This window comes from Mycolicibacterium flavescens (genome assembly GCF_001722335.1).
Classification (GTDB): domain Bacteria; phylum Actinomycetota; class Actinomycetes; order Mycobacteriales; family Mycobacteriaceae; genus Mycobacterium; species Mycobacterium flavescens.
Window position 1 is genome coordinate 1 of sequence record NZ_MIHA01000027.1, and the last position, 55,155, is coordinate 55,155.

The following is a 55,155-nucleotide window of genomic DNA, read 5'->3' on the forward strand; positions in this document are numbered from 1 at the left end:
CTGAGCCTGGGCATGCCGGTGGGCGTCGCCTACGGCGTGTGGACGGCGTGCGGGGTGGCGCTGGTCGCGGTGATCGCGCGTTTCCTGTTCGCCGAACCGCTGACGTGGGTGATGGCGCTGGGGATCGCGCTCGTCGTCGGTGGCGTGCTCACGATCGAACTCGGCGGTGTCGCGCACTGAGCGCGCCGGCCAGCAGCATGATCACCAGCCCGGCCGCCGGCACCGCCAGCAACCCCGCCCGCAGACCGGCCGCGTCGGCGACCACCCCGATCAACAGCGGGGCGCCGAAGAAACCGATGCGCATCAACCACGTCAGGATGGTCAGCCCGCTGCCGGGCCGCAGCCCCGGCAACTGATCGGCGGCGTGCATCGCCGACGGGATCGCGGTCGCGACTCCCAGACCGGCCAGACCGAACCCGGCGATCGTGCCGGGAACCGACGGGAAGGCCAGCGCCAGCCCCATCCCCGCGGCGGTCAACGCGCCGCCGGTGCGCACCACCGCCGTTTCGCCGAACCGGTCGACCAACCGGTCGCCGACCAGTCGCCCGACGAAGATGAACCCGACGACCGCGATGTAACCGGACACCGCGAGCGCGCCGGGAGCGCCCAGGTTCTCCCGCAGATACAAGACGGCCCAAGTGTTTCCGGCGTCCTCCACCGTCGCTCCGGCGACCGCCAGCACCACCAGCGCGACGAGCACGGCGTACACCGCCGGGCCGGGGCCGACCCGACCGGAATCGTCGCCCGCCGGATGGTCGTCGTCGGCTCCGGGCAGCAGATGGCGGTAGGCGACCAGCACCACCGTCGTACACAACAGCGCGGACGCGCCGAGGTGCACGGCCCGGGAGATGCCCAGCGCGATCGCCGCGGCCCCCATCAGGCCACCGGCGATCGCACCGGCCGCCCACACCGCGTGCAGCGAGTTGATGATCGAGCGCCCGTAGCTGCGCTGGACCCGCAGACCGTGCGCGTTCTGCGCCACATCGGTGACCGCGTCGCAGGCGCCGGCCAGGAACAGTCCGGCAGCGAACATCGCCGGGGTGGCGGCGACGCCGGCGAGCAGGACGAACACCCCGATGCCGACGGTGCCGACCACGGCCACCCGCGACGAGCGGTAGCGACGGATCAGCGCGGCCGCGGTCAACCCCGCCGCCAGCGCCCCGACGGAGAACGCCGCGACCGCCGCGCCGTACGCCGCGTTCGACAGCGCCAGGTCGGCCTTGATCTCCGGATACCGCGGCAGGATGTTGGCGAACGCCGCGCCGTTGGTCGCGAACAGTGCCGCCACCGCGACCCGCGCCCGCCGGGCCTGCGCCCGGTCGGTGCGGTCGGCGGACATGCGATCCGACCCTACCGACCGGCCCGGGGTTGGGTTTCGGCCCAACGGGTATCTGCCGGTGCGTGACGAGACGCGACAGCGACAACCCGGCAAGATTGGCGCCATGACGGCACCGGCGGCTGCACTGGTCGAGTTGGCGCACCGCTACGGTGTCGCAACCGAATACGACGACTGGACGGGCACGCGGGTGCCGGTCGCCGCGTCGACGCTGATCGCGGTGCTCGAAGCGCTCGGCATCCCCGCGGGCACCGACGAGGAGTGCGTCGCGGCGCTGGCGGCCCACGAACGCGAGTACTGGAGTCGCCCGCTGCCGCCGACGGTGATCGGCCGCGTCGGCGCCACCACCCCGTTCTGGGTGCACGTGCCGCACGGCGCGCCGGCCCACCCGTGGCTGCGGCTCGAGGACGGTTCGGTGCGCACCGACCTAAACCAGCTCGAAAACAACACCGCCCCATACGAATTGGACGGCCAGCTGGTCGGCGAGGCGACGTTCGAACTGCCGGACGATCTGCCGCTCGGCTACCACCGGCTGCACCTGCACGACGACGAGACCGAAGCCGGCGCACCGATCGTCGTCGCCCCCGCGTCGCTGGTGCCGCCGCACGGCAGGCACTGGGGCTTGGCCACCCAGCTCTACAGCGTGCGCTCGCGGGGATCCTGGGGCATCGGCGACCTGACCGACCTGACCGATCTCGCGGTGTGGTCGGCGGCCCGGCACGGTGCGAGCTTCGTGTTGGTCAACCCGCTGCATGCGGCCGCGCCGACCGCCCCGATGGAGCCGTCGCCGTACCTGCCCACGTCGCGTCGGTTCGTCAACCCGATCTACCTGAGGGTCGAGGCCATTCCCGAGTACGCCCGCCTGCGCAGACGCGGCGGCCTGCGCAAGGCCCGCGAAGACGTGCAGGCCCGCGCGGACCGCGCCGACCTGATCGACCGCGACGCGGCGTGGAAGGTCAAACGCGCCGCGCTGAAGAAGGTGCACGAGGTGCCGCGCTCGGCCGGACGGGAACTGGCCTACGGCGCGTACCGGGACCGCGAGGGCGTCAGCCTCGACGACTTCGCCACCTGGTGCGCGATCGCCGAACGCCACGGCGGCGACCGGCGGAGCTGGCCCGAGGAGCTGCAGCACCCCGCGAACCGGGCGGTCGGCGCGTTCGCCGCCGAGCACGCCGACACCGTCGACTTCCACCGCTGGCTGCAGTGGCAACTCGACGACCAGCTGACCGCCGCGCAGGCCACCGCGGTGCAGACCGGGATGGCGCTGGGCGTGATGCACGACCTCGCGGTCGGTGTGGACCCCGGCGGCGCGGACGCGTGGGCGCTGCAGGACGTGCTCGCGCTCGGTGTCACCGCGGGCGCGCCGCCCGACGAGTTCAACCAGCTCGGCCAGGACTGGTCGCAGCCGCCGTGGCGGCCCGACGAACTCGAGCGGCAGGCCTACGAACCGTTCCGCGCGCTCGTGCGCGCGGTGCTGCGGCACGCGGGCGGGGTGCGCATCGACCACATCATCGGGATGTTCCGGCTGTGGTGGATCCCCGAGGGCGTCCCGCCCACCGCGGGCACCTACGTCCGCTACGACCACGAGGCGATGATCGGCATCGTCGCGCTCGAGGCGCAGCGCGCCGGCGCGGTCGTCGTCGGCGAGGACCTCGGCACCGTCGAACCGTGGGTGCGCGACTATCTGCACGAGCGTGGCCTGTTCGGCACCTCGATCCTGTGGTTCGAGGCCGACCGCGACGGAGGCGGCGGACCGCTACCCGCCGAGCGGTGGCGCGAGTACTGCCTGTCGGCGGTCACCACCCACGACCTGCCGCCGACGGCGGGCTACCTGGCCGGCGAACACGTCCGGCTGCGCGACGAGCTGGGGCTGCTGACCCGGCCCGCGGCCGAGGAACTGGCCGCCGACCGCCAACAGCAGGCCGGCTGGCTCGCCGAGTTGCGCCGCGTTGGACTGCTCGACGACCCCGACCCGGACACCGCCGCGATCGTCGAGGCACTGCACCGCTATCTGGGCCGCACCCCGTCGCGGCTGCTGGCGCTGTCGCTGGCCGACGCGGTCGGTGATCTGCGCACCCAGAACCAGCCCGGCACCACCGACGAGTACCCGAACTGGCGGGTGCCGCTGTGCGGACCGGACGGCAAGAAGGTGCTGTTGGAGGACGTGTTCGGCGACGCGCGGGCGGCGCGGCTCGGCGACGTCATGCGGAGCGCGGTGCGTCCGTAGGTGCAACGCCCGGTGTAACGCTGCGGCGCTGTTCTCCGGTTTCACATTCGTCACGTCTGCGATATGTTCGCACCGCACCGACCGAGGAGAGATACGTGAAGAAGCTGGTAGTGCTCAGCGGTGGCCTCGTCGCCGTCGGTTCCGCGGCGCTCGTCGGCGCCGGTATCGCGATGTCGCAGCCGTCGGTGAACAACTACAACGTGGTCGGCGAGCCGTATCAGAAGGCGCTGCAGCTGCTGAAATCCCAGGGCGTGAAGGCCTACTTCGGCGGTTCGTTCGGCAGCGTGCTCCCCCAGGCGCAGTGCCTGGTCGACCAGCAGAAGATCACCGGCGGCGGCCGGATGCTGCTGATGCTGGACTGCAGCCAGAAGGCAGCCGACATGCTCGCCGAGATGGGTTCGGGTGGCGGCCCGACCGTCGGCGGCAACGGCATCACCACCGTCACCCCGACGCCGGTCGTGCCGATTCAGGGCGCGCCGGGCGCGGGCACCCCACCGCCGGCCTGACAGCTCAGGTTTCCACCAGCTGCCGCAGGTTGGTCAGCGTGCGGCTCATCGTGCGGCCGACCTGCCGGGCCGCGACCCGGTCGGCGATCAGCCCGAGCAGGTTGCCCGCCGACTCGTAGGACAGCCGGAACGTCACCTTCGTGCGGCCGTCGTCGGTGCTGCGCAGCCGGAACCGGCCGCGCTGCGACACCCCGGTGATGCCGATCCAGGACAGCTCGCGCGGCGCGTCGAACTCCACCACCTCGACGGTGCCGCCGATCGGCACCGACCCGACCTTCCAGTGCACGGTGTAGCGCGACCCGAGACCCGCCGGGTCCTCCCCGATCGTCTCCCAGCGCTCCAGGCTGGCCATGAACTGCGGGTAGCACCCGGGGTCGCTGACCACCTTCCACACCTGTTCGCGGTCGGCGTCGATCACGCACTGGCGCTGCACCCTCATCGCGTCACCTCAACCGATCACCGGGAACCGCCGCCGCGCCGCCAGCGCGTCGACACCGCCCTGCAGGCTGGCCAGCACCTTGTCGTTGATCACGTCGTCGTCGCTGGCCGCGATGTCGTCGGCGTCGATCGGGTCCTGCACCTCGATCGCGATCTTCGTCGGCAGCGGCAGCCGCGGGATCATGTCGCTGACCGTGAGCCCCCACGGCGGCGCGAACAGGATCGGCACGCTCTTGAGCCGGGCCGCCTTGTCGACCCCCAGCAGCCGCGCCAGCCACTGACCGCGGTCGAGGAACAGCGCGGCCTCCTGACCGCCGACGCTGGCGACCGGCACGATCGGCACGCCGGCGTCGCGGGCGAGTTTGACGTAACCCTTGCGCCCGCCGAAGTCGACGGTGTGCCGCTCCCACGACGGCCGGAACACCTCGTAATCTCCGCCGGGGTAGACCAGCAGCGCGGCCCCCGACCTCAGCGCCAGCGTGGCGTTGTCGTGGTTGGCCGCCACCGTGCCGAACTTGCGCAGCGAGCCCAGCCCCGGCATCGACACGACCAGGTTGTGCGCGAGTTGGTAGAACGGCCGCTCGACCCCGAAGTACGAGCTGAACGCCAACGTGAACACGAAGGTGTCCGGCGGCAGGTTGCCGCCACTGTGGTTGCCCACCAGCAACACCGGGCCGTCGGCGGGGATGCGGTCCAGACCGCGCACGTCGGCGCGGAAGTACAGCGACGCCAGCAGCCACAGCCCCGGCAGTTGTTCGCGGATGTAGTCGGGATCGCGCTGATCCAGGTCGGCCTTCGGGACGCGGGTGGACACCTGCTGTCTGGCCCAGTCGAAGATCCCCGCCATGCCAGTGGCTATTGACACCGCGCAACTACCTGAAACCTCCGTTCCCGGGTAACCGGATAAACTGCCGACCAGACCATCGGAGGTGAAGCCGCGATGACGCAGTCGCCAGTCCGGGCGTCGACGCTTCGGCCGCGCCGGTTCAACGAGGAGATCGACCCCGGCCCGGTGCAGATCCAGGCGCGCAAGGTGCAGTTCGACCTGTCCGGTATCCCGCTGGAGTGGATTCCCGGCCACCCCGTGGCGTCCACGATGATCAACCTGTTCAACGTGGTGCTGCCGGCGGCCGAGCACTGGTTCGTCGCCGCACTCGACGAGGCGCTGCCGTTGGTGCGCGACCCCAAGCTGGCCGACGACATCCGCGGGTTCAGCGGCCAGGAGGCCACCCACGCCGCCGCGCACGACGACGTCATCCGCGACTTCCTGATCGGCAACGGTCTCGACGTGACGCCGATGCTCGATCTGGTCAACTACATGTTCGGAAAAGTGTTGGCGGCCAAGCAGTTCGACGATCCCGAGCGGCGACTGAGCAACCTGTGCGAGCGGCTGTGGCTGATCGCGGCGATCGAGCACTACACCGCGGTGCTCGGCGACTTCGCGCTGAACTCCAGCTGGGACGACCACGGCGCACACCCGACGATGGTCGACCTGTTCCGCTGGCACGGCAGCGAAGAGGTCGAGCACCGCTGCGTGGCCCACGACGTCGCGACGTACTTCCACAACAGCTACCCCGACCGGATCCGGGCGATGACGGTCGCGGCGGCGGCGATGTTCGTGTTCTTCCAGCGCGGCACGTGGTACCTGCTCAAGTCCGACCCCTACTACGACATCAGCTGGCTGCAGATGCAGCGGCTGCGCCGACGTGACTCCGCGCTGGGGTTGCTGCCGCGGTTCCGGACGCTGTTCGGCACGAACACGCTGTCCTACTTCCGGCCCGGCTACTCCCCCGAGGACATGGGCTCGACCGCGCAGGCCGTCGCGTACCTGGCGTCGTCCCCCGCGGCCCGCGCCGCGCACCTGTGATACCGGTGACCGGTCTGCGGGAACGGTACCGGGCCCTGCCGCCCCACCCGTTCCGGCGGCGCCGCGACGTGCTGATGGGCCTGGCCGGCGCGATGCTGTCCGGGATGGAGACGGTGACGGGCCGCGCGCGCAAGGTGCGGTTGCCCGACGCGGCGGACGGGACCCGCACGCTCGAAGTCGTCGAGCGCACCGTCGTGGCCCGCGACGAGAACGTGGTGGCGCTGACGTTCGCCGCCGCCGACGGCCGGTCCCTGCCGACCTGGCATCCCGGCGCCCATCTCGACATCGAACTGCCCAGCGGGCGGATGCGTCAATACTCGCTGTGCGGGGACCCGCAGCACCCCGACCGGTACCGAATCGCGGTGCGGCGCATACCCGACGGCGGCGGCGGGTCGCTCGAGGTGCACGACGCGCTGCAGGTCGGCGCGACGGTGCGCACGCACGGTCCGCGCAACGCGTTCCCGCTGACCGTGCCCGGATACGGCTCCCCGACGCGGCGGCTGCGGTTCATCGCCGGCGGAATCGGGATCACCCCGATCCTGCCCATGCTCGGGCTGGCGCGCCGGCTGGGCGTCGAGTGGTCGATGATCTACACCGGCCGCAGCCGCGACAGCCTGCCGTTCCTCGACGAACTCGACCGGTACGGCGGCCACGTCGAGATCCGCACCGACGACGCAGCGGGCCTGCCCGCCGCGGACGACCTGCTCGGCGACTGCCCCGACGGCACCGCGGTCTACGCCTGCGGTCCGGCGGCGATGCTGTCCGCGATCCGCGCCCGGCTGATCGGCCGCGCGGGCGTGGAACTGCACTTCGAGCGGTTCGCCGCCCCGCCCGTCGTCGACGGCACAGCGTTCACGGTGACGGTCGCCTCGACCGGCCGGACCGTCGAGGTCGGCGCCGACGAAACCCTGCTGGGCGCATTGAACCGGTCCGGCGTGGCGGCGCGGTACTCGTGTCAGCAGGGGTTCTGCGGTACCTGCCGGACGCGGGTCCTCGCAGGCGCGGTCGATCACCGCGACGGGCTGCTCACCGATCCGGAGCGGGCGGCCGGGCAGATGCTGATCTGCGTCTCGCGCAGCGCCGACGGGGCCGATCTGACGCTCGATCTGTAGCTCGGTCTCGTACGATGCGCCCATGCCGTTGGCCGCTGGCGCGACGTTCGCGGGTTACACCATCGTCCGGTTGCTCGGCTCCGGCGGGATGGGTGAGGTCTACCTCGCGCAGCACCCACGGCTGCCGCGCCGCGACGCGCTCAAGGTGCTGCCCGCCTCGGTGTCGGCCGACGCGGACTACCGGCGGCGGTTCGAGCGCGAGGCCGACATCGCGGCGACGCTGTGGCACCCGCACATCGTCGGCGTGCACGACCGCGGCGAATCCGACGGCCAGATCTGGATCTCGATGGACTACGTCGACGGCACCGACGCCGCCCGACTGCTGCGCGAGCATCATCCCGACGGCGTGCCCGCCGGTGAGGTCGCCGCGATCGTCACCGCGGTCGCCGAGGCCCTCGACCACGCCCACGAGCGCGGCCTGCTGCACCGCGATGTCAAACCCGCCAACATCCTGCTCGCGTCCTCGGCAGATCGGCGGATCCTGTTGGCGGACTTCGGCATCGCCCGCTGGGCCAACGACATCAGCGGCCTGACGGAAACGAACATGACGGTCGGCACGGTGTCCTACGCCGCACCCGAACAGCTCATGGGTGAGGCGCTGGACGGTCGCGCAGACCAGTATGCGTTGGCCGCCACCGCGTTTCACCTGCTGACCGGTTCGCCGCCGTTCCCCGACTCCAATCCCGCGGTGGTGATCAGCCGGCACCTGTCGGCCGCGCCGCCGGCGCTCGGCACGCGCAGGCCCGACCTCGCGGGTCTGGACCCGGTGCTGGCCAAGGCGCTGGCCAAGAACCCGGAGCACCGCTACGAGCGCTGCGCGGATTTCGCGCGGGCGCTCAGCCACCACCTCGGGATGCCCGGCGAGGCCACGGCACCGGCCCCGGTCGTGTCGAAACGGTCGCTGATGCGCACCGGCGTGCTGGTGCCGGCGGTGCTCGCCGTGCTGCTGGCGGTGGCGGTCGCGGTGGCGGTGTTCGAGTTCCGGCGCGCCGACGAGGAACGCCCGGCCGCCGTCGCGCCGACGACGACGCAAACCCGCACCGCCACAACGACATCCACCACCACTCCAACACCCGCGACCACCCCACCTGCGAACCCACCCACGACCCCACCCGCCACCGCCCCGCCGCCGGCGGTGATCGGCGCGGCCTGCTCACCGGTGGGCGCCACCGCAACGACCGCGGCCGGGGCGACCGCCTACTGCTCGACGCTGCAGAGCACCGGGGCGTCGATCTGGTCGCTGACCCAGGGCGACATCCCCGAGCCGACGGTGACCACCGAACCGACCGACGAGCCGCTGCCGATCGCCGAGGAGTCCCCGGTGCGGGTCTGCATGCAGCAGACCGGCCAGACCCGCCGCGAATGCCGGCGCGCCATCCGGGAGAGCAACGGACTGCCACCGCTGTGAAATACGCCGTCGTCGCGCCCGTCGCCGCCGGGGTCACCGCCGACCCCGGCTACATGACCGCGTTCGCCCAGCACCTGGAGGCATGCGGGTTCGAGTCGATCGTGGTGGTCGAACACACCGTGCTGATGGCGCAGTACACCAGCGTCTACCCGTACGACCCGTCCGGGCGGGTGGATCTGGCCCCCGACTGCCCGGTGCCCGATCCCGTTGACCTGCTGGCGTTTCTGGCCGCACACACCCGCACGCTGGGATTGGCCACCGGCGTCCTGGTACTGCCCAACCATCATCCGGTGGTGCTGGCCAAGCGGATCGCCACGCTCGACGTGCTCTCGGGCGGGCGGACCCGGTTGTGCGTCGGGATGGGCTGGCTCAAGGAGGAGGTCGAGGCGTGCGGCGCCGACTTCGCCGGCCGGGGCCGCCGGGCCGACGAACAGCTCGCCGTGCTGCGCCTGCTGTGGGAGGACCGGCCCGCCGGCGCCGAATTCCACGGCGAGTTCTTCGATTTCGAGCATGCGATGTGCTACCCGAAACCCGTCAGCGCGGTTGCGCTGCACATCGGCGGCCACAGCCGCGCGGCGGCCAGGCGGGCCGGCCGGTTCGGCGACGGTTTCCAGCCGCTCGGCGTCGGCGGCGCCGAGCTCACCGCGCTGGTCACCGTGATGCGGGAGGAGGCGCAGCGGTGCTGGCGCGACCCCGACGCGCTGGAACTGTCGCTCGGTCATCTGGTGACCAAGGTCGACGCCGAACGCGCGGCCCGTCTGGCCGCGCTCGGCGCTGACCGTCTGATCCTGGCGATGCCGCCGGTCACCGACATCGACGAGGCCCGCGACGTGCTGTCGGCGTGCGCGGACCGGTTGGGGCTGAACCGATGACGCTGCGCCCCGCCGACCGGCTCGCTGTCGCCGACCTTGTGCACCTCTACGCCTCGGCCGTCGACGACCGCCGCTTCGACGACGTCGCAGCGCTGTTCACCGAGACCGCCGAACTGCGGCTGCCCGACCCGCCGCGGTCGCTGGAACCGGTGCGCCGCCACCACGGCCGCGACGGTGTGCGTTCGGCGATGGCCCCGCTGGCCGCGGTGACCCGCACCGAACACGCGATCGTCGGCGAGGTGTACGCCCCGGGCGAGCGACCCGGCTACGCGCTGGGCCGGATCACCTGCATCGCCCACCACTGGACGCTCGGCGACGGCGATCCGACCGACCTGGTGTGGCATCTGCGCTACGACGACGAGTATCTGCGCACCCCCGCCGGGTGGCGGATCCACGGCCGCGCGTTGACGATCAACGCGATCGAGACCCGTCCTGTCCGTCGGGTGCGACCGCCTCGAGCAGGCGGTCGAGCAGCGGCCGTTGACCTTTCAGCAGCTTCGACCGAGCCTCATCGACGGGAAACCAGGCCACCCGGTCGATTTCGGGAAACTCCCTGACCGTGCCGGACCCCTTGGGCCACTCGAGGGTGAACGTGTTGGAGGACGTGCCTTCGAGGTCGAGGTCGCCACGTACGGCGAACGCGGTGATGATCTTGCCGCTCGGCTGGCGCACGGGTGCGAAGTCGACGCGCGGGCCGGCCGGCGGCGCCTTGCCGAGTTCTTCTTCGAACTCCCGGCACGCGACGGTCCACGGGTCCTCGCCCTCGGTGTACTCGCCTTTCGGGATCGACCAGGCGCCGTCGTCCTTGCGCGCCCAGAACGGCCCGCCGGGATGCCCGATCAGCACCTCGACCGAGCCGTCGACAATCCGGTACAGCAGCAGCCCGGCGCTCAACTTCGGCATATCGATCCACTCTTCAGCGCGAGCGTGCGGGTCTGCGCACAACACGCCGCGCAAAAACCGCAGTTTCTGCACGCTCACCGCCACCCGACGGTGCGCACCGCGTCAGTACTTGCGGTCGCCTTCGCTGTCGTCGAAGAAGGCCCACTCCCCGTCGTCGGTCTTGACCTCCATGCGCCAGCCGAGTTCGGGCTCCGCCTTCTGGTCGACGAACCACGCATGGGCGTCGTCGGCGCTCTCGATGTCCTTGGTGTCGACGACCTCACCCTTGGGGTTCAACACGCGATATGTAGCCATGCCGACACAGTTCCCCGCAATCGCGGGTTTGAATCAGTCCCGCTTCGGTACCGGGATGCCCTCGCTGGCGGAGAACTGCGCGTCCTCGCTCGACGACAGCCCGAACGACACGACCGAACGGTCCCAGAAGAGGTCGGTCAGGTAGGCCAGCGCCACCGCCCACCGGTTGACGCCGCGCGGTATCGCCATCACGTGGTAGCCGCGCGTCACGACCTTCGCGGGGAAACCCGACAGCTGGATGTTGAGCGGATTGGCCACCGCGTACCGCGGACCCAGATCGACGACCAACCCCATGTTGCGGTGCTTGTACCGCTTGGCCTTGCCGTAGCCGAGGCTGGCGGCGACGTTGCGCGCCAACGTCTTTCCCTGCCGGGTGGCGTGCTGGGCGGTCGGCGGGGTGATCTTGCCCGGCTGAGTCACATCGGGCACCGCCGCGGCGTCGCCGGCGCTGAACACATCCGGATGTCCCGGCACCTGCAGTTCGGTGGTGACCTTGAGCCGGCCCCGCTCGGTCTCCAGGCCGAGCCTCTCGATCAGGGGTGCGCCGGTGACCCCGGTGACCCATGCCACGGTGTGCGTGCGCAGCAACGAATCATCGCTGAGCACAACATGTTCGGGGTGTACTTCCTTGAGCGTGACGCCGAGCCGCACGTCGATGCCGCGGGCCCTGAGCACCCGCTGCGCAGCCGCGCCCAGCTTCTCGCCGACCTCCGGCATCACCTGCTCGGCGAGGTCGAGCAGCACGAACTTCACCTCGCCGGGGTCGAAGCCCATGTGCTTGGCCGCGGTGTCGGCCAGCGCCCGAAGCTGCACGGCCAGTTCGGTGCCCGAATACGACGCGCCGACGACGACGATGGTGCGCCGGGCCGCCGCGCGACCGGGATCGTCGTCGACGTTCGCCAGCTGCAGCTGTTCGAGCACATGGTCGCGCAGATACAGCGCCTCGGCGGTCGACTTCAGTCCGCGGGCGTGCTCGGCCAGACCCGGCACGTCGAACAACCGCGTCACCGAACCGGGGGTCAGCACCAGCCGGTCCCACTGCAGCGCCCGCGACCGCTCCTCGGAGTCGGTGACGGTGACCGTGCGTCCTGCGAAGTCGACCTCGTCGACCCGGCCGCGGATCGCGCGCACTCCGCGCAGCGAGTTCGCCAGCGGAATCGCGACGAATCGGGCGTCGACCAGGCCACCGGCGACATCGGGCAGCAGCGGTGTGTAGAGCATGTAGTCGACCGGCGAGACGATCGAGATGTCGACGTTGTCGGCGCCCACCTTGCGCAGTCGGCGCGACAGCGCTCGCGCGCATTCGAACCCGGTGAAGCCGCTGCCGACGATTACCACGGAGGTCATTGGCCCCCACTGTACGGAACCGGCCGCGAATGGGAATGCTGAAGCCATGACGCACCCGTCACCCGTCGCACTGCTCACCGCGCCGATCGGCCTGGGTGCGGCTATCGCCCAGCGGGCCATGGTCATGCCCCTGCGCCTGTTGGTGGTCGGCAGGCGGCTCACCGTCGGGCTGGACGGCGGCGAGCTGAACCTGACCGTCACCGAGTTCGACCCGCGGCTCGACGTGCGCGGCCTGTCCGTCGGCCGGCTCAGCGACGTCCGGCTCGCCGCGTGTGACATCCGCTGGTGGGGCACCGAAAACGATTCTTACGTAACGAGATTCGATCACGCGACCGCGGTGCTGCACAACGTGCGCATCCGCCCGCCGGTGCTGGTGGCCGAACCGGTCGAACTCACGCTCGAGGTCCCCGCCCCGGCCCTCGACGGGCTGTTCGAAGCGGCGGCGCCACGCCTGTCCGGCGACATCGGCCCCGACGGGATCGCCCGGTTGCGCCTGGCGCGCCGCCCGGGCGCCGGTCACGTCGAAGTCGAGGCCCGCCTCGAGGGTTCGACGCTGTGGCTGCACCCGCGGGGCCTGGCGCTGCGCCGCTCGCGCTGGACGCTGCCGGGCCGGCTGCCGGCGTACCCGGTGCGGCTGCCCGCCCTGCCGCACGGCATGCAGCTGACGAACATCGCCTTCGCGCCCGGGGTGGTCCGACTGTCGGCGCAGGTGGAGCACTGGCGGATGCAGCTTCCGCTGCGCCGGCTGCTGTGACGTCACCCGGGTCGACGGCCCGATGCGGCGGTGTGCACAATTTCTGACGTGGTCGAACTCGCCCGCTACCAGGACGGGCCTGCGTCGGTGGCGATCTGCCGCGACGACGCCGAACTGGTGTTCCGCACCGACGACGACGGACGCGGCGTCGTCTCGGAGACGCGGTTACCGGTCGAGGACTTCCTCGCCAAGGGCGAAGGACCGTGGCCGTGGTACGACCTGGGTGCCAAACGCGACGCCGTGCTGCGGGTGCTCGATCTGCTGCACGCGACCCCGCCGGCCTGGACGCACACCCTGTCCGCCGACGCGCTCGACCTGTTCGCCAGGGCGCACCGGGGCGACTCGGAGGTCATCGAACTGCTCGCGATGGGCGCCGACCCCGATCCCGTGGATGCCTGCGGCGCGTCGCCGCTGTGGTACGCGGTGCGTTCCCTGGCCTCGGGCATCGCGGTCGCGCTGATCGACGCGGGCGCCGACGCGGGACGTCGCATCGAGTTGTCCGCGCGCGGTGACCGGTTCACCACGATCCTGCACGAGATCGTGCGTGCGGGCCGCACGGTGGCACTGAAGCACGCGCTGGCCAACGGCGTGGAACCTTCGCTCGTCGACTCCGAGGGCGCCACCCCGATGCACGTCCTCGGCGACGCCTACGACCACCTCAACCCCGAGATGGTGCGCACGCTGGTGCGGGCGGGCGCGTCGGTCGAGGCCGAACTGCCCGACGGGACGCAGCCGATCGAGATCGCCGCCCGCCGGTTGCTTCCCGCGACGACGGCCGCGCTGCTCGAGACCGGCGCCGACCCCGGGCGCGGCCTCGACGCGCTGATGGCGTGGTGGGCGGTCACCGGCCGCGGGAACGGTGCCCGCGCGGGTGCCGTCGCCGACCTCGTCGCGCTGCTGCGCGCGGCCGGCGCCCGCATCAGCGCACAACACCGCGAGGTGGCGGAGAGCGCCGGCGTCGAACAGGTGAGCGCGGCACTTCGTCACTAGAGTGCGGAGCGTGACACCGTACTCCCGCTACGTCGCGATCGGTGACAGCCAGACCGAAGGCCTTTGGGACGGAGACGATTCCGCGGGACTGCTGGGCTTCGCAGACCGGCTCGCCGCCGTCATCGACCAGCACCGCCCCGGGTTGTTGTACGCCAATCTCGCGGTGCGTGGCCGCCGGATCCGCGACGTGCTCGACGAGCAGTTGCCGCAGGCGTTGGCGATGCGCCCCGACCTCGTCACGGTGTGTGTCGGCATGAACGACGTCACCCGGCCCGGCCGCCGATTCGACCGCGCATTGACCGACCTCGACGAGATCTACGCGCGGCTGGCCGGTTCCGGCGCCACCGTGGCCACCACGACGTTTCCGGACCTGACCCGGATCCTTCCCGTCGGACGGCTCATCGCCGCCCGCGTCGAGCAGATCAACCACCGCATCCGCGCGGCCGCCGACCGGCACGGCTTCCGGCTCGTCGACCTCTACAACGCGCCGTCGATGACCGACCTCGACACCTGGAGCGACGACCGCGTGCACGGCTCACCGAGGGGACACCGGCTGTTCACCGCCGCCGCGGTCGAGGCGCTCGAACTTCCCGGCGGAAACCACGACTGGGCTTCGACGTCGGAGCCGCCGCAGCGCCCGTCGATCCGGTCGCAGGCGTATTCGCAGCTGCTGTGGACCCGCAACCTGCTGATGCCGTGGGTGTGGCGGCACCTGCGCAACCGCTCCAGCGGTGACGGTCGCGAACCCAAACGTCCGCGGTTGTTGCCGCTAGATGCCCAGGAACGGCAGCGGGATCGGGGAGACGCCGTTTCCGATCGATGACACCATCGCCGGGCAGAACATCGAGATCGCGATGCCGGTGAACATCGTCGCCGGTCCCAGCGACAGCCCGCCCATGTCGGCGACCTCGGCGGCCACGTTCGCGGCGTTCTGACCGGGCTCGGCGAGCATCGGGCACACCTGCTGACCGATCGCCGCCGCGCTGCCGGGATCGCCCATCATCACGCCCGCCTCGCTGACGGCGTGCAGGAACGCGTCATCGACGGGGTCGGCGTGGGCAGGGGCGGCGACGACGGCCGCCGCGGCGAGAATTCCGGAGCTCAGCGCGAGCGCGGTGAGTGGTTTGCGAAGCACCCGCCTACCGTACGCGGCCCGCCCCTCAGACGCCCGTCCAGGCGGTGTCGATGGTTGCTCCGACGTCGATGACCTTGGCCTTCTGCGAGGCGGGGCTGTCGATCTCCCCGGCCACGTGCATCGCGATGAACCGCCGGATCTCGGCGTCGATGCCGCCGAGGATGCGCACCACCTCACCGCGCAACGACTTCGAGGTGACGTGGATCGAGATGTCGGAGGCCCGGGGTTTCTCGACGTCGAGGATCAGCAGCAGCGGCTCGGCCGCCCGCGCGGTCGCCCGCAGTGCGATCTCGCCGAACACCATGAACTTGGGCCGGTCGATGCGCAGGTCGACGATCATGTCGATCTCCAGGGGTATCCGGATCGCGAACGTGATCAGCGGTCCGACGTCGCGGGTCAACCGCGGTTCCTGGATCCGCACACGCGCCGTGACCTTGGCGATCTTGCCCGGTCCCTGCGCGATCGGGCCCATCTCGAATTCGTCGCCCGCGATGTCGGCGATCGCGGCGCCGACCCGTTCCACGGTCACCGCGGTCTCGAAGAATTTGCGACCGAACTCTTCGTAGGTGATCTCGTCGTCGATGGACATGGTTCTCATACCGTCTCACGAGCCGTTGGCCGACGGCGCGCGGCGCGACCGAATCGAGACCGCACCGAGCCGTCGGTACCCGTCAGTTGCCGTCGTTGCTGCGCGCCTCGGCGCCGGTCTCCCCCGCGTCGATCGCGTCGTCGGAGAACGTGCGCCCGACGTAGGTGCCGTCGTCGTCGCCTTCTTTGCCTGCGCGGGACGAGGCGACGTTGTCGTCCTGGTCGACGTCCTGTTCGCTCTCGTCGTCATCGGGGCGCGGTGTCATGCGATGCGGTTACCCGTCGCGGCGGGGGTCAAACGGGCCGGCCCGGGCACCAGCTGCAGCGCGAGGAACCCGAGCGCGAGTTCGAGTGTGACCGGCACGCCGAGCAGCAGCACGCCGGCAGCCAGCGTGGTGCTGGATCCGTTGAGCGCCGACACCGCCACCACCAGCGACGAGCCGCCCGCGGCGGCCAGGGTCGCGGCGGTGACGACGAGCGCGACGGCCACCGCGCGCACCGGTCCGTAGTGCCGCATGCCGGTGACGGCGAGCACGGTCCCGATGGGGACACCGAGAATCACGGCGGCGGTGGTGGTCCCGTCGGTGGTTGCCAGGCGGCTCAGCGCAGGCACGATCAGGCACGCCGCGAGCACGGCGGCCGCGACCACACCGGCTGCGGCGGTCTTTCGCGTGGTGGGCATGTGTGCCGGTTGCCCCGGCCGGCCGATCGGGAAACGAGGTCGCCCGTCGGGCAGGGAGCCGCGGTGGCGCAGTGCGCTCAGTGCCCGCCATCGGCGAAGTAGCGAATCCGCCTGATCGCGAAGGGTTTTGTTGCGACGTCGGCGATCAGCACGGCGCGCCCGTCGGCGCCGTCGACGCCGGTTGCGACGCTGTACCCGGAGGTGATCACCTTGCGGTAGCGGGCGCCGGTCAGCCGCGACAGCAGGTCGGCGCCGCTCATCGGTGTGTGGTCGCCGACGGTGATCCTGGTGGCGCCCAACCATCGTCGCAGCCCGACCTCGTCACCGGCGCTGGCCGCCGCCAGGAACTCGCCGAACCGCCGCTTGCCGTCGGCGCCTGCGCCACGGAACCCGCCGAGGAAGCCGAGCGTGCCGACCACCCCCTGGTTCGTCAGCAGCCCCCGCGACAGTTGCGCACCGGCGGGCACCGAGCGCACCCCCGCGCGCAGGAACTGCGCGACCATGGCGGGCAGTTCCCAATACGCCGCCATCTCAGCGATTTTCGGCGATTCGAGATCCTCTTCGAGGTGGTAGCGCAGGTAGGCGGGAATGCGCATCGTCACCCCGGCTGACATGGTGACCCCCAATTCGAGGTCGCGCACCACCGTGGGCCCGACGACGATGTCGACGTCGCGGTGGAAGGTGATCTCGCGAGGCCCGATGAACGTGTCGTAGAAGCGGATCAGCGCGGTCGTGCCGCGGTGCGGTTGCGATCCCACCGGGTCCTCCACGACACCGTCGAACGTGAACGCGTCGACCCATGCGTGGCGGTCGTGGGCGCCGACCGCGGCCGGGGATCGTTCGACCGCGGCCATCGCGTCCGCCGGGGAGATGGTCATACCGTTGCCTACCACTCACGGTCGCCTCAGTCGACTGGCGCCCGCGGCGCGGGCACACTGGACGTACCGCCGCGCTGCGGTGCGCGGTGGTGAGGAGGAAGCGTCATGAGCAGCAACGGACCGTTCGGGTTCGATCCCGAGGACTTCGACCGTGTCGCCCGCGAGGCCGGTGAGGGGTTGCGCGACGCACTCGAACCGGTTCTGTCCAACCTCGGCAGGATCCTGAACACCTCGGGAGAACGCGCAGGCTGGGCGAACCTCGTCGACGAGTTCACCCGCTCCACCCGGGCCCGCCGCGAACCGGAGACCACCGGCGAGACCGGGGACGGCGTGTGGGCGATCTTCACCGTCGACGCCGACGGCGGCGCCCACATCGAGCAGGTGTATCCGACCGAACTCGACGCGCTGCGGGCCAACAAGAACAACACCGATCCAACCCGCAAGGTGCGGTTCCTGCCGTACGGCATCGCGGTCAGTGTGCTGGACACGGCCACGACCGACGGCGACGACTCCTAGTCGGCGGTCAGGCTGTCCCGGCGATCCGCAGGAGCGCCGCCAGGCTGCGTTCGACGTCGTCGTCGGTGGTGGCCCACGACGACACGCTGATCCGCATGGCGGCGCGCCCCTGCCAGACCGTGCCGCCGAACCAGCAGGTGCCGTCGGCCTGAACCCGCTCGATGACCCGCCGGGTGGTGTCGTCGTCGCCGAACGACACCAGGGCCTGGTTGAGCACGACGTCGTTGAGCACGTCGTAGCCGGCGCTGCGTAGCCCGTCGGCGAACCGCCGGGTGTGCCGGCAGCACCGGTCGACGAGGTCGGCCACCCCGCTGCGGCCCAGCGAGCGCAGTGCCGCCCACACCTCGACGCCCCTGGCGCGCCGGGACATGTCCGGCGTGAAGTGGCACGGTTCGCGGTCGGCGCCCGCGATCAGGTAGGCCGCACCCACCGTCATCGCGGCGCGCAGGTCGTCGGCGTTGCGCACGAACGCGATTCCGCTGTCGTACGGCACGTTGAGCCACTTGTGCGCATCGGTGGCCCACGAATCGGCCTCGCCGAGACCGGCGGTCAGATCAGACAGCTGCGGGCTGGCCGCGGCCCACAGCCCGAACGCGGCGTCGACGTGCACCCAGGCCCCGGCGTCGTGCGCGGCCGCGCAGATCTCGGCGGCCGGGTCGAACGCGCCGGTGTTCACGTTGCCCGCCTGAATGCAGACGATGGTCGACGGGGACAGCTCCGGCAGCGCGTCGGCGCGCATCCGGCCCTGACTGTCGGCGGGCACCCGCTCGACGCGGGCGCGACCCATGCCCAGCAGCGACAGCGCCTTGAGCACGCTGGCATGCACTTCGTCACCGACCACCACGCGGATCGGCGGGGCCCCGAACAGCCCGTCCTCTTCGACGTCCCAGCCGGTGCGGCGCAGCAGGGCGTGGCGCGCGGCGGCCAGCGCGGTCAGGTTGGCCATCGTTGCGCCGGTGGTGAAGCCGGCGCCGGCCTGGGTGGGCAACCCGAGCAGCTCGCGCAGCCAGTTGGCGCTGACCTCCTCGAGCGTCGCGGCGACCGGTGACATCACCTGGTAGGCGCCGTTCTGATCCCACACCGCGGCAAGCAGATTGGCGGCCAGCGCCGCGGGCAGTGTGCCGCCGGTGACGAAGCCGAAGTACCGGCCGCCGGCCGTCGCGACGGTCGCTTGAGAGCCGGCCTCGTCGAGCAGTCGCAGCACCGCACCCGGATCGGCGGGGTGCTGGGGCATCGGCTCGTCGAATCGCGCCAGCGCGGCGACGGCATCGGGTCCGGGCGCCACCGGGCGGGTGTCGAGCGTGTCGGCGTACCGCGCGATACGCGCGCAGACGTCGGTCAGGAGATCGTTCACCTCCTCAACGCTAGCGCGGCCCGAGGTCACACAGAACGTACGACTCAACATCGTTGCCGGACTTCGGCTTTGGGCGGCGCACCGCACAGGTCTGCGTCAATAGTCCGACATGCGTCCGCGTACCGCGTCGTTTTGTTATGTTTGCCGCGAGAGCACCCTTGGCGCGCGGATCGGTCGCCGCGCGGAGTGAAACCGCCGACAGGGAGATGGCCATGAGAGCGCTGAGGTATGACGAGCTGTTCATCGGTGGCCGCTGGCAGCCGCCGGCGACCGACGAACGCATCTCGGTGATTTCCCCGCACACCGAACAGCCGGTCGGTGAGACGCCGGCAGCCTCCCCCGCCGATGTCGACCGCGCGGTGCAGGCTGCGCGCCGCGCCTTCGACGACGGGCCCTGGCCCCGGATGGGCGTCGACGAGCGGATTGCCAAGGTCGAGAAACTGGCGGCGTTGTACGCCGCGCACACCGATGAGATCGCCGACCTGATCACCGCCGAGATGGGGTCGCCGCGCAGCTTCAGCCGAATGGGCCAGGCGGTGGGTGCGCTCGCCCAGATGCACCTCAATATCGCTGTGGCACGCGAATATCCGTGGGTGGAGCGGCGGAAAGGACTGTTCGGCGACGTACAGGTGCGCCGTGCCCCGGTCGGCGTCGTCGGCGCGATCGTGCCCTGGAACGTGCCGCAGTTCCTGATCATGCCGAAGATGATCCCGGCCCTGATCGCGGGCTGCGCGGTGGTGGTCAAGCCGGCACCCGAAACGCCGATCGACGCGATGTGGCTGGCCGAGATGCTGGCCGAGATCGATCTGCCCGAGGGGGTGGTGTCGATCCTGCCCGGCGGGCGGGAGGCCGGCGAAAGCCTCGTGCGCCACCCGGGTGTCGACAAGATCTCGTTCACCGGGTCGTCGGCGACCGGACGGCATATCGCCGCCGTCTGCGGTGAACAGCTCAAGCGGGTCAGTCTGGAACTGGGCGGAAAATCGGCGGCGATCATCCTCGATGACGCCGACATCGACCGCACCGTCGCCCATTTGAAGACCGCCAGCCTGATGAACAACGGTCAGGCCTGCGTTGCGCAGACCCGGATCCTGGTCAGCGAGCGGCGCCACGACGACGTGGTCGACGCGCTGGCCGACATGATGGCCGGTCTTCAGGTCGGCAACCCCGCCGACGACGCCACCGATATCGGTCCGTTGGTCGCGCGCCGCCAGCAGCAGCGCGTGCAGGGCTACATCCAGTGCGGGATCGACGAGGGCGCGCGAATGGTGTTGGGCGGAACGGACTCGCCGGCGCAGAACGGGTGGTATGTCCGGCCGACTTTGTTCACCGGTGCGACCAACGCGATGCGGATCGCGCGTGAGGAGATCTTCGGCCCCGTTCTGACCGTGCTCCCCTACACCGACGAACGCGACGCGGTGCGGATCGCCAACGACACCGAGTACGGCCTCGCCGGCTCGGTGTGGACCTCCGACGTCGCGCACGGGTTGCAGATCGCCGCCCAGATCCGCACCGGCACCTACGGAATCAACATGTACAACCTGGACACCACGATGCCGTTCGGGGGTTTCAAACAGTCGGGCATCGGGCGCGAGTTCGGCGCCGAGGGCCTCTCGGAGTACGTCGAGTTGCAGACCACGGTCAGCGCCGATCCGTTGCCGCCGGTCTAGTGTCGTGAGTCGAAAGTTCAGACACGGCAGTGCGCGGGATTCGGACCGGCCACATGGTGTGGACGTTCTTCGAGATCTGCACGGGGGCTGTGAAACCGCGCTGGTAACGACCCTCGTGCAGATCTCGCGGCCCAGATGACCCATGACGATGTACTGCACCCGATTTAACGACTCACGACACTAGCCGGGCAGTTGCAGCGTCACCTCGGCCGGACAGCACAGTTCGCCGCGCTGGTTGCACACGGTGATCTCCAGATCCACCAGCCGGTCGGCGCGCGTGGCCACCACCCGACCGCGGCCCACCATCGAGTCGCCGGCGTAGATCGACCCGAGCAGGGCGATGCGGCGCCGCACGACCCGGCTGGCCGGACCGGCCCAGTCGGTGGCGATGCGGTCGACGAAGCCGGCGATGTGCATGGTGTTGACGAAGATGCCGGGGTGGCCGTGTTGTCCGGCGTAGGCCGGATCGTAGTGGCCGGGAAAGTAGTCCCAGGTGGCACCGGGATTCATCACGACGCGCAGGTAGTCGATGCGGTCGACCACCTCGCACAGTTCGGTGCCGACGCTGACCGTCGCCCAACCCGGATAGGCGGTCACCGTGACACCGGCGCAGGTGTGAAACGGAACAGGGTGTTGCGGTTCACCGCGACCAGGGTCCCGTCCTGGCGGCGGAACTCGTCGCGGGTCTCCACGAAATGCCCGCTGCCCACGCGGGTCCGCTTGTGCGGTGACACCGAGATCACTTCCTCGACGACGTGCAGGCGATCTCCGTCGACGATCACGGTCGGCAGCTCGACCTCGTTGGCGGCGTTGATGAATGTCGTGCCGGGTAGTGGCACCTTCAGCGCGATCGCCGCGGTGGGCGGTTCCCCGGACGGCAGCCACGGCAGGGGGATCAACCATCCCATCAGCATCGCCGGCGGCGCCGGCAGACCGCCCCACTGCCGCTGCGCGAACTCCTCGTCCCAATAGGATGCGTTGGCGTCGTGCACCATCGACGCGAAGTGCTGGATGCGCGCGGCGCTCACCGCGGTCCCGGCATACCTCGGCGCGGTCCGGGTGCCGACCATCTTCAGCGCGTCCTCGTAGGTGCCGAACGCCAGCTCGTACCGAAGCGTCACACCGGCAGCGCGCTTTCACACCTGGCGGTATCCCCGTCGTCAGCCCGAAAACTACTGTCGCGCAACCACAACCCGAGACGCGTCTGCGCCGCTTCGGTTCCGTCGCCGGTGACCAGCCGGTATCCGACGGACGGCCGCTGGCGGGTCAGGGTCATCGGGTCGACTCTCAGGCGTGGGCCGCGGCCGGATCGGGGCTGCCGTCGCCGGTGTAGCCGAAGTCTTCGGACGACGGCTCGGCACCCGGATAGAAGCGGTGCGCCCACCGGCGCAGCGCGGCGTAGTCGCGGGCCTCCTCGGGCGCCAGGTTCGGCTTCTCCAGGTACTTCATGTTCTCCCAGGTGAAGAAGTCCTGTTTGATGACCTCCTGCTGGAGTTGCAGGAATTTCGCGGCCCGCCCGGTCGGCCGGTCGCCGGTGTCACCGGGTTCGCGGACCGAAGCCTGCGTGTAGAAGTAGTCGGTGTAGTCCTCGTCCACCGGGGTCTGCCCGGTGACCTGGACGGTGGCCACCAACTCCGGCGGGAAGCGCACGACGCCCAGGCCCAGCGAGTAGTTGTCGTAGACGATCTTCGCGTCGACCGGACCGTTCGGCGTCAACCACGTCTTGGCCCGTCCCCCACCGAAATTCGCGTTCACCGTCGCGTGCAGGTGATAACCCGACACCTCGAACGACGCCGTGTGGGCCGGGTTGGCGGCCTTGTGCACGTACTGGACGTGGTAGGGGTCGGCGGCGTTCTCGATGATCATCTGCGCATGGACTTTGACCCGGTTGACCATGCGGGTGTGCGGATGCAGCGGGTAGTACTCGTCGGTCTCGAGTTCGGGCAGCACCGGCGGCTGCCAGTACGGCGGACGCCCGTGCCGTTCATGCCAGACCAGGATGAAGCCGTACCACTCCGTGCAGGGATAGGTCTTGATCCGGACGTTCTGCTTGCAGCCGATCTTGCTGTACGGGATCAGAGCGTTGGTGCCCTCGCCGGTCCAGTGCCAGCTGTGCCAGGGGCAGACGATGTGCTCACCCTCGACCGTGCCGCCGACACCCATGTTGGCGCCCAGGTGCTGGCAGTACGCGTCGAGCACGGCGACGCGTCCGGCCGCGGTCCGGAAGATCACCAGTTCCTCGCCGAAGTAGTGGGCGCGCCTGACCTGGCCGGCGGCGAGATCATCGGCGAAACCGACGATGAACCAACCGGTGGGGAAACGGTAGGTGGACAGGCTGATGCCGCCGGCGCCGAACTCCCGCTCGGACGGGTCGATGGCGGGCTCGTCGACCGTTTCGGTCATCTTCGCTCCGTTCGCACGCAGGTCAGCGCGTCTGCCCGTTGCCTATTCTTACTATTTTAGGCATTCTTTGGTCAAGGACGACGAAGGAGCCGTGAATGTCCACGACGACGCCGGTCGATCTTTCGGATCCAATGTTGTGGCAGAACGGTTTTCCCGACGAGCTGTTCGTCGAGCTGCGCCGCGACCGCCCGGTGTTCCACCACGAACTCACCGACGGGGTGGCGGCGACGCTGACGCGGGATTTCTGGATGACCACCAAGTTGCGGCACGCCCAGCGCATCCACCGCGACACCGACGCGTTCACCGCCGCCGACGGGCCGCTGATCCAGGGGGTCGGCGCCGTCGGGTCGTTCCCGACGATCATCAACATGGATCCCCCGCTGCTGGTCAAGCGGCGCCGGGTCCTGTCCCACGCCTTCACCCCGAAGGCGGTCGCCAAGCTCGAGCGCGACATCCGGCGCCGGGCCACCGGGTTGGTCGACCGGCTCCTGGAGTCCGGCGGCGGGGACTGGATCGAGGACGTCGCCGACGTGCTTCCGATGTCGGTCATCGGCGACATCATCGGGATTCCGGACGACGACCGGCCGGAGGTGTTCAGGACCTTCGACCTGATCCTCGAGGCCAACGAAACGGGCTCCGAGGCCGGCGGCCAGGAGCACCTCGAGCTGTTCGCGAAGGTGTTCTCCTACGCCCAGCAGCTGACCGCCGAGAAGCGCCGCAACCCCGGCGACGACATCTGGAGCACGCTGGCCACCGCCGTCGTCAACGACGAGAACGGCGAAGAGTTGTCCATCCCGGCCAACGAGTTGGAGATCTTCTTCTTCGTCCTCGCCTTCGCGGGCAGCGACACCACCAAAATCGCGCTCGCCCAGGGGTTGCGGGCCTTCGTCGAGAATCCCGCCCAGATCCGGCGTTACCGCTCCGACGAATCCGTTCGTTCGACCGCCGTCGAAGAGGTCCTGCGCTGGGCGACGCCGGTCGCGTTCTGGACCCGCACCACCAAGGTCGACGTGGAGATCGACGGTGTCACCATCCCGAAAGGGGAACGGGTGGTGTCGATGCTGCGCTCGGCCAACCGCGACGAGGAGGTGTTCGACGACCCGTTCGTTTTCGACATCGCCCGCTCGGGCAACCCGCACGTCGCGTTCGGCGGCGGCGGACCGCATCACTGCCTGGGCGCGATGCTGGCCCGCGCCGAGATCCGCGCGGTCTTCGACGAACTGCTGCTGCGCACCCGCGACATCGAGCTGGGCCCGCCGCAGGTCACCTACCCGACGCTGGCCAACAACATGACGATGTTCGAGTCGATGCCGATCTCGGTCCGCTGAACCGTCACAAGCCCTTGGGCCGGGTGCCGATGACGCCGTCGGCGGCCAGCGCGGCCAGCTCTTCGGCAGTGACCCCGCACAGTTCGGTGAGCACCTCGCCGGTGTGCTCCCCCAGCGTCGGCGGAGGGCGCCGCAGCCAGCGCTGCACACCGTCGAGACGGGTGAACGGCGGGCACGGGTACAGGTTCTCGCCGGTGCTCGGATGGGTGAGGCTTTCGAAGAAACCGCGTTGGCGCAGTTGCGGGTTCGCGATGACCAGCGACGGTGAGATCACCACTTCCGCCGGGACCCCCGCCGCGGTGAGTGTTTCGGCGGCCTCCTCGGCGTCGCGGGCGGCCAACCAGCCGGCGACCTCGTCGTCCAGCCCGCCGGCCAGTTCGGCCAGCGCGGCGCACTCCCGTTCGGTGCGGGCCGTCACCGCCACCCAGTTGTCCTCCCCCGCACAGCGGTAGACGTCCTGCACCGCGGGGCCGTGTCCACGGTTGCCGCGGCGGTGCATGAGCCGGCCGAACACCGCGTGTTCGATGATCTGGATCGCGGTGACGTTGAGGACGGTCTCGATCATCGGCACCTCGACGAGTTGCCCCACACCGGTGCGTTCGGTGCATTCGAGGGCGGCGAGCACCGCGAACGCCGCGTGTGCACCGGCCAGCGGATCGCATGCCCCGCGGGGTGCGACGGGTGGGCCGTCCTCCTGACCGGTCACCCAGGCCAGGCCGGCGATCTGCTCCATGGTGGGGGCGAACCCGACGCGGTCGCGCCACGGGCCGTCGAGCCCGAACGCGGGCATCCGCACCACCACCAGCCGGGGGTTGAGCTCCAGCAGCGCCTGCGCTCCGAGACCGAACTGTTCCATCACCCGCGGTGAGAAGTTCTCCACCACGACGTCGGCCTGGCCGATCAACCGTCTGATCAGTCGCCGGCCCGGCTCCGACTGCAGGTCCAGGGTGACCGACCGCTTGTTGGTGTTCATCGCGTGGAACACCCAGCCGTACTCCCACCAGTCGTCGACGTCGTCGCGCATACCGCCTGAGAAGCGGATGCCGTCCGGACGCTGGATGGACTCGATCTTGATGACGTCGGCCCCGAACGCGGCCAGGGCGTGGGTGGCGGCCGGGCCGGCCCAGAAGGCGGTGAAGTCGATGACCCGGATACCGTTGAGCGGCAAGCTTTCCGACGAGTTCGGCGAGTCCGATACGCGCGGCTCCCAGTGAGGGCCGGCCCCGTCGTCGAGCACGGGCGCCGGGCGCACCGGCGCGGGAGCGGCCGCCGACATCCGCCACGGCGGGCGCGGCTGCGGGAAGCCGGCCGGGTGGTCGACAAAGACGCCGCGCTCACGCAGGTGGTCCATCTGCGCGATGGTGGCGCCGTTTCCGATCGGGGCCAGCGGCAGCCGGAACAGTTGCCCGAGTTCGACGATCTCCGCAACCGTGCGTTCGGCCATCCAGGGCCCGATGCGTTCGCGGATCCAGTCCCGGTAATCCCAGCGGCCGATCTGGAATTGCAGCTGCGGAACCTCGGTCAGCTCCGGGCATTCCACCATCGAGGCGAAGTCGAGCCACTGCTGGCCGGTCACCATGCTGATCCCCACGTAGCCGTCCCTGGCCGGTTCGATCGACGGCACCTCGACTGAGCGCCGCACCGGCGGAACCTGAAGCAGCGCCGAATGCAGCCACTCACCGCTCTGCATCAGCGTGATCGCCTCGAGGACCGACATGTCGAGGTGGCCGCCGGCGCCGCCGCCGAGCACCCGACGGCGCAGCGCGAGCGCGCCGTACGCGGCCCACACCCCGGCCATGTACTCGCCCAGCTCACCTCCGATGGAGATCGGCGGGCCGGCGGGATCACCTCGGAAACCGGTGAGGCCGCTGGCCGCCTGCAGGGTGAACTCGCTGGCCGGTCGCCGCGCCCGGGGTCCTTCGCGGCCGAAGTCGGAGATCGTGATCACGATGCAGCGCGGTGCCGCGTCCAGCAGTGCGGCCGGATTGACGCCGTCGGCGTGACCGGTGACGATCACGATGTCGGCGGCGGCCGCCAGGTCACTGGAAAACGTTGTGATGCTGCGCTTTCCGGCGTTCAGGTAGCTGAACAGCGGCGAAGCTCCCCCGTCGTCGATGGGTGCGCCGGTGACGGTCACGCGGCGCAGCGGATCACCCTGCGGCGGCTCCACCTTGACCACATCGGCTCCGGCGTCGGTCAGCAGCTTGCCGCAGTAGGCGCCGGCGATCCGGTCACTGATCTCGACGACCCGCACGTCGTGCAGCGGGGTGGGCGCTGGCTGACTCACACCGTCTCCTGTCTTCACTATCTTTGCAGTTATTGTCAGATAGCCGGTCCCGGTGGGTGCGCTATCGCTGTTAATATTGCCAAGACATGACGACGCTGGGGATCGGTCCTGAGGCGCGCCGTCGGCTCGGAGCCCGGCGGACCGCCGAGATCGTCGCCGACGAACTGCGACGGCAGATCATCGAGGGTGAGCTCGTCGACGGCGACCTGTTGCCGCGCCAGGACGTGCTCGTCGAGCAGTTCGGTGTGAGCCTGGTGTCGTTGCGGGAAGCGTTGCGAATACTGGAAACCGAAGGCCTGATATCGGTGCGGCGTGGCAACCGGGGCGGCGCCGTGGTGCATGCACCGGCCGAGGCCAACGCGGCCTACATGCTGGGGCTGCTGCTGCAGAGCGACTACGTTCCGTTGGCGGACCTCGGCACCGCACTCCAGGAACTCGACCCGATGTGCGCGGCGCTCGCGGCCCGCCGACCCGACCGCGACAAGACCCTCGTCCCCAAGCTGCGGGAGCTCAACGACGCGATGGCCCAGCACATCGGGGACGGCGCGCGGTTCACCGAGATCGGTGGGCAGTTCCACGACGAGATCATCCGCGAGTGCGGCAACCACACGATGGTCGCGGTGGTCGGCAGCCTCGAGACGTTGTGGACCGGGCACCTGAACTGGTGGGCGCAGGAGAGCGCCGCCAAGGGCGAGTACCCGGCGATGAACAAGCGTCGGGTCGCGTTGGGCGTCCACACGAAGATCACCGATGCGATCGAAGCCGGTGACGCCGACCGCGCCCGCAAGTTGGCCGCTCGCCACGTCGCCGACACCCAGACCTACCTGCTCTCCGGTGATCCCGAGCAGCGGATCGTGGCGCTCTCACCTCAGGCGCTGGCTCAGCGTCGTCAGTGAAAGGTACGCGGTGCGAACGGCTTTGATCACCGGTGGTAGCGGCGGGATCGGAAAGGCTTGTGGCCGCAGGCTGGTCGAAGCCGGCTACGACGTGGTGCTGACCGCGCGCCGGGAAGCCCCTCTGCGAGCGGCAGCGGAGGAACTCGGTGCCCGCTACGTCGTCGCCGACGCCGCCACCCCGCAGACTTTCGCCCCGGCCGTCGAAGCGGCGGAGTCGATCGGGCTGGTGGTGCACGCCTCGGGGGTTCTCGGCGGAACCTATGCGCGCAAGCAGACTTTCGAGCAGTGGCGCGCGATCATGTCGGCCAACCTCGACTCGTGCTTCGCGGTGACCTCCGCGGCGCTGCCTCGGATGGCGCCCGGGTCGCGCTTCGTGTTCATCTCCTCGTCGGCCGCGCACGAACCGATGAGGGCGCGCACGGCGTACTCCGCGGCCAAGGCCGGGATGAACGCGTTCGCCGGCGCGCTGGCACAGGAAGTCGACCGCGACGGAATCAGCGTGCACCTCGTGACGCCGGGACCGGTGGAGACCGAGATGCTGGCCGATGTGCCGTTCGAGATGTACGCGATCCGGGCGGCCGACGTCGCCGACGCCGTCGTCTGGCTCGACACCCTGGACCCGTCGGTGGAGGTGCCCGAGATCAGGTTGCACGCCGTCACCCGCGGACCGTCGGCGCGTCCACCGGTGGTTCCCTTGGAGGTGCAGCGCCGCGGTCAGTCCAGCCGGTAGAAGCGTGCCGCGTTACGGGCGCCGACCTTGCGCCGCGCGGAGTCGGACAGGTCGCCGCGTCCGCGCAGCGGTTTGGTGCTTTCCGGCCAGTCCCCGCTCCAGAGCGGATAGTGGCTGGCGAACATCAGGAAATCCTCGCCCAGCACATCGATGACGCCTGACAGAAGCGGTTCGCCCGCAGCGCAGGTGACCCAGATGTTGCCCGCCGCTAGGTAGTCGTAGGGATCGCGTCGCCAGCCGCCCTCGATCCAGTCACCGCGTTTGACGAAGTGGCTTCGCAGACGGTCGATGAAGTACGGCAGCCAGCCCGCCCCGGCGTCGAGGAACGCCACCCGCAACCCCGGATGCCGGTCGAAGACGCCGCCCGATACCAGAGACGTCATCGCCGACATCTGGTCGAACGGCGAGCCGATGCTGTGCACCTGGACGTAGTTGGTGAACCGGTCGACGCCGATCTTCGGCATGTTCATCCCCGCTGCGCCGTGGATGCCCAGCGGCATGTCGAGGTCGACCGCCGCGGCGTAGAACGCGTCGAGGTCGGGATGGTCGAGGTTCTTCGACCGCAGCCCCGGCGGCACATGGGTGGCCACCAGCCCGAGGTCCTTTGCCTCACGCATGATCTCGATGGCGGTGGCGCCCATCTCGATCGGGGTGACCGCGACGCCGTACAGCCGGCCCGGCGCCGTGGCGCAGTAGTCGGCGAGCCACTGGTTGTAGAACCGGGCGAAACCGGCGGCGAAGCCCGGATCCCGCAGGGTCGGGGTGCACAGCCCGAGGCTCGGATACAGCACCATCGCGTCGATGTGGTCGCGTTCGGCGTCGCCGACGACGCCCGCCGGCGTGCGGCAGTTCAGACCGGGCGCCGTCGTCAGACCGTGGTCGATAGGGCACCCGGCGCCCGGGCCGGTCGGTTCGGGGTACTGCCTGCCTTCGATGACCAGCCCGAGGCCGTCGGTGCGGGGCGCGATGTGCCGCGGCCAGCGCTGCATCGCCTGGACTGCCAGCGATGCACCCTCGGCGACGTGTCCGTCGGCATCGATGATCCGCATCAGTTTGCCAAAAGTAGCAGGTTGAGGCGAAACGCCAGCCCAGTCCGGGCAATGTTGCGCTCAGGCGCGGTGCGGAAACCGCTGGTGCGCGGCGGCTAATACTGCCCGAGCGGGCGGCAGACGTTGGTGATCGGGTTCCAGTACTCGCCCGGCGCGCACGCCAGCGGGACCGTCGCCACCGGTCCGCGGCAGACGTTGTCGACCGGATCCCACCAGCCGCCCGGGCAGTTCAGCGGTTGCGCCGCGGCGGACGGAGCCATCAGCAGGGAAAGGGCCGCGACCGGAGCAGCAGCTGCGGTGGCGACCATCGCACGACCAATGATCTTGTTCATGCGACGAGCTTGCCCCGAACCCGTCTGGTCCAAACAGCCGGGGTGCCCGAATCTTCGGGGGCAGAACACCGTCAAGGGAAGAACGCCGTCAAGGGAAGAACGCCGTCAAGAAAAGAACACCGTCAGGAGACAACCACGTCGAGGCGCTCCCACCCGCGCACCGTGGACGTGGGCGCGAGCCGGGCTGTCGCAGGGTCGATGTCCCACTCGGGCCACCGGTTGAGCAGTTCGTCGAGGGCCACCCGCCCCTCGAGCCGCGCGAGGTTGGCGCCCAGGCAGTAGTGCACCCCTTTACCGAAGGTGATGTGGCTGATGTTTTCGCGTCGGATGTCGAACACGTCGGGCCGGTCATAGCGGCGCGGGTCGCGGTTGGCCGCCCCGAACATCAGCAGGATCGCCGCACCGGCGGGCGCGGTGCGGCCGTGCGCCTCGAAGTCGCGTGTCACCAGCCGGGCGACGTTGTGGCCGGTCGGCTCGAAGCGCAGCGTCTCGTCGACGGCGCGCGTCAGCAGCGTGCGGTTCTGCACCACCTCGCGACGCTGGTCGGGGTGCTCGGCGAGCACTTTCGCCAGCCAGCCGATCAGCCGGCCCGTGGTCTCGTTGCCCGCTCCCGCGACGACCTGCGTGTAGTGCAGCACCTCTTTGCGGGTGAGCTTGCGGGTCACCCCGTTCTCGTCTTCGAACTCGACGTTGAGCAGCGCGGTCATCAGGTCGTCGGACGGGTTCTGCGCCCGCCAGTCGACGTAGTCGGCGTAGATGCTGCCGTCGGCGATCTTGTCGGCCCGCACCACTTTCATCGGTGAGCCGGGCTTGGTCCGCAGGCTGGCGTCGTTGGCGTCGCGCACCGAGATCTGCTCGGATTCCGGTATGCCCAACAGCATTCCGATCACGCGCATCGGCATCATCGAGGCCAGTTCGGCGATGATGTCGAAGCGGTCGGACCCGACCAGCGGGTCAAGGCAGTTGACGCAGTACCGCCGGATCTGGTCTTCGAGCTCGGCCATGCGGCGCGGGGTGAACACCCGCGACATCAGACCGCGCAGCATCGTGTGGACCGGCGGATCCTCCATCATCATCACGCCTTTGGGCATGTCGAACTGCGACTGGATGAGTTCGAGGATGTCGCCGCGGCTGTTGGAGAAGGTCCGCCAGTCCAGCAGTGCGCGTTCGACGTCATCGTGTCGCGACAACGCCCAGAAGTCGTACTGCTCGTTGTGATACAGCGGCGCCTCTTCGCGGAGACGCTCGTAGATCGGATACGGGTCGGCGACGATGTCCACCCGGTACGGGTCGTAGTAGACGGTGTCGTCGGTCCGCTCGGTGACGGTCATCGTTTCTCCTCTACTTCAGGAGGCTGCCGGCATCCACGGGCAGCGGCACACCGGTGATGTAGCGGGCTTCGTCGGAGGCCAGGAACAGCACGGCGTTGCTGATGTCGACGGGCTCCACCCACGGGATCGGCAGGAAGTGGAACGACTGGCAGATCGGCGCGAGGTCGTCGGGTCCCGGGTTCTCCAGGTCCGGACGAAACAGCCGGTAGGTCGGCTCGTTCATCAGCAGCGGGGTGCACACATGGGTCGGGTGCACGCTGTTGACCCGGATCGAGTGCTGCCCGAGTTCGACGGCGAAGGTGCGCATCAGCCCGACGACACCGTGTTTGGCCGCGATGTAATGACCGACCTGCGGGTAGGCCTTGGTGCCACCGACCGAGCTGGTGAGGATGATCGAGCCGCCGCGCCCGCCGGCCAGCAAGTGCGGGACGGCGGCCTTGACGGTTTTCCACACCCCGCCGAGGTTGACGTCGATGGTCTCGTCGAAGCGGTCCTCGGCCATCTTGTGCAGTTTGACTCCGGTGGTGCCGATACCGGCGTTGCCGACGACGATGTCGAGCCGGCCGAGTTGTTCGACGCCGCCGTCGACGGCCGCCTTGAGCGCGTCGTAGTCGCGCACGTCGACCTCGGCGGTCACGATGCGGCGGTCGAGGTTCTTGACCATGTCGGCGGTCTCGGCGAGATCCTCGGGGGTGGCGGCCGGTGCGGTCGAGTCGGCGAATCCGCGGCAGATGTCGACCGCGATGATGTCGGCGCCCTCCTGGGCCAACCGCACCGCGTGGCTTCGTCCCTGCCCGCGTGCCGCGCCGGTGACGAATGCGACCTTGCCTTCTACTCGACCCGTCATCGGCGCTCCCCTCGCGTGTTGGGCGATCGCCCAACATCTAGGCTGGCGCCATGTCTAGCAGCCCCGTCGGCGAGCGGTCAAGGGGTGGGCGCGAGTCATCGGCCCGGGCCGCGCTGATCGAGGCGACGGCCCAGGTCATGCTCGAGGAGGGCTACGCGGCAGCCACATCCAGGAGGGTGGCGGCCCGGGCCGGGGTGAAGCCCGCGCTCGTGCACTACTACTTCCCGAGCATGGACGATCTGTTCCTGGCGGTGCTGCGCGACGGCGCGGAGGCCAACCTGGCGCGACAGCGCGAGGCGCTCGCCGCCGATGGGCCGCTGCACGCGCTGTGGTGGCTCAACAGCACCCACGGCGCGCGGCTGTTCATGGAGTTCGTGGCGCTGGCCAATCACCGCAAGGCCATCCGCAGCGAGATCGCGACGTATGCCGAGCGATTCGGCGAGGCCGAAGAGGCGGTGGTGACCGCGGCGATGAGCGCCCACGGTATCGACCGCGACGCGTTCCCGCCGGTGGTGATGTCTATGATCATCACCAGCCTGGCCCGGATCGTTTTGCTCGAGCGCGGGCTCGGCATCACCCGTGGACACGCCGAGGCGGAAGCGTTCGTCGAGCGCTATCTCGACCGGCTCGAACCGTGAGCATCGTGGTCGGAATTGTGACCTGGATCACGGCACTGCGCCGGGGGTGACCAGCAGCACGATAACTTGAGTTAACCTAGGCCTCAGTGAGAACTTATACGGGCTAAGTTATGTTCAGCGAGATCACAGCAACCGAAAACGACTGAGGGCGGATATGCGCGGCAATGGGCGGGATAAGTAGATGCTCCGACTCGCGAAAAAGGTTTGGATTCCCATTGTCATCATCGTGGTGGTGGTGATCGCCGGCTTCACGGTCAGCCGTATCCGCACCTTCTTCGGCGCTGAGGGCATCATCGTCACGCCCAGGGTGTTCGCCGAGGACCCCGAGCCGTTCGACCCCAAGGTCATCAAGTACGAGATCTTCGGTACCGGCTCGTACGCCGATATCAACTATCTGGATCTCGATGCCCGTCCTCAACGCGTCGACGGTGCGACGCTGCCCTGGACTCTGACGTTGCAGACCACGGCGCCTTCGGCCGCCCCCAACATCGTCGCCCAGGGCGACGGCGGGAGCATCACCTGCCGGATCACTGTCGATGACGAAGTCAAAGATGAAAGAACCTCCACAGGCGTGAACGCTCAAACCTTCTGCTTTGTGAAATCCGCATGAGTGCGCCGACGAACGAGCCGGCCACCGACGCCTTCCCGCCGGTCCGGCACGCGAAGCGGCCGTTCATCCCGCGGGCGATCCGGACCTTCGCGCTCCCGATCATCATCGGCTGGATCGCGCTGATCGCGCTGGTCAATGTCACTGTGCCGCAGCTGGAAGAGGTCGGCCAGCAACGCGCCGTTTCGATGAGCCCGAGCTTCGCGCCATCGATGATCGCGATGAAGCGCGTCGGCAAGGTCTTCGAGGAGTACGACTCAGACAGCTCGGCGATGATCGTCATCGAGGGCGACAAGCCGCTCGGCGACGACACCCGCGCCTTCTACGGCGATATGGTCGCCAAGCTCGAGGCTGACACCAAGCACGTGCAGAGCGTGCAGGACTTCTGGAGCGATCCGCTCACCGCGTCGGGTGCGCAGAGCAGCGACGGCAAGGCCGCCTACGTGCAGGTCTACCTGTCCGGGAACCAGGGCGAAGCGCTGGCCAACGAGTCGGTGGAAGCCGTGCAGTCCCTTGTCGAAGGCATGCAGCCGCCGCCCGGGGTGAAGGTGTTCGTGACCGGCCCGGCGGCACTGGCCGCCGACCAGCACATCGCCAGCGACCGCAGCATCCGGGTGATCGAGGCGCTCACCTTCACCGTGATCATCATCATGCTGCTGCTGGTCTACCGCTCGATCATCACCGTGGTGCTCACGCTGGTGATGGTGGTACTGCAGTTGGCTGCCGCCCGAGGCGTGGTGGCGTTCCTCGGGTATCACGAGATCATCGGGCTCTCCCCATTCGCCAGCAACCTGCTCGTCACGTTGGCGATCGCGGCCGGCACCGACTACGCGATCTTCCTGACGGGTCGCTATCAGGAGGCCCGCGGCACCGGGGAAGACCGGGAGTCCGCGTATTACACGATGTTCCACGGCACCGCACACGTGGTGCTGGGGTCGGGCCTGACAATCGCCGGTGCGCTGTTCTGCCTGAGTTTCACCAGGCTGCCGTACTTCCAGACAATGGGTGTGCCGCTGGCCGTCGGAATGGTGACCGGGGTCGTCGCGTCGTTGACCCTCGCGCCGGCGATCATCAGCATCGCGAGCAGATTCGGCAAGGTGCTCGAACCCAAGCGGGCGATGCGGGTGCGCGGCTGGCGCAAGGTCGGGGCCGCAGTGGTGCGCTGGCCCGGGCCGATTCTCGTTGCGACAGTGGCGCTTTCGCTGGTGGGCCTGCTCGCGCTGCCGGGCTATCGCACCAACTACAACGACCGCAACTACCTGCCCGCCGACCTGCCGGCCAACGAGGGCTACGCCGCTGCGGACCGACACTTCTCGCAGGCCCGGATGAACCCCGAGCTGTTGATGGTCGAAAGTGACCACGACCTGCGCAACTCGGCGGACTTCCTGGTGATCGACAAGATCGCCAAACAGATCTTCCGGGTGCCGGGGATCTCGCGGGTGCAGGCCATCACCCGCCCCGACGGTAAGCCGATCGAGCACACGTCGATCCCGTTCCAGATCAGCATGCAGGGCACCACCCAGCAGATGAACCAGAAGTACCTTCAGGACCGGATGGCCGACATGCTGGTGCAGGCCGACGAGATGGGTAAGACCATCGAGACCATGGAGAAGATGTCCGCCCTCACCGAGGAGATGGCGGCCACCACGCACAGCATGGTCACGAAGATGAAGGACATGACGGTCGACGTCGCCGAATTGCGCGACAACATCGCGAATTTCGACGACTTCTTCCGGCCCATCCGCAACTACTTCTACTGGGAACCGAAGTGCTACAACATCCCGATCTGTTGGGCGCTGCGGTCGATCTTCGACACCCTTGACGGCATCGACACGATGACCCACGACATCCAGGACCTGATCCCGGAGATGGAGCGGCTGGATGAGCTGATGCCGCAGATGGTCACGCTGATGCCGCCGATGATCGACACCATGAAGACCATGCGCACGATGATGCTGACGATGTATGCCTCGCAGAAGGGCATGCAGGATCAGATGGCTGCGCTGCAGGAGAACTCGACGGCGATGGGCGACGCGTTCGACGCGTCGATGAACGACGACTCGTTCTACCTGCCGCCGGAGGTCTTCGACAACGAAGAGTTCAAGAAGGGCATGGAGAACTTCATCTCCCCCGACGGCAAGTCGGTGCGGTTCATCATCGCCCACGACGGTGACCCGATGACCGAGGAGGGCATCGCCCGGATCGACTCGATCAAGCAGGCGGCCAAGGAAGCCATCAAGGGCACCCCCCTCGAGGGCTCGACGATCTACCTGGCCGGTACCGCGGCGGTCTACAAGGACATGTCCGACGGCAACAACTACGACCTGATGATCGCGGCCATCCTGGCGTTGGCGTTGATCTTCACGATCATGCTGATCCTGACCCGCGCGGTGGTCGCGGCCGCGGTGATCGTCGGGACCGTGGTGGTCTCGCTGGGCGCGTCGTTCGGGTTGTCGATCCTGATCTGGCAGCACATCCTGGGCATCGAACTGCACTGGATGGTGATGGCGATGGCGATCATCGTGCTGCTTGCCGTCGGCGCCGACTACAACCTGCTGTTGGTCTCCCGGCTGAAAGAGGAACTGCACGCCGGCATCAACACCGGCATCATCCGGGCGATGGGTGGCAGCGGTTCGGTGGTGACCTCGGCGGGCCTGGTGTTCGCGTTCACCATGATGTCGATGGCGGTCAGCGAACTGACGGTCATCGGCCAGGTCGGCACCACGATCGGGTTGGGTCTGCTGTTCGACACGCTGGTGATCCGAGCGTTCATGACGCCTTCGATCGCAGCGCTGATGGGTAAGTGGTTCTGGTGGCCACAGCGGGTCCGGGCCCGGCCGGTGCCCGTGCCGTGGCCCACGCCGCGGGAAGTGACGACGACGTCGGAAGGAAGCCAGTCATGAAACGACTGATCGCCGCGATGGCCACGCCGGTGGCGGCCCTGGTGTTGGCGGCGCCGGCGCAGGCCGACCCCGACACCGACTTCGCCAACGAGTTGCACACCTACGGCATCTACGGGCAGAAGGACTACAACGCCTGGATCGGCAAGATCACCTGCAAGCGGCAGCGCAACGGCGTGGACAAGAGCGCCCACGATTCAGCGCAGTTCGTGCAGAACCAGCTGGAGCGCAGCCAGAACAGCACCGAGCAGTCCTACCAGTTCCTGGCGGCTGCGATGCGGTTCTACTGCCCGGACCTGCTGCCGATTCTGGATCAGGCGCGATGACCGCGATCACGAGGAGTCGAAAAGTGTTCCGTAAAGCGAGCATTGCGCTGGCGTCCGTGGGATGCGCAGCGATGCTGTTCCCCGTCACCGCGTCCGCCGACGCGACCGACGACTACCCGATCCCCAACCGGATGCTCAAGACGACGTGCACGGTCGACCAGTACATGGCCGCGGTGCGCGACACCGACCCGGTGTACTTCGAGCGCTACATGATCGACTACCACAACCGGCCGGCCGATGTTCAGCAGGCCGCCCGCGACCGCATCTACTGGTTCTTCTCGCTCGACTACGCCGGTCGGCGGCAGTATTCGGAGAACACCGCGACCAACGTGTACTACGAACAGGTCGCCACCCGGTGGGGTAACTGGGCCAAGCTGTTCTTCAACAACAAGGGCGTCGTCTCGCACGGCACCGAGATTTGCCAGAACTACCCGCCGAGCCAGCCGGAGATCTGGAACTGGCGCTGACCGCTCACCCGGTCAGGGCAGTCCGCCGAACAGCGGGCTGAGCACGACCTGGATCGGGTCCGGCGGAGGCAGCGGGGCCGGCAGCGCCTCGGGCGCAGCCGCAGGTGGCGGGCCGGCCGGGAGCGCCTCGGGCGCCGGAGGCGCCGGCGCCGGCAGCACGTCCGGCGGCGGGATCAGCGGTGCCGCCTCGGGTGCTGGTTCGCTGACACCCACCGGTGCCGCGGTCAGTGGTTCGGCGACGGCCGGTGCCGCGACGGCGGGTACCGCTTCCTGCGCGGCTTCGACCACCACGGCGGGCGGGGTCTCGGGCTGCACCGGAGCGGCCGCGTACTGCTGCACCACGGCCGGGGTGCGGGGCACCGACGGCACCGCGTGCACGCTGATCGACGATGTCGCGGAATGCACGGCCACGGTGGAGGTCTCGGCGGCGGTTTCCGTCGGCGCGGGGGGTGCGTCGTCGGCGGCCAGCCCGACACCGATCGCGAACAACGCCGAGACACCGGCCACGAGCACGGCCGCGGCCCGGGCGGGCGTGCTGAACCGCGCCCAGGGGCGTGATTCGGATGTTGTCGGGGTTTTCGGCGCCGGTACCGCCGCCGGTTCAGGTTCGGCGACCGCGGCCAGCGCCGCGCCGCGGGCGAGTGTGAGTTGCGCCTCGTCGGAGGCGATCACCGGCATCGGTAGCGCTTCGTCGACGGTGGCGGCGACGAGTTCGAGATCACCGCGTGTGCCGAGCAGGAACAGGCTTTCCGGCTGCGCGCAGTTCACCTCGAAGACCCCGGTCAGCCAGCGCGCGATACCGTCGGCACTCTCCCGCATCTTGGTGGTCGCGGTGCGCACGGAGTTGTGCAGCACCGACACCACCGTCACGGCCGACGGCTCGACCACACACAGCGCGCACCGCTCGAATCCGAGATGCCGGCCGAACCGCCGCGCCCACTGCTGGGCAGCGTCTGCCAGCGGAACCGCGCTTACCGAGTCAAAGCCCATGTCCGACAACGATTTCAGCAGCAGCGTCGCCTTGGCTTCGACGTCGTTGCTCCACGTCAGGCCGATCAGCCGCACCTGGTGACCGCTGGCCTCCGCGATCGCGCGGGCACCGCGGGCGGCGGCTTCGTGCCTGGAGATGTCGCCGTCGGTGGGCACGTCGCCGTGCACGGTGAAGTGATCATGGTCCAGGGTCACCGCGTCGGCGCCGGATCCCTGCTGCAGCACCCAGGCAATTCCGGACGACGTCATCGACATCCCGAGCACCGTGTCCACGCTGCCTCACCTTCGTCGATGTTCGATTCGCTACCGCTGGGCTACCGGCGCAGCCCGGTGCGGCGAACCGAGCATAGTTTGCTCCGCGGTGCGGGGCACGCCGAAGCCGCGATGGGTTCCGGCGCTACCGCGGTTATCGCAAATATGAGTCGGGTGTTACATATGAGGCTGCTCTTGCCGATGAGGTTGCGCGGTTACCCGCCCGTGCCGCCTGCGCCACCGGCCCCGCCCGCTCCTCCGGCGCCACCCGCTCCACCAGCGCCGCCGGCGCCACCCGCTCCACCGGCACCGCCGGAACCGCCCGATCCACCGGCACCACCACCGTCTTCGCCGCCCTGGCCGCCGGCGCCGCCGCGTCCACCGGCAGCGCCGTCGGGACCCGCCGGACCGTCGGCGCCGTCCCGCCCGTCGGGCCCGTGCCCTGACTGGTCAGCTGGGGTCGGTGACATCGGCGGGGTGGTCGTCCGAGGCGGCGGAGAAGTGGACGGACTCGACGTCACCGGCGTCGTCGACGGTTCGGTAGGTGCCGGCCCGGAGTCACAGGCCGTCATCGTCAAAAGGCCCACGACCGCCACGAGCGCGCAGCGCGCCCCGCCCACGAACATCCGTTGCTGCGACATCCTCATCTCCCCCATGGCGCCACGGTAACGGAGTTTGCCGGGCGAAAGCTCGGTTAACGTCGTAGTAAATTCGCCTGCCGAGTTGTCGAACGCGCGGGGTTCGGCGCCGACGGCCCCGATTCCGCCACGCGGGCGGCGCATCCACCCCGCGCCGAGACCCGCCGCCGCGGAATTGGTTAAATAAGCTGCGCAGTTCGCTGCGAACGCGATTTCTGACTACCCGCCCGACTCCTTCTTCTGGTAGGACTGAGGCGGTCCTAACAACGCCGGGAGGAGCTCCGCCGAGGTGAACTGGTGAGCGCCCCAACCCAGCACGCCGCCCCGACCGAGCACGATCGCCGGTCCTTGCTGGCCACATGGATCCGCCGACTGTCGATCCCGATCATGATCGGGTGGGTGCTGCTCATCGCGGTGCTGAACGTCAGCGTCCCGCAGCTCGAGGTCGTCGGGCAGCTGCGGTCTGTGTCGATGAGCCCGTCCGAAGCGCCTTCGGTGATCGCGATGCAGCGCGTCGGCAAGGTCTTCGAGGAGTTCGAGTCCGACAGCGCGGCGATGATCGTGCTGGAAGGCGAACAGCCGCTCGACGACGAGGCGCGCAGCTATTACAACCGGCTCGTCGCCGCGCTCGAGGCCGACGACAAACACGTCGAGCACATCCAGGACTTCTGGGGCGACCCGCTGACCGAAGCGGCGGCGGTCAGCGCCGACGGCAAGGCGGTCTACGTCCAGGCCTATCTCGCGGGCAACATGGGCGAGGCGCTGTCGAACGAGTCGGTGGAGGCGGTCAAGCAGATCGTCGACGGGCTACCCCCGCCGCCCGGGCTGAAGGTCTTCGTCACCGGCGGCTCGGCCCTGGTCGCCGACCAACAGATCGCCAGCGACCGCAGCATCCGGATCATCGAGTACGTCACGTTCGCGGTCATCATCACGATGCTGCTGCTGGTGTACCGGTCGATCGTGACGGTGCTGATCACGCTGGTGATGGTGGTCCTGGCGCTGGCGGCCACCCGCGGCGTCGTGGCCTTCCTCGGGTATCACGAGCTGATCGGGCTGTCGACGTTCGCGACCAACCTTCTGGTGACGCTCGCAATCGCCGCCTCGACCGACTACGCGATCTTCCTCATCGGGCGCTATCAGGAGGCGCGCACGGTCGGCGAGGATCGGCTGACGGCGTACCACACGATGTTCCACGGCACCGCGCATGTGGTGCTGGGCTCCGGTATGACGATCGCCGGCGCGACGTTCTGCCTGTCGTTCACCCGGCTGCCGTACTTCCAGTCGCTGGGTGTGCCGCTGGCCGTGGGTATGACCACCGCGGTGTTCGTCGCCCTGACACTGGGCCCGGCGATCATCACCGTCGCCAGCCGCTTCGGGCTGCTCGAACCCAAACGCGCGATGCGGATCCGGGGTTGGCGCAAGATCGGTGCCCTGATCGTCCGCTGGCCGGGCCCTGTGCTGCTCGCGACGGTGTTCCTGTCGCTGATCGGGCTGCTGGCGTTGCCCGGGTACCAACCCAACTACAACGACCGGCTGTACCTTCCGCCGGATCTGCCTGCCAACGAAGGATTCGCGGCGGCCGAGCGGCATTTCTCGCCTGCCACCATGAACCCCGAGTTGCTGCTCATCGAAAGCGATCACGACCTGCGCAACTCGGCGGACTTCCTGGTGATCGACAAGATCGCCAAGGCGGTCTTCCGGGTACCGGGCATCTCGCGGGTGCAGGCGATCACCCGCCCCAACGGCAAACCGATCGAGTTCAGCACCATTCCGGCCCAGCTCAGCCTCAGCGGTGTCAACCAGGAGCTGAACCAGAAGTACATGGACGACCGTATGGCCGACATGCTGGTCCAGGCCGAGGAGATGCAGGTCAACATCGACACGATGACCCGCATGATGTCGCTGATGGGTGAGATGAACGCCACCACCCACCACATGGTCGAGAAGACCCGCACCATGACCGTCGACATCACCGAACTGCGGGACTACATCTCGAATTTCGATGACTTCTTCCGGCCCATCCGCAACTACTTCTACTGGGAACCGCACTGCTACAACATCCCGGTCTGCTCGTCGATGCGGTCGATCTTCGATGTCATCGACGGCACCAACCTGATGACCGAGAACGTGCAGGAGCTGCTTCCCGACCTCGAACGGCTCGACAAGCTGATGCCGCAGATGCTCGCGCTGATGCCATCGCAGATCGAGACGATGGAGAAGATGAAGCAGATGATGCTGACGATGCATTCCACCCAGAACGGGATGCAACAGCAGCAGGCCGCGCTGAGCGAGAACCAGTCGGCGATGGGCGATGCGTTCAACGACTCGTGGAATGACGACACGTTCTATCTGCCGCCGGAGATCTTCGACAACGAAGAGTTCAAGCGCGGTATGGAGAACTTCATCTCCCCCAACGGGCATGCGGTGCGAATGATCGTCCAGCACGAGGGCGATCCGCTCTCCGCCGACGGCATCGACCGCATCGACGCGATCAAGCAGGCCGCCAAGGAAGCGATCAAGGGCACCCCGCTGGAAGGTTCCACGATCTACATCGGCGGCACGGCGTCGGCGTTCAAGGACATGCAGGAGGGCAACAACTACGACCTGATGATCGCGGGCATCCTCGCGCTGGCGCTGATCTTCACGATCATGCTGATCATCACCCGCAGCCTGATCGCCGCGGCGGTCATCGTGGGCACCGTGGTGCTGTCTCTCGGCGCGTCGTTCGGCCTGTCGATCCTGGTGTGGCAGCACATCCTGGGCATCGAACTGCAGTTCATGGTCATGGCGATGGCGGTGATCATCCTGTTGGCCGTCGGCGCCGACTACAACCTGCTGTTGGTGGCGCGGTTGAAGGAGGAGATCCACGCCGGTCTGAACACCGGGATCATCCGGGCGATGGGCGGCAGCGGCTCGGTGGTGACCGCCGCGGGTCTGGTGTTCGCGTTCACGATGATCTCGATGGTGGTCAGTGAGTTGACCGTCGTCGCGCAGATGGGCACGACGATCGGTATGGGCCTGTTGTTCGACACGTTGGTGATCCGCGCGTTCATGACGCCGTCGATCGCCGCGCTGCTGGGCCGGTGGTTCTGGTGGCCGCAGTTCGTCAGGGCCCGCCCGAAGCCGGTGCCGTGGCCGACACCGACAACGACGCGCACCGACGCCTGACCCGTCAAGCCTTGGCGCGCAGGCAGATCCGCGCGGTGGCGGCGGTGCCGACGAAACAGCCGAGCATGGTCCATCCGGTCGGCCCGGTCAGACCGTTCTTGGCCAGCAGCAGCAGCGCCACCCCGGCGGCGATCACCAGCACGCCCGCCGCCGCGGACCGCGCGCCTGTGCCGGAAGCCGGTGCGTCCCACCACGGCAGCCGGCGATGCTCGAGCGGTGACAGCAGGCGGAACATCGCGAACATCACCACCGCGAACACCGCGGCCCGCAGGGCCAGGCGGCCCCAAAAGCCCGCCGCGTCAACGTCATAGGCGTCCAGGCCGACGGCGTGCAGCGAGAACGCGGCGATCGCGATCGCGACGATGTGCCACAGGTACAGCGTCATCGCTCCCCCATTGCCGACGGCCACCGCGTACCAGACGCGGGGCCGCTGCGCCCACCGCGCAATAGCGCCGGCGGCGGCGACGAACGCGCACGACATCCACGTGCAGTGCAGGGCGAGCAGCAGGGTGGGCGGTGAGACGTTGGACAACTGCTCGGTGCCGGTGACGACGAGCGACACCTCGTAGGGCCCGACCATCGCCAGCGTGATCTGCGCGGCCAGCGCACCGACCGCAACCGCGAGCGCCGTGCGGCGGCCGATCAGCCGCCGGGCGTAGGCGACGCCGATGACGACGGGAATGAGCCAGACCACGACGAAGTTGGCGACGCCGGCCATGGCGGTGCCGGTCGCGATACGGATGGTGTCGTTGAGCGCGGCGGCGGCGATGAGGCCGGCGACGACGGCGGCGGTGGCGCGCCCGCTGTCGAGGCGGGTCAGCAGCGGAACGAACGCGAGCACGACGAGGTAGACGCCGAGGAACCACAGCAGCGCGACGGATTCGCGGCCCAGATCGGCGGCGGATTCCGCACCGAGGGTCAGTCCGACGACGAACAAGGCCGCCGACCACACCGCGAGATACCAGAACACCGGCCGGCACAGTCGCTGTGCGCGGGTGAACAACCACGACCCCCACGCCCGTCCGGTGTGCCAGCCGTAGGCGCCCGCGGCGCCGCCGGCCAGAAAGAACAGCGGCATCACCTGGACCACCCAGGTGATCGGCGTGAGGGTCGGGATCTCGCCGAGGATGTTGCCGATCCGGACACCGCCGGTGTCGATGGTGGCCAGCAGCAGCGCGCAGTGCCCGAAGATCACGACGACGAGCGCGCCGAGTCGGGCGACGTCGATGGCGCGGTCGCGGTCCGGCGGGGTGTCGGCGGCGAACTTCTCGGCGCGGGACACAGGAGTGGTCAGCGGCATGCGTTCAGCATGCCCGCGTAGGTGGTCGGCGACCATGAGTAGTACTACGTGTCGCGCCCCGTGCGCGTTCAGGGCAGACGGGTGAGCACGGGCAGCTTGCCGGCCGGCAGGTTCGGGCGCACGCTGGCGCCGTTGCGCTGGGGCGCGGTGGTGGTCGTGATCTTGCCGCCGCGGCAGGACACGATCTTGCCGTCGACGAAGACGTCCTGACCGTCGTCGATCGGGATGGGGTAGCCGTCGGCGTCGGTGTAGGTGCAGCCGCCTCCGCCGGGGGTCGGGTCGTTGTCGACGGCGTAGGCGGTTGCCGGGGTGAGCACGAGCACGGCGAGCGCGCCCGCGAGCGTGGCGGCGTAGCGGAGTCGGGAGACGGTGGTCGGCTTGTTCATCGGAGTTCCTCTCGTGGTGGTGGCGTGATGAGAGAAATGATTCCGATTCGACCGAGCGTTCGTAATCTCCGGCGGGCCAGTTTTGGGCCGCGCGAGGGTAGGTTTTCCTATCCCCGCGGCAAGTGCGGGAATTGGCCTGCACGGCAACGACTTCGTCCGCCGAATCGTTACCGCATGCGGTGCGCATCGTTACCCGAAACTCTGCCCGATATCGCCGAGTCAGCGCCCGTCGTGGTGGACGATGGGTTTCGTCGCGATGGACGGGGACATCGCCACGGTGACCGGTTGGATGGGGAGGGAGCTATGCGCCGACCGACGGCGGTTCTCGGTGCCGCGATGGTGTGCGTACTGGTCAGCGGATGCGCGCAGACGGTCAGCAATGCGGTGTCGACGACGACCACCCGCTCGATGATCCCGCGCCCGCTGGTGGAGCGGGAATTGCCCGAACTGCTGCTGCGCCCCGAGCAGGTGGACGCCGCGATGGGAGCCACCGACATGACCGTGACAAGCACGCAGACCGCGATGTCCGACAACAGCGCCACGATGGCGCCGCGCGAGTGCCTGGCGGTCGACGGTGCGGCCGAGGCGCCGGTGTACGCCGGCAGCGGCGCGACCGCCTCGCGTGATCAGAGCCTCAACGACGGCGACGACTTCGCGCACTACCTCAAGCAGGCGGTCGTGCTGTTCCCGCTGGTGCGCAACGCTCGCGCGTTCTTCGACGCGTCCGCGCAGCAGTGGCAGGCGTGCCGCGAGTACACGCATCTGCAGAGCGGCACGCGCTGGACCGTCGGGCAGGCGGCGACGGGTAACGACGTGCTCAGCGTCGTCACGAGGATGAACGATGCCGCGGCGCCGGGGTGGGCGTGCGAACGGGCGCTGGCGCTGCGGAACAACATCGTCGTCGACGTCAACACGTGCAGCGCGACGCCGGAGGACTCGGCGGTGCGGATCGCCAACCAGATCGGGGAGAAGGTCGCCGCGCGGTGGTGAGCGATTCGTGCGAAGCGCACGCGGGTACTTCTCCCCCGTCCACGCGGAGGTGGGAAGGCGGCAACGATGGCTGATCAGGACAACGACGACGGCGGCCGGTGGGATGTCGGCGCCAAGGACGGTGTGGTGTACGTCGAACGGCGCAGCGAAGACAACCAACCGGTGTTCAGCGACCAGCTCGAACCCGACGACGCACGTCAGCTCGCGGGATTGTTGACGAAGTTCGCGGATAAGGCGCAGGCCGCCGGCTCCGACGACTCAGACTCGGACGACGAATCCGATGACGACGACTCCAAGGACGAGTCTGACGACGATTCGGACTCAGACGACGACAAGGACGACTAGCGGGCGCTCATGTCGCCCGTGGCCGGGATGCCCTCGGCGCGCGCGTAGCGGATGTAGACGGTTCCGGTCGGGCTGACCGCCGGCGGGTCGACCAGCGTGAGATTCGTCGGGACCGCGCCGCCGTCGAACACCTTCTTGCCGACGCCCAGCACGATCGGATGGATCCACAGGTCGATGCGGTCGAAGAGTTTGTCGCGCAGCAGCGTCTGGACCAGATCGAGGCTGCCGACGACCTTGATGTTCTCGTGCCGGTCGCGGATCTCGTGGACGGCCGCGGCCAGATCGGGTCCCAGGTGGGTCGACCCGGCCCACGAGAGGTCGGGGGTGCCGCGGGAGGCGACGTACTTCGGGATCTTGTTGAACAGCCGGGCGATGCCGTCGTCGGTGCCGCCTTCCTGGTGCGGCCAGTGCGCGGCGAAGATGTCGTAGGTGCGCCGGCCCAGCACCAGTGCGTCGGTGCCCTGATAGGCGGCGTCGACCTGGGCGCCGGTGACCTCGTCGATCAGGGGCGCCTGCCAGCCGCCGAACGGGAAGCCGTCCGGATCCTCGTCCGGCCCGCCGGGCGCCTGGCCGACAAGGTCGAGCGTCGCGAACAGTTCGAGGTAGATGAGGCCCATGCCCGTGCTCCTGAGGTCGATGCTGCGGTCGGAGAGGTAGACCGACGGGCGGCCCCGGACTCATCGGGAATGCGGAAGAGGCGGCCCGGAGTTCCGGAACCGCCTCTGATCTCGCAATTCGCGTCGGGCTGACAGGATTTGAACCTGCGACCACTTGACCCCCAGTCAAGTGCGCTACCAAGCTGCGCCACAGCCCGCGCGCTGCCGAGGATCGCCCGGCAGCGGTCGAAATGTTACCCCAGCACACCCGCGCGATCCCAACCGCCGCACGGGGTACTCCGCTGTGGTGACCGCCACCGTCCGCGACGACACCCCGCTCTGGCTGTTCGCCGACCAACTCGGCCCGGCCGTGCACGGCGGCGAGCACGCACACCGCGAGGTTCTACTCGTCGAGTCCGACGCCGCGTTACGCAAGCGGCGCTACCACCGCCAGAAGCTGCACCTGGTCCTCTCGGCGCTGCGGCACGCGCACCGCGATCTCGGCGACCGTGCGACCTTGCTCAGGGCCGACACCTACACCGAAGCGTTGCAGCGCTTCGGCCGCCCAGTCCTCGTGCACCAGCCAACCTCGCACGCCGCCGAGCGGTTCGTCGAACGGCTGCAGAAGGTCGGCCTGGTCGCCGACATCCTGCCTACGCCTACATTCACGTTGCCGCGCAACGACTTTGAGGAATGGGCCGGTGGCCGGACCCGGTTTCGGATGGAGGACTTCTACCGCGATCAGCGCCGGCGCTTCGACGTGCTGATGGACGGTGCCGATCCGGTCGGGCGGCGCTGGAACTACGACGAGGACAACCGCGAGTCGCCGCCGAAGAATCAGGCCACGCTCGAGGTGGCCAAGCCCTATCAGCCGCGCGAGGACGACATCGACGAGCAGGTCCGCCGCGACCTCGACCGGATGGACCTCGACACCGTCGGCGTCGACGGCCCCCGCCTGTTCGCGGTCACACCGACCGAGGCCCGCCGTGCCCTCAAGCGCTTCATCGACCACCGCCTGCCGCTGTTCGGCCGGTTCGAGGACGCGATGATGGGCCAGGACTGGGCGATGTCGCACTCGCTGCTGTCGGTGCCGCTGAACCTCGGCGTGCTGCACCCCCTCGACGCCGTGCACGCCGCCGAGCAGGCCTACCGCACCGGCGCGGCGCCGCTGGCCGCGGTCGAGGGGTTCATCCGCCAGATCCTCGGCTGGCGCGAATACATGTGGCACCTGTACTGGCATTTCGGCCCCGGGTACATGCGCAACAACGAGTTGGACGCGCGTACCGAACTCCCGTCGTGGTGGCGCGACCTCGACGCCGATGCGGTCACCGCCGAGTGTCTGCGGCATGCGCTGATGGGAGTCCGGGATCGTGGGTGGACGCACCACATCCAGCGGTTGATGGTTCTCGGCAACCACGCGCTGCAGCGCGGGTACTCACCGCGCGAGCTGACCGAGTGGTTCGCGACCGCCTACGTCGACGGATTCCGGTGGGTGATGCCGACGAACGTGATCGGGATGAGCCAGCACGCCGACGGCGGCAAGCTGGCGACCAAGCCCTATGCGGCCGGTGGCGCGTACATCAACCGGATGAGCGACCACTGCGGTGACTGCGCCTTCGATCCCAAGAAGCGCCTCGGCGACGACGCGTGCCCGTTCACGGCCGGATACTGGGGTTTCGTGCACCGCCACCAGGGTCTGCTGTCGCGGAATCGGCGCACGCAGCGCACCGTCTCACTGATGGAGCGCCTCGGCGACATCGACGACGTCGTGGCCCAGGAGAAGGCGCGTCGTCAGTTTTAGTGGCGGGGCCAGTTCTAGTGGCGGGGTCAGTTCTAGCGGCGTCCGAGCGCCGGAACCGTCTCGGTGTCTGCGGCGGTGGGTGCCGGCTCGACGACGCGGCGGTACCGCCAGGCGACGTAGAGCGCGACGCCCCAGCCGATGACGATCAGCGTGTACACCGCCGTCGACCACGGCCAGTGAATACCGAAGTAGTGCACCAGCTTCTGGCTGTTGGTCAGCACGATCACGCCGCCGACCGCAGTGCCCAGCAGGGCCGGTCGGATCCGGCTGACCAGCCATGCCGCCAGCGGCGCGGCCAGCACGCCGCCGACCGCCAGGCCCAGCACCACCGGCAGATTCTGCACGAACTCCTCGCGCAGTCCGATGCCGAAGCCGACCGACGCCGACAGCGCCACCAGGAACTCCGAGGCGCTGACCGAGCCGATCACCGTGCGCGGCGCGGTCTTGCCGCGCGACAGCAGCGTGCTGGTGGTCACCGGTCCCCACCCGCCGCCGCCGGAGGCGTCGATGAACCCGCCGAACAGCCCGAGCGGGCTGAGGAACCTCGCCGAGTGCGGCGTCTCGCCGTGCCGCAGCACCGGCGGGTTGCGCAGCGAGAAACGCAGCAGCACGTAGACGCCGATCGCGACCAGGATCGCGGCCATCAGCGGGGCGGCGTGCTCGGTCGACAGCGACGACAACACCGTCGCACCGGCGAACGCCCCGATCGCGCCGGGCAGGCCCAGCTTGAGCACGATCGCCCAGTCGATGTTCTTGAACCGCCAGTGGGAGGCGCCGGACGCCAGCGTCGTGCCGACCTCGGCCAGGTGCACCGCGGCGCTGGCCTGCGCCGCGCCCAGCCCGCTCAGTACCAGCAGCGTGGAGGCGGTGACGCCGAAAGCCATGCCCAGCGCGCCGTCGACCAACTGGGCTCCGGCACCGACGAGCGTGAAGATCAGAAGCGAACGCACAGGTTCGGCTGCTTTCGAGAATGGTCACCGCAGCAACGGCGACCGGACGGACAGGGCGGGCGCGATCAGATGCGCGCGCGACACCATTCGTCGAAGGCGATGACCCGACGTGACGGCCAGAACGGCTCCAGCGCACACAGCGCCGACGGCGCGGTGCGGAAGCGACGTGCGGCCACCGGGCGGTCCTCTCTCCAGGTCATACGACGGGCTCTACCTTACCCAACATCGTCAGAGGGTCACCAACCGCCACAGCCCGATGAGCCCGACCACGACGATCACGGCCCGCAGCGCCGTCGGCGACATCCGCCGTCCGTAGTGCGCTCCGAGAAATCCGCCGACCAGCGAACCCGCCGCGATCAGCCCGGCCGCGACCCAGCTGATCCGGTCGAACGCCACCGCGACGTAGGCGACCGCCGCGACGATGTTCACGATCAACGACAACAAATTTTTCGCCGCATTCATCCGCTGCATGTCCTCGGGCAGCAGCGCGCCCATCGCGGCGATCAGCAGAATCCCTTGCGCCGCAGTGAAATAGCCACCGTAGATGCCGACCAGGAATGTCGCGACCACCACCGCGGCCATCCGCAGCCGCGAGACGTCGTGCGCCGACTGGCCGGCCGCTTCGGCGCGGCGTCGCGCATACGCCTGGATCCGCGGCCCGACCACCACCAGGATCAGCGCCCCGACCAGCAGCGCAGGCACGACCTGTTCGAACACCTTCTCCGGCAGGTGCAGCAGCAGCCAGGCGCCCACCCCGGCGCCGACGAACGACGCGGGGATCTGCCACCTCAGCCGATGCCACTGGCCCTTCAGTTCGCGGCGGTAGCCCCAGGTGCCCGACACGCCGCCGGCCACCAGGCCGATCGCGTTCGACATCGTCGCGGTCACCGGCGGGAACCCGAGCGTGACCAGCGTCGGAAACGTGATCAGCGTGCCTGAGCCGACCAGCGCGTTGATCGCGCCCGCGCCGACGCCGGCGAGCGCGATCAGGATCAGGTCGACGACGGACACCGCCGCCAGGCTAGTCGCGTCCGCTGGGCAGACGCTGGCCGGCTACCGGCCCCGCTTCGGGCCGCGCTTCTCCCGCACGCGCACGTTGATCCGGATCGGGCTGCCTTCGAAGCCGAACTCCTCGCGCAGCCGCCGCTCCAGGAACCGCCGGTACCCGGCCTCGAGGAAGCCGGTGGTGAACAGCACGAACGTCGGCGGCCGTGCGGTGGCCTGCGTGGCGAACAGCACGCGCGGTTGTTTCCCGCCGCGCACCGGAGGCGGGTTGGCCGCGATCACCTCCTTGAAGAAGGTGTTCAGCCGTCCCGTCGACACCCGGGTGTCCCACGAGGCCAGCGACTTCTCCAGCGCCGGCACCAGCCGCTGCACCGCGCGGCCGGTCTTGGCCGAGATGTTGACCCGCGGCGCCCACTGCAGCTGCACGAGTTCGCGGTCTATCTCGCGTTCCAGCAGGTAGCGACGGTCCTCGTCGACCAGGTCCCACTTGTTGAACGCCAGCACCAGCGCGCGGCCCGCCTCGATCACCATCGACAGCACCCGCTGGTCCTGCTCGGTCAGCGGCTGCGACGCGTCGATCAGCACGATCGCGACCTCGGCGGCGTCGATCGCGCCGTGGGTGCGCACCGACGCATAGAACTCGTGGCCGCTGGCCTGGCCGACCTTACGGCGCAGACCCGCGGTGTCGACGAACCGCCACAGCTTGCCGTCCATCTCGATCAGCGAGTCGACCGGGTCGACGGTGGTGCCCGCGACGTCGTGCACGACCGAACGCTCGTCACCGGCGAGCCGGTTGAGCAGCGAGCTCTTGCCGACGTTCGGCTTGCCGATCAGCGCGACGCGGCGCGGCCCCCCGCCGCCGGAGCCCATCTCCGAGACCGTCGGCAACGCCTCGATCACCGTGTCGAGCAGATCGGCCACCCCGCGGCCGTGCATCGCGCTGATCGGGTGCGGCTCCCCCAGCCCCAGCGACCACAGCGCGGCGGCGTCGGCCTCACCGCGCTCGGAGTCGACCTTGTTGGCGGCCAGGAACACCGGCTTGCCCGAGCGCTGCAGCAGTTTGGCGGCGGCTTCGTCGGCAGTGGTGGCGCCGACGACGTTGTCGACGACGAAGATGATCGCGTCGGCGGTGCGCATCGCCACCGACGCCTGCTCGGCCACCAACTGCTGCAGACCCTTGGCGTCGGGTTCCCAGCCGCCGGTGTCCTGCAGCACGAACCGCCGCCCCGACCACAGCGCGTCGTAGGACACCCGGTCGCGCGTCACGCCCGGGACGTCCTGCACGACGGCTTCGCGGCGCCCCAGCACGCGGTTCACCAGCGTCGACTTGCCGACGTTGGGCCGCCCGATCACCGCCACCACCGGCGGCGCGGCCGACACTTCGTCGACGGCCTCGGAGATCTCGTCGGCGCCGATCTCCCAGTCGCCCTCGTCGACCCAGGTGCCGTCCTCGCTCATCGCTGGGCTCCCGCGCGTTCCCGTACGAGCCGCTTCAAGTGCTCGATCACCTCTGTCTGAGTCATCGCGCTGGTGTCGACCACCACCGCGTCGTCGGCGGGGCGCAGCGGCGACACCGCGCGGGTCGAGTCCAGATGGTCGCGGCGTTTGACGTCGGCGAGCACGGACTCGTAGTCGTCTGGCTGCCCCGCCGCGACGTTCTGGTCGTTGCGGCGCCGGGCCCGTTCCTCGGCCGAGGCGGTCAGGAAGATCTTCACGTCGGCGTCGGGCAGCACCACGGTGCCGATGTCACGGCCCTCGACGACGACGCTGTCCTGCCCACCGGCCAACGTCCGCTGCAGGTCGACCAGCCGGGTGCGCACCGCGGGCACCGCCGAGACCGCCGACACCGCCTTGGTCACCGCGTCGCCGCGGATCTCGACCGAAACGTCTTCTCCGTCAAGGTAAGAGCGGTCCTCGTCGGGGTCATGCCCGACCGCGAGGTCGGCGTTTTTTGCAACGGCCGCGACCGCGTGCGCGTCGCCCAGATCAGCGCCCGCGCGCAGCACCGCCAGCGTGACGATCCGGTACATCGCGCCGGTGTCCAGGTAGCGTGCCGCCAGCTCGCGCGCCAAACCCCTTGACACCGTTGACTTCCCGGTGCCGGCCGGACCATCGATGGCCACGACCAGCGCGGTCACATCCCCACCGCCTTGTAGAGGTCGCCGAGTTCTTTCTGCGTCAGCACCCGGATGCTGCCCGGGCGTTGCTCACCCAGCGACACCGATCCGATGTCGGTGCGGACCAGTTCCTGCACCGGGAAACCGACCGCAGCGAGCGTCCGTCGCACGATCCGCTTACGTCCTTCGTGCAGGGTCACCCGCACCAGGGTCTTGCCGGGCACCTGGTCGACGACCGCGAAGTCGTCGACGCGCACCGGCCCGTCCTCGAGCTCGACGCCGTCGCGCAGTTGCCGCCCCAAACCGCGCGGCACCGCGCCGAGCACCGTCGCCACATAGGTTTTCGGCACCTCGTACGACGGGTGCATCAACCGGTGCGCCAGCTCGCCGTCGTTGGTCAGCAGCATCAGCCCCTCGGTGTCGGCGTCGAGGCGGCCGACGTGGAACAGCTTCTTGTTACCGCGCACCCGGTGCTCGACCAGGTCGCCGACGCAGGGTCTGCCGCGGTCATCCGACATCGTCGAGTGCATACCCTTGGGCTTGTTGATCGCCAGATGCACCAGCGTGTCGTCGACGGTCACGCGGGCGCCGTCGACGCGGATCACCGAGACGTCCGGATCGACCCGGGTGCCGAGTTCGGTGACGACGCGGTCGTCGACCTCGACCCGGCCGTCGCGGATCATCTTCTCCGCCACCCGGCGCGACGCAATCCCGGCCTGCGACAACACTTTCTGCAGCCGGACACCCTCGGCTTCACTCATGGCCATCGGTGTCCACGTCGAACGACGACGGCTGCGCGGGTGTGGGCGCGCCACCGCTCAGCTTGACGAATCGCGGATCGTCGTCGAGGGTTTCGCTGAGGTCGTCGATCACGTCGACGTCCGGCAGAAGCGGGGCGATGTCGGGCAGGTCGGCCAGCGAGGTCAATCCCAGCCTTTCCAGGAACAGTTCGGTGGTGGCGAATGTCACCGCGCCGGAGTCCGGGTCGGTGCCGGCTTCGGTGATCAGCCCGCGCGCCACCAGGGTGCGGATGACCGCGTCGACGTTGACGCCGCGCACCGCGCTGACCCGGGCGCGGGTCACCGGCTGACGGTACGCGATGACGGCCAGCGTCTCGAGCGCGGCGCGGGTCAGCTTGGTGCGCGCACCGTCGAGCAGCAGCCGCTCCACGTAGGGGGCGTAGCGCGCGCGGGTGTACATCCGCCAGCCGCCGCCGGCCTCGCGCAGGTCGATCCCGCTGCCGCGCTCGGTGTAGTCCTGCGCCATCAGCTGCAGTTTGGCCGCGACGCGGTTCGGCGGCTGTCCGGTGGCCGAGGCGAGCTGCTCGACAGTCGCTGGCGTGTCGACGACCAGCAGCAGCGCCTCGAGCGCCGCGCCGAGTTCGGCATCCCCGAGTTCGGCACCGTCGAGTTCGGCACCGTCGAGGTCCTCGGCGGTGTCGACACCGAGGTCCAGGTCGGTCGCCGCCCCGTCGTCCGGCCCGGGTTCGTCGAGGTTGTCGTCATCCATACTGATCTTCTTCCACCGCCAGGTGCTGATGTGTCGGCCGCTCGCCGGTCCACGAAATCTGCAGCACTCCAAGCGGTTCCGGTTGTTCGAATGCTACTGCCCGGGCGCGGTAGAGCTCGAGCAGCGCCAGGAACCGCCCGACGATCTCGATCGGCGCCTGGCAGTCGGCCACCAGGTCCCGGAACGAGGCCCACTGGCCGATCCCGCGGTTCTCCAGCAACGCCATCAGATTACCGACCTGTTCGGGCACCGACACCGCGACGTGGTGCAGGTGGTCGGTGCCCACGGTCGGGGTCGGGCGCGGCGTGAACGCGGCCGCCGCGATCTGCGCGAACGCGTCGGCGTCCACGCCGATCATCACCTCGGGCAGCAGCTCGGCGAACCGCTCCTCGAGCGCGACCGAACGCGGATAGCTGCGCAGCGCCGCGGCCTCCAGTTCCGCGAACATCTCGGCGACGTGCTTGAACGCCCGGTACTGCAGGAGCCGCGCGAACAGCAGGTCGCGGACCTCGAGCAGCGCGAGGTCCTCCTCGTCGTGGACCTCGCCGGCCGGCAGCAGCCGGGCGGCCTTCAGGTCCAGCAGCGTGGCGGCGATCACCAGGAACGCCGTCGTCTCCTCGAGTTCGAGTTGGCGGCCGATCTCCTTGGTGTAGGCGATGAAGTCGTCGGTGACCTGATGCAGCGCCACCTCGGTGACGTCGAGGCGGTGCGCGAAGATCAGCTGCAGCAGCAGGTCGAACGGGCCCTCGAAGTTGCTCAGCCGGACCCGGAAACCCGCCTGATCGGACTCCGTGGCTGGCGAATCCGTCACCGCGTCATTCACGCGCCGAACCGGGCGATGACCTCGCGGGCCAGCGATCGATAGGCTTGTGCGCCACCGGATTTCGGTGCCCATGTGGTGATCGGCTCACCGGCGACGCTGGTCTCGGGGAACCGCACCGTGCGGGTGATGACGGTGTCGAACACGAGGTCGCCGAAGCGTTCCACGACGCGGGCCATCACCTCGCGCGAGTTCACGGTGCGCGGGTCGTAGCGGGTGATCAGGATGCCGCTGATCGACAGCTTCGGGTTCAACCGGTCGTGCACCTTTTCGACGGTGTCGGTGAGCAGTGCGAGCCCGCGCAGCGAGAAGAACTCGCACTCGGTGGGGATGATCACGCCGTCGCTGCACGCCAGGCCGTTGACGGTGAGCAGACCCAGCGACGGCTGGCAGTCGATCAGCACGTAGTCGTAGCGGTCGAGCACGGGGTACAGCGCCCGCGCCAGCGACTGCTCGCGGCCGACCTCGTTGACCAACTGGATCTCCGCGGCCGACAGGTCGATGTTGCTGGGCACCAGGTCGAGGTTCTTGACCCGCGTTTTGACCAGCACATCGTCGATCGACACCCGCGGTTCGACCAGCAGGTTGTGCACGGTGTGCTCGAGTTCGTAGTGCGGTACGCCCAGACCCGCCGACAGGGCGCCCTGCGGGTCGAGGTCGACCAGCAGCACGCGGCGGCCGTACTCGGCGAGGCTGGCGCCGAGGTTGATGGTCGACGTGGTCTTGCCGACGCCGCCCTTCTGGTTGCACATCGCGATGACCTTGGCCGGGCCGTGTTCGGTCCGGGGTTGCGGCTCGGGAATGTGCCGCGGTGGCCGGCCGGTGAGGCCCACTTCCACCGCTGCGTCGTCGTCGCTCATGCCGGACCGTCGCTGGTCAGGCGAAACGCGGGCATGGCGAACATCCGGGCAAGTTTAACGGGATGCGACTGCCAGGTCAGCCAGACCCGCGGGCAACTTGGCCGCCGATCGTGGCTGTTGGCGGCTTAGGCTGACGCGATGGGCTTGGAGCGACTGCGGCCGCTGCTTCGGTGGTCGGTCCTGCGCATGGCGGTCGGGGTGCGCCACATCACCACCACCGGCCAGATCGGCGACGGCCGCGAGGCCGCGCTCGGGGACTACGTCGTGGCCGAGGCGCGCCAGGGTGACCTCGACGACGTCATCGCCACCATCGACCGGTTCGCCTACCAGAAGTCGTTCCTGATCAACGTCGGTGACAAGAAGGGCGAGCTCCTCGACGCCGCGGCGCGGCGGGCCGATCCGCGTCTGGTGCT

Annotated in this window: 59 protein-coding genes, 1 tRNA gene and 1 pseudogene (1 of these 61 only partly in view); 26 read left to right on the plus strand and 35 right to left on the minus strand. The window is 69.2% G+C overall.

The genetic code is table 11. The annotated features are described in order from the left end of the window. The coding region (locus BHQ18_RS25580; RefSeq protein WP_234794316.1) for a DMT family transporter at positions 1-180 on the plus strand (180 nt) is incomplete at its 5' end. Here BHQ18_RS25580 and BHQ18_RS25585 read toward each other — a convergent pair. Beyond that, complete coding sequence (locus BHQ18_RS25585) at positions 149-1,339, minus strand: MFS transporter (RefSeq protein WP_069416465.1); 1,191 nt, start codon at positions 1,337-1,339, stop codon at positions 149-151. The genes BHQ18_RS25580 and BHQ18_RS25585 overlap by 32 nt on opposite strands. Positions 1,340-1,442: 103 nt before the next feature. On the opposite strand from BHQ18_RS25585, the gene malQ reads away from it, so the two are divergent. After that, entirely contained in the window at positions 1,443-3,563 is a 2,121-nt protein-coding gene (gene malQ / locus BHQ18_RS25590; RefSeq protein WP_069416466.1) for a 4-alpha-glucanotransferase, read from the plus strand. 95 nt (positions 3,564-3,658) lie between these two features. Then, positions 3,659-4,069 carry a hypothetical protein gene (locus BHQ18_RS25595; protein ID WP_069416467.1) on the plus strand — a complete coding sequence of 137 codons (411 nt, stop codon included), beginning with the start codon at positions 3,659-3,661 and terminating at the stop codon, positions 4,067-4,069. A 4-nt stretch (positions 4,070-4,073) separates the two neighbouring features. Here BHQ18_RS25595 and BHQ18_RS25600 read toward each other — a convergent pair whose 3' ends face one another. Together BHQ18_RS25600 and BHQ18_RS25605 are read right to left on the minus strand one after the other, a co-directional pair. Continuing rightward, positions 4,074-4,508 carry an SRPBCC family protein gene (locus BHQ18_RS25600; protein WP_069416468.1) on the minus strand — a complete coding sequence of 145 codons (435 nt, stop codon included), beginning with the start codon at positions 4,506-4,508 and terminating at the stop codon, positions 4,074-4,076. Between the two features lie 9 nt (positions 4,509-4,517). After that, entirely contained in the window at positions 4,518-5,354 is an 837-nt protein-coding gene (locus BHQ18_RS25605) for a lysophospholipid acyltransferase family protein (protein WP_069416469.1), read from the minus strand. Positions 5,355-5,447: 93 nt separating this feature from the next. On the opposite strand from BHQ18_RS25605, the gene BHQ18_RS25610 reads away from it, so the two are divergent. The 5 genes and pseudogenes from BHQ18_RS25610 to BHQ18_RS29320 form a co-directional block, all read left to right on the plus strand. After that, positions 5,448-6,374 carry a metal-dependent hydrolase gene (locus BHQ18_RS25610; RefSeq protein ID WP_069416470.1) on the plus strand — a complete coding sequence of 309 codons (927 nt, stop codon included), beginning with the start codon at positions 5,448-5,450 and terminating at the stop codon, positions 6,372-6,374. Between the two features lie 5 nt (positions 6,375-6,379). Next, positions 6,380-7,486, plus strand: coding sequence for a PDR/VanB family oxidoreductase (locus tag BHQ18_RS25615; RefSeq protein WP_069416521.1), 1,107 nt, complete (start codon positions 6,380-6,382; stop codon positions 7,484-7,486). A gap of 22 nt (positions 7,487-7,508) precedes the next feature. Further along, on the plus strand, positions 7,509-8,894 hold the full coding sequence (locus tag BHQ18_RS25620) for a serine/threonine-protein kinase (protein WP_069416471.1): 1,386 nt from the start codon (positions 7,509-7,511) through the stop codon (positions 8,892-8,894). Then, complete coding sequence (locus BHQ18_RS25625; RefSeq protein WP_069416472.1) at positions 8,891-9,766, plus strand: LLM class F420-dependent oxidoreductase; 876 nt, start codon at positions 8,891-8,893, stop codon at positions 9,764-9,766. Before BHQ18_RS25620 ends, BHQ18_RS25625 begins: the two co-directional genes overlap by 4 nt. After that, positions 9,763-10,107, plus strand: a pseudogene (locus BHQ18_RS29320) (nuclear transport factor 2 family protein); the annotation flags it as partial. The gene BHQ18_RS25625 and the pseudogene BHQ18_RS29320, both read left to right, overlap by 4 nt. 70 nt (positions 10,108-10,177) lie before the next feature. On the opposite strand, the gene BHQ18_RS25630 reads toward BHQ18_RS29320, so the two are convergent. From BHQ18_RS25630 to BHQ18_RS25640, 3 genes are all read right to left on the minus strand, one after another. Further along, positions 10,178-10,669: an NUDIX hydrolase gene (locus tag BHQ18_RS25630; RefSeq protein WP_069416473.1), complete on the minus strand. Its 492-nt coding sequence runs from the start codon at positions 10,667-10,669 to the stop codon at positions 10,178-10,180. Positions 10,670-10,771: 102 nt separating this feature from the next. Then, positions 10,772-10,963 (minus strand): hypothetical protein, encoded by a 192-nt coding sequence (locus BHQ18_RS25635; protein WP_069416474.1) that lies wholly within the window; start codon positions 10,961-10,963, stop codon positions 10,772-10,774. A 33-nt stretch (positions 10,964-10,996) separates the two neighbouring features. After that, positions 10,997-12,310 (minus strand): NAD(P)/FAD-dependent oxidoreductase, encoded by a 1,314-nt coding sequence (locus tag BHQ18_RS25640; protein ID WP_069416475.1) that lies wholly within the window; start codon positions 12,308-12,310, stop codon positions 10,997-10,999. A gap of 46 nt (positions 12,311-12,356) precedes the next feature. Here BHQ18_RS25640 and BHQ18_RS25645 point away from each other — a divergent pair, with 46 nt between their 5' ends. From BHQ18_RS25645 to BHQ18_RS25655, 3 genes are read left to right on the plus strand one after another with little or no spacing between them, the layout of a single operon-like run. Further along, positions 12,357-13,064, plus strand: coding sequence for a hypothetical protein (locus BHQ18_RS25645; protein WP_069416476.1), 708 nt, complete (start codon positions 12,357-12,359; stop codon positions 13,062-13,064). Positions 13,065-13,112: 48 nt separating this feature from the next. Continuing rightward, positions 13,113-14,054, plus strand: coding sequence for an ankyrin repeat domain-containing protein (locus BHQ18_RS25650; RefSeq protein ID WP_069416477.1), 942 nt, complete (start codon positions 13,113-13,115; stop codon positions 14,052-14,054). Between the two features lie 10 nt (positions 14,055-14,064). Next, positions 14,065-14,877: an SGNH/GDSL hydrolase family protein gene (locus BHQ18_RS25655; protein ID WP_069416522.1), complete on the plus strand. Its 813-nt coding sequence runs from the start codon at positions 14,065-14,067 to the stop codon at positions 14,875-14,877. Here the strand turns inward: BHQ18_RS25655 and BHQ18_RS25660 are convergent. The 5 genes from BHQ18_RS25660 to BHQ18_RS25680 form a co-directional block, all read right to left on the minus strand. After that, the gene (locus tag BHQ18_RS25660; RefSeq protein WP_069416478.1) at positions 14,824-15,189 is read right to left on the minus strand and encodes a DUF732 domain-containing protein; all 366 of its coding nucleotides are present in this window, start codon (positions 15,187-15,189) and stop codon (positions 14,824-14,826) included. The genes BHQ18_RS25655 and BHQ18_RS25660 overlap by 54 nt on opposite strands. Positions 15,190-15,214: 25 nt before the next feature. Next, the gene (locus BHQ18_RS25665) at positions 15,215-15,787 is read right to left on the minus strand and encodes a hypothetical protein (RefSeq protein WP_372516615.1); all 573 of its coding nucleotides are present in this window, start codon (positions 15,785-15,787) and stop codon (positions 15,215-15,217) included. 73 nt (positions 15,788-15,860) lie between these two features. Further along, on the minus strand, positions 15,861-16,043 hold the full coding sequence (locus BHQ18_RS25670) for a hypothetical protein (RefSeq protein WP_069416480.1): 183 nt from the start codon (positions 16,041-16,043) through the stop codon (positions 15,861-15,863). Then, on the minus strand, positions 16,040-16,459 hold the full coding sequence (locus BHQ18_RS25675) for a hypothetical protein (protein ID WP_069416481.1): 420 nt from the start codon (positions 16,457-16,459) through the stop codon (positions 16,040-16,042). The genes BHQ18_RS25670 and BHQ18_RS25675 overlap by 4 nt, the downstream gene beginning before the upstream one ends. Before the next feature lie 77 nt (positions 16,460-16,536). Next, complete coding sequence (locus BHQ18_RS25680) at positions 16,537-17,337, minus strand: nuclear transport factor 2 family protein (protein ID WP_069416482.1); 801 nt, start codon at positions 17,335-17,337, stop codon at positions 16,537-16,539. Between the two features lie 105 nt (positions 17,338-17,442). On the opposite strand from BHQ18_RS25680, the gene BHQ18_RS25685 reads away from it, so the two are divergent. Beyond that, positions 17,443-17,853, plus strand: a complete 411-nt coding sequence (locus BHQ18_RS25685) for an Rv0313 family protein (RefSeq protein WP_069416483.1) — start codon at positions 17,443-17,445, stop codon at positions 17,851-17,853. 7 nt (positions 17,854-17,860) lie between these two features. On the opposite strand, the gene BHQ18_RS25690 is transcribed toward BHQ18_RS25685, so the two are convergent. Then, positions 17,861-19,207, minus strand: a complete 1,347-nt coding sequence (locus BHQ18_RS25690; RefSeq protein WP_069416484.1) for a pyridoxal phosphate-dependent decarboxylase family protein — start codon at positions 19,205-19,207, stop codon at positions 17,861-17,863. 212 nt (positions 19,208-19,419) lie between these two features. On the opposite strand from BHQ18_RS25690, the gene BHQ18_RS25695 reads away from it, so the two are divergent. After that, complete coding sequence (locus BHQ18_RS25695; protein WP_069416523.1) at positions 19,420-20,874, plus strand: aldehyde dehydrogenase; 1,455 nt, start codon at positions 19,420-19,422, stop codon at positions 20,872-20,874. 180 nt (positions 20,875-21,054) lie between these two features. Here BHQ18_RS25695 and BHQ18_RS25700 read toward each other — a convergent pair whose 3' ends face one another. From BHQ18_RS25700 to BHQ18_RS25710, 4 genes are read right to left on the minus strand one after another with little or no spacing between them, the layout of a single operon-like run. Then, on the minus strand, positions 21,055-21,471 hold the full coding sequence (locus BHQ18_RS25700) for a hotdog family protein (protein ID WP_069416485.1): 417 nt from the start codon (positions 21,469-21,471) through the stop codon (positions 21,055-21,057). Then, complete coding sequence (locus BHQ18_RS25705; RefSeq protein WP_069416524.1) at positions 21,468-21,944, minus strand: FAS1-like dehydratase domain-containing protein; 477 nt, start codon at positions 21,942-21,944, stop codon at positions 21,468-21,470. Before BHQ18_RS25705 ends, BHQ18_RS25700 begins: the two co-directional genes overlap by 4 nt. Before the next feature lie 47 nt (positions 21,945-21,991). Then, positions 21,992-22,150, minus strand: coding sequence for a hypothetical protein (locus BHQ18_RS30210; RefSeq protein ID WP_165614600.1), 159 nt, complete (start codon positions 22,148-22,150; stop codon positions 21,992-21,994). Between the two features lie 11 nt (positions 22,151-22,161). After that, positions 22,162-23,277: an aromatic ring-hydroxylating oxygenase subunit alpha gene (locus BHQ18_RS25710; RefSeq protein WP_069416486.1), complete on the minus strand. Its 1,116-nt coding sequence runs from the start codon at positions 23,275-23,277 to the stop codon at positions 22,162-22,164. Positions 23,278-23,372: 95 nt separating this feature from the next. On the opposite strand from BHQ18_RS25710, the gene BHQ18_RS25715 reads away from it, so the two are divergent. Then, positions 23,373-24,605 carry a cytochrome P450 gene (locus tag BHQ18_RS25715; RefSeq protein WP_069416487.1) on the plus strand — a complete coding sequence of 411 codons (1,233 nt, stop codon included), beginning with the start codon at positions 23,373-23,375 and terminating at the stop codon, positions 24,603-24,605. A gap of 4 nt (positions 24,606-24,609) precedes the next feature. Here the strand turns inward: BHQ18_RS25715 and BHQ18_RS25720 are convergent, their stop codons facing one another. Further along, positions 24,610-26,892: a CaiB/BaiF CoA-transferase family protein gene (locus BHQ18_RS25720; protein ID WP_069416488.1), complete on the minus strand. Its 2,283-nt coding sequence runs from the start codon at positions 26,890-26,892 to the stop codon at positions 24,610-24,612. 86 nt (positions 26,893-26,978) lie between these two features. Here BHQ18_RS25720 and BHQ18_RS25725 point away from each other — a divergent pair, with 86 nt between their 5' ends. Together BHQ18_RS25725 and BHQ18_RS25730 are read left to right on the plus strand one after the other, a co-directional pair. Beyond that, positions 26,979-27,788: a FadR/GntR family transcriptional regulator gene (locus BHQ18_RS25725; RefSeq protein ID WP_069416489.1), complete on the plus strand. Its 810-nt coding sequence runs from the start codon at positions 26,979-26,981 to the stop codon at positions 27,786-27,788. Between the two features lie 10 nt (positions 27,789-27,798). Then, the gene (locus tag BHQ18_RS25730; RefSeq protein ID WP_069416490.1) at positions 27,799-28,518 is read left to right on the plus strand and encodes an SDR family oxidoreductase; all 720 of its coding nucleotides are present in this window, start codon (positions 27,799-27,801) and stop codon (positions 28,516-28,518) included. On the opposite strand, the gene BHQ18_RS25735 is transcribed toward BHQ18_RS25730, so the two are convergent. The 4 genes from BHQ18_RS25735 to BHQ18_RS25750 all read right to left on the minus strand — a co-directional run bounded on the left by BHQ18_RS25735 (position 28,503) and on the right by BHQ18_RS25750 (position 32,077). Then, positions 28,503-29,567 carry an amidohydrolase family protein gene (locus BHQ18_RS25735; protein ID WP_069416491.1) on the minus strand — a complete coding sequence of 355 codons (1,065 nt, stop codon included), beginning with the start codon at positions 29,565-29,567 and terminating at the stop codon, positions 28,503-28,505. The genes BHQ18_RS25730 and BHQ18_RS25735 overlap by 16 nt on opposite strands. A 95-nt stretch (positions 29,568-29,662) precedes the next feature. After that, entirely contained in the window at positions 29,663-29,899 is a 237-nt protein-coding gene (locus BHQ18_RS25740; protein WP_069416492.1) for a hypothetical protein, read from the minus strand. Between the two features lie 122 nt (positions 29,900-30,021). After that, on the minus strand, positions 30,022-31,230 hold the full coding sequence (locus tag BHQ18_RS25745; RefSeq protein WP_069416493.1) for a cytochrome P450: 1,209 nt from the start codon (positions 31,228-31,230) through the stop codon (positions 30,022-30,024). Between the two features lie 10 nt (positions 31,231-31,240). After that, entirely contained in the window at positions 31,241-32,077 is an 837-nt protein-coding gene (locus BHQ18_RS25750) for a mycofactocin-coupled SDR family oxidoreductase (protein ID WP_069416494.1), read from the minus strand. 50 nt (positions 32,078-32,127) lie between these two features. On the opposite strand from BHQ18_RS25750, the gene BHQ18_RS25755 reads away from it, so the two are divergent. The 5 genes from BHQ18_RS25755 (at position 32,128) to BHQ18_RS25775 (ending at position 37,015) form a co-directional block, all read left to right on the plus strand. Beyond that, positions 32,128-32,715: a TetR/AcrR family transcriptional regulator gene (locus BHQ18_RS25755; protein ID WP_084294379.1), complete on the plus strand. Its 588-nt coding sequence runs from the start codon at positions 32,128-32,130 to the stop codon at positions 32,713-32,715. A 181-nt stretch (positions 32,716-32,896) separates the two neighbouring features. Further along, positions 32,897-33,325: an MmpS family transport accessory protein gene (locus BHQ18_RS25760; protein WP_069416496.1), complete on the plus strand. Its 429-nt coding sequence runs from the start codon at positions 32,897-32,899 to the stop codon at positions 33,323-33,325. After that, positions 33,322-36,225: an MMPL/RND family transporter gene (locus BHQ18_RS25765; protein WP_069416497.1), complete on the plus strand. Its 2,904-nt coding sequence runs from the start codon at positions 33,322-33,324 to the stop codon at positions 36,223-36,225. The genes BHQ18_RS25760 and BHQ18_RS25765 overlap by 4 nt, the downstream gene beginning before the upstream one ends. Further along, on the plus strand, positions 36,222-36,548 hold the full coding sequence (locus BHQ18_RS25770; protein ID WP_069416498.1) for a DUF732 domain-containing protein: 327 nt from the start codon (positions 36,222-36,224) through the stop codon (positions 36,546-36,548). Before BHQ18_RS25765 ends, BHQ18_RS25770 begins: the two co-directional genes overlap by 4 nt. Continuing rightward, positions 36,545-37,015 carry a DUF5078 domain-containing protein gene (locus BHQ18_RS25775; RefSeq protein ID WP_069416499.1) on the plus strand — a complete coding sequence of 157 codons (471 nt, stop codon included), beginning with the start codon at positions 36,545-36,547 and terminating at the stop codon, positions 37,013-37,015. The genes BHQ18_RS25770 and BHQ18_RS25775 overlap by 4 nt, the downstream gene beginning before the upstream one ends. Before the next feature lie 12 nt (positions 37,016-37,027). On the opposite strand, the gene BHQ18_RS25780 is transcribed toward BHQ18_RS25775, so the two are convergent. Then, on the minus strand, positions 37,028-38,278 hold the full coding sequence (locus tag BHQ18_RS25780; RefSeq protein ID WP_069416500.1) for a DUF7159 family protein: 1,251 nt from the start codon (positions 38,276-38,278) through the stop codon (positions 37,028-37,030). Positions 38,279-39,192: 914 nt separating this feature from the next. On the opposite strand from BHQ18_RS25780, the gene BHQ18_RS25785 reads away from it, so the two are divergent. After that, positions 39,193-42,063, plus strand: a complete 2,871-nt coding sequence (locus BHQ18_RS25785; protein WP_069416501.1) for an MMPL/RND family transporter — start codon at positions 39,193-39,195, stop codon at positions 42,061-42,063. A gap of 4 nt (positions 42,064-42,067) precedes the next feature. On the opposite strand, the gene BHQ18_RS25790 is transcribed toward BHQ18_RS25785, so the two are convergent. Next, the gene (locus BHQ18_RS25790; RefSeq protein ID WP_069416502.1) at positions 42,068-43,363 is read right to left on the minus strand and encodes an acyltransferase family protein; all 1,296 of its coding nucleotides are present in this window, start codon (positions 43,361-43,363) and stop codon (positions 42,068-42,070) included. A gap of 68 nt (positions 43,364-43,431) precedes the next feature. Then, positions 43,432-43,749: a hypothetical protein gene (locus BHQ18_RS25795; protein ID WP_069416503.1), complete on the minus strand. Its 318-nt coding sequence runs from the start codon at positions 43,747-43,749 to the stop codon at positions 43,432-43,434. A 303-nt stretch (positions 43,750-44,052) separates the two neighbouring features. Here BHQ18_RS25795 and BHQ18_RS25800 point away from each other — a divergent pair, with 303 nt between their 5' ends. Both BHQ18_RS25800 and BHQ18_RS25805 read left to right on the plus strand, forming a co-directional pair. Continuing rightward, positions 44,053-44,739, plus strand: coding sequence for a sensor domain-containing protein (locus tag BHQ18_RS25800; RefSeq protein ID WP_069416504.1), 687 nt, complete (start codon positions 44,053-44,055; stop codon positions 44,737-44,739). A gap of 66 nt (positions 44,740-44,805) precedes the next feature. After that, complete coding sequence (locus BHQ18_RS25805; RefSeq protein WP_069416505.1) at positions 44,806-45,084, plus strand: hypothetical protein; 279 nt, start codon at positions 44,806-44,808, stop codon at positions 45,082-45,084. On the opposite strand, the gene BHQ18_RS25810 is transcribed toward BHQ18_RS25805, so the two are convergent. Together BHQ18_RS25810 and BHQ18_RS25815 are read right to left on the minus strand one after the other, a co-directional pair. After that, positions 45,081-45,701 (minus strand): dihydrofolate reductase family protein, encoded by a 621-nt coding sequence (locus BHQ18_RS25810; RefSeq protein ID WP_069416506.1) that lies wholly within the window; start codon positions 45,699-45,701, stop codon positions 45,081-45,083. The two genes, BHQ18_RS25805 and BHQ18_RS25810, sit on opposite strands and share 4 nt — an antisense overlap. A gap of 123 nt (positions 45,702-45,824) precedes the next feature. Beyond that, a tRNA-Pro gene (locus BHQ18_RS25815) sits at positions 45,825-45,898 on the minus strand. 89 nt (positions 45,899-45,987) lie between these two features. Between BHQ18_RS25815 and BHQ18_RS25820 the strand changes: the two genes are divergently transcribed. Then, positions 45,988-47,481, plus strand: a complete 1,494-nt coding sequence (locus BHQ18_RS25820; RefSeq protein ID WP_069416525.1) for a cryptochrome/photolyase family protein — start codon at positions 45,988-45,990, stop codon at positions 47,479-47,481. Between the two features lie 32 nt (positions 47,482-47,513). Here the strand turns inward: BHQ18_RS25820 and BHQ18_RS25825 are convergent, their stop codons facing one another. The 9 genes from BHQ18_RS25825 to BHQ18_RS25860 all read right to left on the minus strand — a co-directional run bounded on the left by BHQ18_RS25825 (position 47,514) and on the right by BHQ18_RS25860 (position 54,742). Further along, positions 47,514-48,431 (minus strand): sulfite exporter TauE/SafE family protein, encoded by a 918-nt coding sequence (locus tag BHQ18_RS25825; RefSeq protein WP_069416507.1) that lies wholly within the window; start codon positions 48,429-48,431, stop codon positions 47,514-47,516. A 65-nt stretch (positions 48,432-48,496) separates the two neighbouring features. Further along, the gene (locus BHQ18_RS30810; RefSeq protein WP_264010151.1) at positions 48,497-48,631 is read right to left on the minus strand and encodes a hypothetical protein; all 135 of its coding nucleotides are present in this window, start codon (positions 48,629-48,631) and stop codon (positions 48,497-48,499) included. Positions 48,632-48,659: 28 nt separating this feature from the next. Beyond that, positions 48,660-49,442 carry a sulfite exporter TauE/SafE family protein gene (locus BHQ18_RS25830; RefSeq protein WP_069416508.1) on the minus strand — a complete coding sequence of 261 codons (783 nt, stop codon included), beginning with the start codon at positions 49,440-49,442 and terminating at the stop codon, positions 48,660-48,662. A 42-nt stretch (positions 49,443-49,484) separates the two neighbouring features. Next, positions 49,485-50,894 (minus strand): ribosome biogenesis GTPase Der, encoded by a 1,410-nt coding sequence (gene der, locus BHQ18_RS25835; RefSeq protein ID WP_069416509.1) that lies wholly within the window; start codon positions 50,892-50,894, stop codon positions 49,485-49,487. Further along, positions 50,891-51,574: a (d)CMP kinase gene (gene cmk, locus BHQ18_RS25840; protein WP_069416510.1), complete on the minus strand. Its 684-nt coding sequence runs from the start codon at positions 51,572-51,574 to the stop codon at positions 50,891-50,893. Before cmk ends, der begins: the two co-directional genes overlap by 4 nt. After that, positions 51,571-52,314 carry a pseudouridine synthase gene (locus BHQ18_RS25845; protein WP_069416526.1) on the minus strand — a complete coding sequence of 248 codons (744 nt, stop codon included), beginning with the start codon at positions 52,312-52,314 and terminating at the stop codon, positions 51,571-51,573. The genes cmk and BHQ18_RS25845 overlap by 4 nt, the downstream gene beginning before the upstream one ends. Beyond that, the gene (gene scpB, locus BHQ18_RS25850) at positions 52,307-53,062 is read right to left on the minus strand and encodes an SMC-Scp complex subunit ScpB (protein ID WP_069416511.1); all 756 of its coding nucleotides are present in this window, start codon (positions 53,060-53,062) and stop codon (positions 52,307-52,309) included. Before scpB ends, BHQ18_RS25845 begins: the two co-directional genes overlap by 8 nt. Beyond that, a complete protein-coding gene (locus tag BHQ18_RS25855; RefSeq protein ID WP_372516616.1) occupies positions 53,055-53,873 on the minus strand; it encodes a segregation/condensation protein A in 819 nt (272 codons plus the stop codon). Before BHQ18_RS25855 ends, scpB begins: the two co-directional genes overlap by 8 nt. An 8-nt stretch (positions 53,874-53,881) precedes the next feature. Beyond that, positions 53,882-54,742, minus strand: a complete 861-nt coding sequence (locus BHQ18_RS25860) for a ParA family protein (protein ID WP_069416513.1) — start codon at positions 54,740-54,742, stop codon at positions 53,882-53,884. Positions 54,743-54,880: 138 nt separating this feature from the next. Here BHQ18_RS25860 and BHQ18_RS25865 point away from each other — a divergent pair, with 138 nt between their 5' ends. After that, positions 54,881-55,155, plus strand: partial view of an O-methyltransferase gene (locus tag BHQ18_RS25865; protein ID WP_069416514.1) — the beginning only. Its footprint extends 487 nt past the window's final position; the window shows 275 of its 762 coding nt (coding positions 1-275); the start codon lies at positions 54,881-54,883; the stop codon falls past the right edge of the window.

What these genes read in the sequence shown, in the direction of transcription:
- BHQ18_RS25770 (WP_069416498.1), top strand. Translation starts at nt 36,222, where the DNA reads ATGAAACGACTGATCGCCGCGATGGCCACGCCGGTGGCGGCCCTGGTG.
- BHQ18_RS25740 (WP_069416492.1), bottom strand. Translation starts at nt 29,899, where the DNA reads ATGAACAAGATCATTGGTCGTGCGATGGTCGCCACCGCAGCTGCTGCT.
- BHQ18_RS25665 (WP_372516615.1), bottom strand. Translation starts at nt 15,787, where the DNA reads ATGAGAACCATGTCCATCGACGACGAGATCACCTACGAAGAGTTCGGT.
- BHQ18_RS25735 (WP_069416491.1), bottom strand. Translation starts at nt 29,567, where the DNA reads ATGCGGATCATCGATGCCGACGGACACGTCGCCGAGGGTGCATCGCTG.
- BHQ18_RS25790 (WP_069416502.1), bottom strand. Translation starts at nt 43,363, where the DNA reads ATGCCGCTGACCACTCCTGTGTCCCGCGCCGAGAAGTTCGCCGCCGAC.
- BHQ18_RS25760 (WP_069416496.1), top strand. Translation starts at nt 32,897, where the DNA reads ATGCTCCGACTCGCGAAAAAGGTTTGGATTCCCATTGTCATCATCGTG.
- scpB (WP_069416511.1), bottom strand. Translation starts at nt 53,062, where the DNA reads ATGGATGACGACAACCTCGACGAACCCGGGCCGGACGACGGGGCGGCG.
- BHQ18_RS25765 (WP_069416497.1), top strand. Translation starts at nt 33,322, where the DNA reads ATGAGTGCGCCGACGAACGAGCCGGCCACCGACGCCTTCCCGCCGGTC.
- BHQ18_RS25600 (WP_069416468.1), bottom strand. Translation starts at nt 4,508, where the DNA reads ATGAGGGTGCAGCGCCAGTGCGTGATCGACGCCGACCGCGAACAGGTG.
- BHQ18_RS25775 (WP_069416499.1), top strand. Translation starts at nt 36,545, where the DNA reads ATGACCGCGATCACGAGGAGTCGAAAAGTGTTCCGTAAAGCGAGCATT.
- BHQ18_RS25610 (WP_069416470.1), top strand. Translation starts at nt 5,448, where the DNA reads ATGACGCAGTCGCCAGTCCGGGCGTCGACGCTTCGGCCGCGCCGGTTC.
- BHQ18_RS25725 (WP_069416489.1), top strand. Translation starts at nt 26,979, where the DNA reads ATGACGACGCTGGGGATCGGTCCTGAGGCGCGCCGTCGGCTCGGAGCC.
- BHQ18_RS25845 (WP_069416526.1), bottom strand. Translation starts at nt 52,314, where the DNA reads ATGAGTGAAGCCGAGGGTGTCCGGCTGCAGAAAGTGTTGTCGCAGGCC.
- BHQ18_RS25805 (WP_069416505.1), top strand. Translation starts at nt 44,806, where the DNA reads ATGGCTGATCAGGACAACGACGACGGCGGCCGGTGGGATGTCGGCGCC.
- BHQ18_RS25620 (WP_069416471.1), top strand. Translation starts at nt 7,509, where the DNA reads ATGCCGTTGGCCGCTGGCGCGACGTTCGCGGGTTACACCATCGTCCGG.
- BHQ18_RS25705 (WP_069416524.1), bottom strand. Translation starts at nt 21,944, where the DNA reads ATGGTCGGCACCCGGACCGCGCCGAGGTATGCCGGGACCGCGGTGAGC.
- malQ (WP_069416466.1), top strand. Translation starts at nt 1,443, where the DNA reads ATGACGGCACCGGCGGCTGCACTGGTCGAGTTGGCGCACCGCTACGGT.
- BHQ18_RS25810 (WP_069416506.1), bottom strand. Translation starts at nt 45,701, where the DNA reads ATGGGCCTCATCTACCTCGAACTGTTCGCGACGCTCGACCTTGTCGGC.
- BHQ18_RS25860 (WP_069416513.1), bottom strand. Translation starts at nt 54,742, where the DNA reads ATGAGCGACGACGACGCAGCGGTGGAAGTGGGCCTCACCGGCCGGCCA.
- BHQ18_RS25755 (WP_084294379.1), top strand. Translation starts at nt 32,128, where the DNA reads ATGTCTAGCAGCCCCGTCGGCGAGCGGTCAAGGGGTGGGCGCGAGTCA.
- BHQ18_RS25640 (WP_069416475.1), bottom strand. Translation starts at nt 12,310, where the DNA reads ATGACCTCCGTGGTAATCGTCGGCAGCGGCTTCACCGGGTTCGAATGC.
- BHQ18_RS25750 (WP_069416494.1), bottom strand. Translation starts at nt 32,077, where the DNA reads ATGACGGGTCGAGTAGAAGGCAAGGTCGCATTCGTCACCGGCGCGGCA.
- BHQ18_RS25745 (WP_069416493.1), bottom strand. Translation starts at nt 31,230, where the DNA reads ATGACCGTCACCGAGCGGACCGACGACACCGTCTACTACGACCCGTAC.
- BHQ18_RS25680 (WP_069416482.1), bottom strand. Translation starts at nt 17,337, where the DNA reads ATGACCATCTCCCCGGCGGACGCGATGGCCGCGGTCGAACGATCCCCG.
- BHQ18_RS30810 (WP_264010151.1), bottom strand. Translation starts at nt 48,631, where the DNA reads ATGACCTGGAGAGAGGACCGCCCGGTGGCCGCACGTCGCTTCCGCACC.
- der (WP_069416509.1), bottom strand. Translation starts at nt 50,894, where the DNA reads ATGAGCGAGGACGGCACCTGGGTCGACGAGGGCGACTGGGAGATCGGC.
- BHQ18_RS25685 (WP_069416483.1), top strand. Translation starts at nt 17,443, where the DNA reads ATGAGCAGCAACGGACCGTTCGGGTTCGATCCCGAGGACTTCGACCGT.
- BHQ18_RS25675 (WP_069416481.1), bottom strand. Translation starts at nt 16,459, where the DNA reads ATGCCCACCACGCGAAAGACCGCCGCAGCCGGTGTGGTCGCGGCCGCC.
- BHQ18_RS25630 (WP_069416473.1), bottom strand. Translation starts at nt 10,669, where the DNA reads ATGCCGAAGTTGAGCGCCGGGCTGCTGCTGTACCGGATTGTCGACGGC.
- BHQ18_RS30210 (WP_165614600.1), bottom strand. Translation starts at nt 22,150, where the DNA reads ATGACCCTGACCCGCCAGCGGCCGTCCGTCGGATACCGGCTGGTCACC.
- BHQ18_RS25585 (WP_069416465.1), bottom strand. Translation starts at nt 1,339, where the DNA reads ATGTCCGCCGACCGCACCGACCGGGCGCAGGCCCGGCGGGCGCGGGTC.
- BHQ18_RS25695 (WP_069416523.1), top strand. Translation starts at nt 19,420, where the DNA reads ATGAGAGCGCTGAGGTATGACGAGCTGTTCATCGGTGGCCGCTGGCAG.
- BHQ18_RS25670 (WP_069416480.1), bottom strand. Translation starts at nt 16,043, where the DNA reads ATGACACCGCGCCCCGATGACGACGAGAGCGAACAGGACGTCGACCAG.
- BHQ18_RS25715 (WP_069416487.1), top strand. Translation starts at nt 23,373, where the DNA reads ATGTCCACGACGACGCCGGTCGATCTTTCGGATCCAATGTTGTGGCAG.
- BHQ18_RS25635 (WP_069416474.1), bottom strand. Translation starts at nt 10,963, where the DNA reads ATGGCTACATATCGCGTGTTGAACCCCAAGGGTGAGGTCGTCGACACC.
- BHQ18_RS25710 (WP_069416486.1), bottom strand. Translation starts at nt 23,277, where the DNA reads ATGACCGAAACGGTCGACGAGCCCGCCATCGACCCGTCCGAGCGGGAG.
- BHQ18_RS25795 (WP_069416503.1), bottom strand. Translation starts at nt 43,749, where the DNA reads ATGAACAAGCCGACCACCGTCTCCCGACTCCGCTACGCCGCCACGCTC.
- BHQ18_RS25800 (WP_069416504.1), top strand. Translation starts at nt 44,053, where the DNA reads ATGCGCCGACCGACGGCGGTTCTCGGTGCCGCGATGGTGTGCGTACTG.
- BHQ18_RS25605 (WP_069416469.1), bottom strand. Translation starts at nt 5,354, where the DNA reads ATGGCGGGGATCTTCGACTGGGCCAGACAGCAGGTGTCCACCCGCGTC.
- BHQ18_RS25645 (WP_069416476.1), top strand. Translation starts at nt 12,357, where the DNA reads ATGACGCACCCGTCACCCGTCGCACTGCTCACCGCGCCGATCGGCCTG.